Origin of the sequence: Parvimonas sp. C2 (assembly GCF_035282405.1) — a bacterium.
Classification (GTDB): domain Bacteria; phylum Bacillota; class Clostridia; order Tissierellales; family Peptoniphilaceae; genus Parvimonas.
Window position 1 is genome coordinate 1 of sequence record NZ_JAYKBP010000001.1, and the last position, 57,671, is coordinate 57,671.

Sequence of the window (57,671 nt, forward strand, 5' to 3'; positions counted from 1 at the left end):
CTCTTAATGACGACTTTTTATATAATACAGTTACTTTAACTGCACCTAGTAAAACTTTTAATATTGCAGGTCTTGCTCAATCTGTTGCTATAATTCCTAATGAAGAATTAAGAAATAGATTTATAAATGGACTTGTGGGATATGGAATTTTCCATATGGCAAGTTTTGCAGCAGTTGGTTTTGTGGCAGCTTATACTTATGGTAAGGAATGGTTTGAAGAATGTATAAGTTATATTGAAGATAATATTGATTTTGCCATAGATTTTATAAATAGAGAAATACCAAAGGTAAAAGTAAAAAGACCAGAAGCAAGTTTCTTATTATGGTTAGATCTTAGAGCTTTTGATATTGACCATGATGAGTTACATCAAAAGTTAATTAATGATGGGAAACTATTACTTAATTCAGGAATAACTTATGGAGAAAATGCAAGGCTTTTCTTTAGAATGAATATAGCTTGTAACAGAGAAATGCTAACAGATGGGTTAAACAGATTGAAAAAAGTTATAGATAGCTTATAAATTTTAAGACTGCTTGAGGCAGTCTTTTTTAGATTGTAAATATTTATAATCTATGGTAAAATATTTCTGTGATTGGAGGTGTTTTTTTGAAACTTGAAATTTTTCAATTTTTAGAAAAATCAATAGAACATATGGATAAGAATATGGATTTTATTTCTAATTCATCTGAGTCATTAAAAAAATTCTTTAACGATATTTTTTTGAATTGTGATTTTTTTATAAACACAACTGCAAGAATAAAAAGTGAGGATAGTATCAGGGAAAAATTATTGAGAAATAATTATTATTATAGATATCCTAATCATAAAGCTGCAATAGAAAATCTTCCAGATTTAATAGGTATTAGAGTTGAATGTAGATTTATTGATGATGAAAAGAAAATTTTTGATGAAATTTCCAAAAATTTTACTATTGAATTGGAAGATGGTTTTTATAGGAGTGAATTAAATGCTAATATAGAATTAAAACTTAGTGAAAAACAACCTACAGTTCAAAAAAATGGTTTTGAAATATATAAAATTGATGGTAGATATGTTGTAGAAGGTGATTATTTTGTAAACTTTGAGTTGCAAATTAAATCTTTAGTAAATATATTTTGGGGTGAAATTGATCATAGTGTATTGTATAAAAATTTTAATTATATGATAACAGAAGATTTTATTCGTTCTATAATGTTTTCAATTAAAGCCAATTTATCTATGATAGACAATCAACTCCAAAGTGTTTATAATCATTTAAAAAATGTAGAAAATAAAAATAATTATGATTCTTCAAAGATTCATTTAAAAACTATTGTTTCAAAAATGGTTCATGATTTGTATTCTGTTAAAATTAAGGAAAGTACAGGATTTGTTGTTGATTTTAAAGATTGTGCCAATATTATTGTTGATTATATTTTTTCAAAAAATAAATTTCATAATTCTATGCGATATGAAGACTATTTTGTTAGATTTTTAAATAGACTTAGTGGAGCAAACAATAGGACTATTGTTATTGGAGAAACTTTTGAAATTTGTGATACAATTGAGTTTAAAAATGATTTGTGCAAGAGATTTGGAACAGGCCTTTTGGAACTGGTAAATAAGGATTTTAAATGGAATTTGATTTTTTCTGTTATTCAAGATATTGAAGAAAATGAGTTCTGTGAAGAATTTGTTTTGTTTTCAGAATTTATTGTATTTGCGGTTGTTAAGAGAGTAAAACGTGCCGTTGATGATCTAAATATTTCGAATGAAGACAAGTCCAAATTAAAGTGGGATATTTCTTATGTAGTCATGGAATTTATTTGTAGTTCATATGCACCTAATTTAATTACTTTTAAAAGTATGAAAGAAATTGAGAATAAAATTAGAAATTTCTTAAAAAATGTGGAACAACCTGAAGAAATATTAGCTTTGAATTATGAAGATTTATATAGTTCATTGGAAAATAATTTTGTAAAAAAAGAAATGGATGAGTTTGAATAATGATAGGAATAGATATTTGTAATATTTCAAGATTTTCAAATATGAAAAATTTGGATAAGTTTTTAAAAAGATATTTTACAAACGAAGAAATTGACTATATTTTAAATACAGGAAAGAGAGATGAAACTATAGCTGGGATTTTTTCATTAAAGGAAGCTTTTGTTAAAGCGATTGGTACAGGTTTTGGAAATATTTCACCTATTGATGTAGAGATTATACATAATTTTTCTGGGAAACCTGATTTAATAATTCATAATGAAATATTAAAAAAAATTGAAGAAATCTCTTGCTCTGTTTCTCATGATTCCGATTATGCTATTGCAGTAGTAGATGTCAAATTTTTTAATATATCAATAGATACTAAAAAAGTTTTTGAACATAAAAATCTTATGTTAGACAGAAAAGATGATGGACATAAGGGTGATTTTGGTAAAGTTGGAATAATTGGTGGAAGTATTGGAATGTGTGGAAGTGTTGATTTATGTGCTAAAGCTTCACTTAGAACAGGAAGTGGACTAGTGTATAATATTTGTCCTAACTCTATTTCTGATATATTACAAATAAAAGCTGTTGAAAATATTGTTTTACCTATTACTGATGATAATAAAGGTTATTTTATTCTTAGGTATGCAGATGAAATAATTGAAAAAATAAAAAATTTAGATGCAATAGCTATCGGATGTGGCTTAGGAAGAAATGAAGAAAATTTAAAAATTTTGGAAAAAATAATTAAACATTTTCAAGGACCAATTGTGATAGATGCTGATGCTATATTTTTCATTAATAATATTAAACCAGAGATTTTAAATAGGAATAATATAGTAATAACACCTCATGAAGTTGAATTTTCGAGGTTTTCATCATATGATTTAAATGAAATTAAAAAAAGTAGATTAGAAGCAGTGAATAAATTCTTTGAAAATAATTTAAAATATACTCTTGTCTTAAAAGGAAAAAATACTATAGTTAAGTCTGACAAAGAAATATATATAAATAATACTGGAAATTCAGGTATGGCAACAGCAGGAAGTGGAGATTGCCTAACGGGAATTATTTTATCTTTGCTTGGTCAAGGGCTTAATGCTTTTAATTCCGCAAAGCTTGGAGTCTTTGTTCACGGGTTGGCAGGAGATTTTGCTAAGGAAGAATTAGGGGAAGATTCTTTAATAGCATCAGATATAATTAAATTTTTACCAAAGGCAATAAAATATATTAGGGAGTGATATTATGTATGAGAATCAATCATTGATTTTTGTAGATTTAGATAAATTAAAAAATAACTTTTTAAAAATAAAAGAAAAATCCAATGGGGCAAAAGTTGGAATAGTTTTAAAAGCAAATGCTTATGGGCTTGGAGCCTGTACTGTTGCTGAATTTTTACAAAAGTATGGGGCAGATTATTTTTGTGTGGCAAACTTTTCTGAAGCAATGGAGCTTAGAAAAAAGAAAATAAAATTGCCTATTTTAATTTTAGGTTATGTTCCTAATGCATTATTTGAGAAGTTAATAAAAAATAATGTAGATTTAACAGTATATAATATAGAAATGATAAGAGAGTTAAATGAAATTTCAGAGAAATGTAGAAAAAAATGTAAAATACATATCAAAATAGATACTGGAATGAATAGACTTGGATTTTTAATAGATGATAAATTAAAAGATTATTTAAAAGAAATTTATTCTATGAAGCATATCATTGTAAAAGGAATGTTTTCACATTTATGTGTTTCTGATATTGATGATTTTTCATTTACGAAATTACAAGTCGAAAGATTTGAAAAAGTTAAGCAAATTTTAGAAGAAGAAAATCTAAAAATACCAATGTTACATATTGCTAATGATGGTGGAGCATTGCTTCATGATTACTACTATGATATGGTTAGAGTTGGAATTGGAATATATGGACATTATCCTTCAGAATATGTAAAAGATAATTCTAAAATAAAAATGGATACTGTTGTGAGTTTTGCAAGTACTGTAAGTAATATAAAATACATTCATAAAGGCGATACTGTTGGATATGGAAGAACTTTCTGTGCAGATAAAACTATAAAAGTTGCTACTATTTCAGTAGGATATGCAGATGGATATCCTTATGAATTAAGTAATAAAGGTTATGTAATGATAAACAATAAGAAAGCTAAAATTTTAGGAAAAGTTTGTATGGATCAAACTATGATTGATGTTTCTGATATTGATGATGTAAAAATAGGAGATACAGCCTTGCTTTATGGAGAATACAAAGATATGAAACTTGATATTTTTGAAATTGCAAAACTTGCAAATACAAATGTTTATGACTTAATTTGTAGAATAAATATGAGAATTCCTAGAGTTTATCTTGAAGAAAATAAAGTAGTAAGAGTAGTAGATTACCTATCAACTGAAAAAAATTACTATGAATTATAAAAGCTCAGTGCTAAAATCCACTGAGCTTTTAAATTTAGTTTAATAATTAAATAATTTTTACAGTAAGTATTTACATAAAATCAAGTGGTGTTTTTTCACATGATATAGATAATACTATTCCCATTGCGATTAAATTTACTAACTGAAAAGTTCCTCCATAACTTAGGAATGGAAGAGGAATACCTGTTATTGGCATAAGTCCTATTGTCATTCCGATATTTTCAAAAATATGTGCTAAAAACATTGCGCAAATTCCTATAATTAACATTTGATTAAACTTATTTGCTGTTTTTTTAGAAAGTTTAACAAATCTGTATAACATAATTGTATATAACCCGATTAAAATTGTACCTCCAACAAATCCCATTTCTTCAACAAAAACTGGAAATATATAATCTGTTTGTTTTTCAGGGATAAAGTTAAATTGATTTTGAGGTCCTTTAAATAATCCTCGTCCAATAAACTTTCCTGACCCAGCAGCAATCTTACCTTGAACTGCTTGATATCCTGTATTTGTAATATCTCGTTCTGGATTTAAAAAATTTAAGATTCTATTTTTTTGATATGCAGATAAGTTAATATAAAAGGCAGGCAAACTAGCTATAGCTGCTATTAATGTATAAACTACAAGTCTTAGACTAATTCCTGCCACAAAAAGCATTGAACCAATAACTAGAATAAAAACAAATGCAGTACCAAAATCCGGTTGCATCAAAACTAATCCAACTGGAATAAAAGCAAATATTAAAACTTTTAATAATGTTTTAGGTTGCTTTAATTTAGAGCTGTTCTTTTCTATAACTGTAGCTAAACAAATAATCATTCCAAGTTTTACAAATTCTGATGGTTGAAAAGAAATAGGACCAAATCTAATCCAACTTCTTGCACCTACAGAATCTCCTGTACCAATTATAAGTACTAATATCAAAAGGATAATTGAAATTATATAAATTGGTAAATATAATCTTTTTAAAAATTTAATATTTACAGCAATTAATACAAACATTAAGATAAAACCCAATACTGTAGCTACTATTTGTGATAGCATAAAATTTCTTTTTAAACTTATTGTCGCACTATATAAGTTTACCAATCCTATTAGGATTATTAAAATCAATGATATTAGTATAAATAAGTCTATTTTATATAAATTTTTATTTTTAAAAAACATATTAATCACCTCATAATGTATATATTATATTAAAAATTTGTTAAATATGCAAATAAAAAAACAGAAAATTGTTAATAATTATTTTTGATTGGGTATATATACTACATTAAAAATTAGGAGATAAGTATGGACTTTGAATATATTAAGGTTATAAAAAGTGATTTGGATGATATTGATGAAGCTGTTTCCTTTATTTTGGATAAATTGTCAAGTGTTATCAGGGATGAAGAGTTAATGTTCAATATTAGAATTGTTATAAATGAAATTGTTATCAATAGTTATGAACATGGTAATAAATGTAACAAAGAAAAAGGAATAAATTTAAAAGTCTGTGTTAATATGGATTGTATACATATAAATGTCAAAGATGAGGGCGATGGAATAAATTATATATTTAATGAGAATAGAGATATTAATATGACTACTTCAGGTAGAGGTCTTAGAATTGTTAAACATTTGGTTGATGAACTTGAAATAAATAACAATGAAATTAGTGCAAAAATAAAATGTGAAGGAACTGATATTTAGAAATCAATTTTATCAATTGATTTCTTTTTTATATTGAATTTTTTGTAGAAAGTGATATAATATTATCATACACAGCAGTGTAAATTATTAATGGAGGGTTTAATTATGAGAATGTTACCACAAACAGTTATGAAAAATTTAGTTGAAAAAAATAGTATAATTATTATTTTGGCTGTAGTATTGGTGTTTGGATTCTTTTATTTTGTTCCTGTAGGACTTTGGATTACTGCTCTGTTCAGTGGAGTAAAAGTTAAAATTTCACATCTAATAGGGATGAAACTTAGAAGAGTTAGAGCTTCAAAAATCATTTATCCATTGATTAAAGCTACAAAAGCAAATGTTAAAATTAATATTTCTGAATTAGAAGCACATTATTTAGCAGGAGGTAATGTAAATAATGTAGTTGATGCTTTAATAGCAGCTCAAAAGGCCAATATTGAATTAACTTTTGAAATGGCAACAGCGATTGACCTTGCTGGACGTGATGTATTGGAAGCTGTTCAAGTTAGTGTAAATCCTAAAGTTATCAATACTCCAAAAATTGCAGCAGTTGCAATGAATGGTATTGAAGTAATAGTTATTGCAAAAGTTACAGTAAGAGCAGATATTTCAAGACTTATCGGAGGTGCTGGCGAAGAAACTATCATAGCCAGAGTAGGAGAAGGTATTGTTACTACTGTAGGTAGTGCTGAAAGACATAGTTTAGTACTTGAAAATCCTGATGCTATTTCAGAAACAGTATTGAAAAAAGGTTTAGATTTAGGAACTGCTTTCGAAATTTTATCAATAGATATTGCAGATGTTGATATTGGTAGAAATATAGGTGCTCAATTACAAGCAGATCAAGCGGAAGCTGATAAGAAGATAGCTCAAGCTAAGGCGGAAGAAAGACGTGCAATGGCTGTAGCTGTTGAACAAGAAAATAAGGCTAAGATTGAAGAAATGAAAGCTAAAGTTGTTGAATCTGAAAGTAAAATTCCTCTTGCTATTGCAAAAGCATTTGAAGATGGAAATATTTCAGTATTTGAATATGAAAAGCTTAAAAATTTAAAATCTGATACTAAAATGAGAGAATCACTTTCAGAATAGAGGTGAGTTTCTATGAAAAAAGAGAAGGGATTTCTATCTTTTATTGAAGATTTAAAATCAGAAATTGATGATGTAAAATCTCAAATTAATGAAATGGGAAGTGATTTTAAGGGTGGGAATACCTTTAAAACTTCAAGCAAGTCGAAAAATAAGAATAGTAGCAAAAATAATAAAAAGCAAAGTTATAGGATTAATAATTTTGAAGATTATGAGAGCCCTGAAGGTGCTAGTGTTATGACTTCTAGTATAGAAGGTAATACTATTGAAAAAGATTCTTATGAAGGTAAAACGGCTATGACGACCTCTATTGAAGGCAAAAGTATTATGAATACTTCAATGGAAGGTCAAGGTCAAATGTACAATTCCCGTAAAACAGAAAGAGTCGCTTTGAGAAATGATATTCAACATTTTGATGAATTAATAGAAAGAAAAACTAAAAAATTTGTCATTAAAGGTAAAGAAAGTCTATCAAAAGCTATTCTTTATTCTGAAATTATTGGAAAACCGAAATCGTTAAAATAATTAAAAGTAGATAATGTAGACTACTCATATTGATGACTAAGGGATCAATGAAGAATCATTGATCCCTTTTTAGTGTAGAAAAAAGAGAAAAGTGTTATAATACTATAGTCAAATAATTTCGAATTAAAATAAAATATATAAAAAAGCACAAACAAAATTTATGCTTTGTCTGTGCTCTGAGGAGACGATGTAGTCTCCTTTTTTAATCAATTTTTTCTAATGTTATATAATCTACTCCAGATATTATCAATTTCATTCCAGTTTCTAACTTTATTTCATGCGATTCTTGTAAATTTACAATTTTTATTTCGTTTTTAATTGAAACAGTTTTTATAATAGTATCTTTCGTAGTATTTGATATTTTATAATTTCCTGCCTTAATATCACTATCAACATCAAAGATTCCGCTAGGAAAATTTTGAAAAGTATCATATTTAATATTATCTTTAAAGATAATCCCAATAACATTTCCATTAAACTCTATACTTGAATTATCTAGAATTTTAATTCGAATATATCTTGGTTTTTCATTCTCTTTTAAAGTTTCCTCACAAACTATTTTGTTATCTACAGAGTATTTAAAATTACCTTTGCCAGTTAATTTTATTAAATAGTTTTTATAAGAAAACTCTTTTTTATTAAGATCTATTTTAGTATTTTGTTTTAATAGTTTTTCTTCAACTTTTACATCATTAGAAGATTCATTTTTAAAATTTATATACTTTTTACCGTAAAAATTTTCTATTTCTTCAAGTTTTTCTAGTATTTTTCTCTCAAAAGCAATATCTTTTGAAGAATCATTTTTAAATTTATTATATTTTTCTAAAATCTTATTAAAAATCTTTTTATCATCATCCGAAAATTCTCCATAGGGTTTTTCTAATACACTTATTTCTTCTGTGGTTAGAGAAAATTGTGAAGAAGAATTTTTTATTTCATTGTTAATCTTATCTACATTTTTGGTACCTGTTTTACTGCAAGATGTTAGTATAAACATTGATAATAAAATTAAAACAAATTTCTTTTTTATATAAAACATTTTTGTCTCCTTAATTAGTAATATTGATATAATTATTATACAACATTTTTAACATATTTCAAAGTAATAAAAATTTTTGTTTTTTCAAGGTTACAAAAATCATAGTATTATGGTATAATAATTAACAGAAAAGAATTCAAAAAGGAGAAAATATGTATAATTTAGGTGAATTTCAAAAGTTGATTATAAAGCGTTTTAAGAATAATGGCGCTTATATAGGACTAAAAGATGTAAAGAATGAAAAACTTGATATATTATTACCTAAGAAAGAAGTTTTAGAAACAGATAAAGTAGATGATGAAATCGAAGTTTTTGTTTATAAAGACAATCAAGCAAGGTTTGTAGCAACTAGAAAAAATCCGAAAATTTCTTTAGGAAAACTAGAAACTTTAGAAGTAATGGATATTTCAAAAATTGGAGCTTTTTTAGATTGGGGTCTTGAAAAAGAATTATTTTTACCTTTTAAAGAACAGTCTATGAAACTTGAAAAGGGAAGGAAATATTTAGTTGCACTGTATATTGATAAGTCAGACAGGCTTTGTGCAACAATGAAAATAAGAGATTACTTAACGTCAGATTCTCCTTATAAAGAAGGCGAATGGGTTGAAGGAATTATTTACTCAATCCATAAAGATTATGGAGCTTTTGTTGCTGTAGACAAAAAATATGATGCTATGATTGAAAATAAAGATATTGTTGGAGTTTTAGAAATAGGAGAACCTATTAATTTTAGAATTTCAAAAGTAAAAAAAGATGGTCGTTTGAATTTAGTTTTAAAAAATTTATCTCATATTGAAATAAATGATAATGCTGAAATACTTTTTAATATTATCAAAGATAGAGGTGGTTTTTTAAATTTGAATGACAAAAGTGATCCAGATAGAATTAAGGAAATTTGTGGGATGAGCAAATCATCTTTTAAGAAAGCTGTAGGAAGACTTTTAAAAAATCAAAAAATTCAATTTGAAGGAAATGGAATTAAATTAATTTAAGGAGGGAATATTTATGGAAAGTCAAGTAATGGCAATTGTTAATGGAGTAGAAATTTTAGAAAGTGATATTGATAGATTTATTGAACTAATGGGAAATAGTGCATTGCCTTATAAAAATCCTGAAGGTAGAAAGCAATTGTGTGAAGAATTGGTAAAACAAGAACTTATAATTCAAGATTGTTACAACAGAAAAATTGATGAAAGTGAAGCATTTGTTAAAGAAATTAATGAAATTAAACGTTCAATTTTAGCAAAACATTTCTTAAATGAATTATTTGATAATATTCACGCTACTGATGAAGAAATTAAAGAGTATTATGAAGAAAATAAAAATTTATTTAAGAGTAAATATATTTTTAAAGCTAAACATATTTTAATTGAAAGTGAAGAAAAGGCTAATAAATTAAAAGAACTTTGTGAAAAAGGAGAAGAATTTGAAGAATTAGCCAAAGAACATTCTATGTGTCCATCTAAAGAAGTAGGCGGAGATTTAGGAGAATTTACTCAAGGACAAATGGTATTAGAATTTGAAAATGCATGTATAGATGCTGAAGTAGGGAAAGTTACTGAACCTGTAAAAACACAATTTGGTTATCATTTAATTAAACTAGAATCAAAAACAGATCCTGAACAATTAGATTTAGAATCAGTTAAGGATGAAATTGAAAAAAGTATAATAAAAGCCAAAGAACAAGTGGCTTATGTGAAAAAAATGGATGCTTTAATGAAAGATAGTAAAATAGAAAGAAATTATTAAAATGTATTTTTTAGGTGGAATACTTAGTGGGGTTGTTTGTTTATTAGTTTCATCAATTGATTTGAAGTATTTAAAAGAAAAAGAGACAATTAAGATTTCGATTAACAATATAAAAAAATATTATAATTTATTGAATTTTATAATAATTTTCTTAGTAAATTTATATTTAAAAGCATTATTCTTTTATAATGATATATTATATATGATAAATTTACTTTGTTTCTTATGTCTGTACATTTGTGCATTTACTGATATTATTTGTAAAAATATTTTTATAAATATAATTATGGTTTTTGTAGTTCCAATAATATTATTAAATGTATATGGAAATTATATTAAATTAGCTACTTTAGGGTTAATTTCAGGAATAATTCTGTATGGAACTATTTATATAATATCAAAATTATTCTATGGAAAAGAAGTATTTGGTACAGGAGATATTTATGCACTATCTTTGATAGGAATTTCAACCGATTGGTATACGGTTTTTTATATTGGACTTTTTACTTTTATAATAGCGGGACTTTTTTATTTAATAAAGTTAATTTTTATAAAAGATATAGAAACTTTTAAACATCAAGAAATAGCACTAATTCCATTTATATTATCTAGTTATTTACTTTTAATTTATTTTTAAGAATCAACTTAAAAATCAATATTTTAAGTTGATTTTTGCTTGTAAATGTGTTATTATAAGTAGCAGGTTAATTATGAAGTTCGGAGGTGTATTATGCAAGTTTTAATGGAAATAATATTATTTATTGCTAGTATTGTTATAATAGTAGCAGTGTTAATGCAAGAATCTAAGTCTGACGGCGTTGCGTCTTTGACTGCAGAAACTAATATTTCAGGAAAAGGCGGAAAAAAATCTAAAGATGCTGTATTAAGCCAAATTACTATTATAGCATCAGTTGTGTTTTTTATAGTAGCTATTGCTATGGCTGCGATTAAATAAAAAATTTAGGAGGAAAAAATGGATACTAATTTGATTTTTTATTGTGCGATTGCCGTTGGGGTTGTTGCACTTGTATTTGCTTATATTAAATATTTAAGCATTACAAAAATTGAACCTGGTAATGAAAGAATGAAAGAAATATCAGGTTATATTCAAGAAGGTGCTATGGCTTTCTTGGTTCGTGAATATAAGTATTTATCTATATTCGTTGTTGTTGTTGCAATTATTTTAGGAGTAGCCATTAATTTACTTACAGCAGTTTGTTTTTTAGCTGGTTCAATTTGTTCGATTTTAGCAGGATATTTCGGAATGAAAGCTGCTACTAAAGCAAATGTTAGAACTGCAAATGCTGCTAAAGAATACGGAATGGGAAAAGCGCTTCAAACTGCATTTTCAGGTGGAGCAGTAATGGGACTTTCTGTAGTTGGTTTAGGTATCTTAGGTATGACAGTTTGTTACTTCTTAGTAGGAGATGTAAATATTGTAACTGGATTTAGTTTTGGTGCTTCATCGATAGCTCTATTCGGAAGAGTAGGTGGTGGTATCTACACAAAGGCAGCTGACGTTGGGGCTGACCTTGTAGGAAAGGTTGAAGCGGGAATTCCTGAAGATGATCCAAGAAACCCTGCAGTTATAGCTGATAATGTAGGAGATAACGTAGGTGACGTTGCAGGTATGGGAGCTGACCTTTTTGAATCTTATGTAGGATCTATACTTTCTGGTATTACATTAGGTTCAGTTGCTTTTGGTAAAGAAGGTATTATATTTGCTTTAGCTCTTGCTGCAGCAGGTATTTTAGCATCATTAGTTGGATTGTTCTGTGTAAGAGGAGACAAAGATCCACAAAAATCATTAAATATGGGAACAATAGTTAGCTCAATATTAACTATTATAGTAACATATTTCTTAAGTAACAGAATTTTAGGAAATAATTCAGCATTTATTTCTTCAGTAGCTGGTATTTTAGTTGGATTAATTATTTCACAATTTACTGAATACTATACTTCAGGAGATAAAAAACCAGTTCAACATATTGCAGAAGAATCAGAAACTGGTTCATCAACAAATATTATTTCTGGTTTAGCTGTTGGAATGAAGTCAACTGCTGGTCCTATTGTTGTAATAGCAATTGGGATTTTAGTATCATATATGGCATCAAATGGATTTGCTAATGCTGGTCAAGGATTATATGGTATTTCTGTTGCTGCTATTGGTATGCTTTCTACTTGTGGTATGACTATTGCTGTTGATGCGTATGGTCCAATCGCTGACAATGCTGGTGGTATTGCAGAAATGTGTGAATTACCTCATGAAGTTAGAAATATTACAGATAAATTAGATTCTGTTGGTAATACTACAGCAGCTATTGGTAAAGGATTTGCAATTGGTTCGGCTGCATTAACTGCGTTAGCATTATTTGCATCATATACTCAAGCAGTAGGATTAGAAAAAATAGATGTTACAAAACCTCAAGTAGTGGCTGGAATGTTCATTGGTGGAATGTTACCATTCTTGTTCTCAGCTTTGACTATGGAAGCAGTTGGAAACGCTGCAAATGAAATGATTCAAGAAGTTAGAAGACAATTTAAAACAATTCCTGGAATTATGGAAGGAACTGGAACTCCAGATTATAGAAAATGTGTTGATATTTCTACAATGGCAGCTTTAAAACAAATGATTATTCCAGGATTATTAGCTGTAGTAGTTCCTGTATTAGTTGGTATTTTAATTGGAGCAGAAGCTCTTGGTGGATTATTAGCAGGATCTTTAGTAACAGGTGTTTTGATGGCAATCTTTATGTCAAATGCTGGTGGAGCATGGGATAATGCTAAAAAGTATATTGAAGAAGGACATCATGGCGGAAAAGGTTCAGATCCACATAAAGCTGCAGTTGTTGGTGATACTGTAGGGGATCCATTTAAGGATACTTCAGGTCCATCATTAAATATTTTAATTAAGTTAATGACTGTAGTAGCATTAGTATTTGCTCAAGTTATTTTAAACTATGGTGGAATGTTAATAAAATAATTATAATATTATATTTAGTAAAAAGTGTATTTTATACACTTTTTATTTTTTTGTAAATCTTTGTGTATAATAAGTTATATTTAATATATAAAATTCATATTTGCAATATTTTTTAATTTTTGATATAATGCTTTTAGTAAATAAATTTTAGGAGGTTTTTATGGATAGTGGACCCGAGGTCTATTTTCAGATTATTATTTTAATTTTATTAACTTTAGTTAATGCTTTTTTTGCCGCATCAGAGATGGCAATAGTTTCTATGGACAAGAAAAAGTTATTAACTTTATCAGAACAAGGAAATAAGAGAGCTATAAAAGTTGAAAAACTTTTAAAAGAGCCTTCAAAGTTTTTATCAACAATTCAAGTTGGTATTACTTTTGCCGGTTTCTTCACATCAGCTTCTGCTGCAGTAGGATTGTCAGATAAATTTGGAAAAGTATTAGCAAACTTATCAATTCCTTTTGCGTATAGAGTTTCCTTTGTTTTAATCACGGTTATATTAGCGTTTTTTAGTTTGGTTTTTGGTGAACTTGTACCTAAAAGAATAGCTTTACAAAATGCAGAAAAATTTGCTTTGTTTTCTGTTGGGACAATAAATTTTGTTTATAAGATTATGAGTCCTTTTGTTTATTTGCTATCTTTATCTACAAATATTGTTTTAAAGATTTTTTCCGTTCCTACAAGTGGAGTTGAAGCTCAAGTTACACTTGAAGAGATTAAGTCGATTGTAGAAGTTGGACAAGAACAAGGTATAATTAATCCTACAGAACGCGAAATGATAGATGGTGTTATATCTTTTGATGATGTATTAGCAGAGGAAGTAATGACAGCTAGAACTGAAGTATTCATGATTGATATTGATGAACCTGATAAAGATTTTGAGACTTTAATGCAAATGAGATATTCAAGAGTACCTGTATATGAGGATGATATTGATAACATAATAGGAATTTTATATATTAAGGACTTTTTCTTAGAAGCTTATAAAGTTGGGTTTGATAAAATAGATATACGTTCTATTTTAAGACCTGCATATTTCATTCCTGAAAGAAAGAATATAAATGATTTGTTTCTTGAACTTAAAAATTCAAGAAATCAAATGGCTGTATTAATAGATGAATATGGTGGTTTTACAGGAATTGTTACTATGGAAGACTTGATTGAGGAAGTTATGGGCGAAATAGATGATGAATATGATAAGAAAACTAATCCTTCAATCAAAAAGATAGATGATAGACATTTTATTGCAACTGGTGCATGTGAAATTGAAGATGTTAATGACGCTTGTAATTTAAAACTTGATGAAAATTCTGAAGATTATGATACCTTAGGTGGTATGCTTATGTATCTTTTAGGATATATACCAAATGATGGTGAAAAACTTACTGTTGAAGATAATGGTGTTATTTATAATATTTTATCAATTCTTGAACATAGAGTTAAGAAAGTTAGAATAGTTCTTCCTAAAGAAGAAGTTACAGAAACAGAAGATGATAAAGAAAAAAGTTCTGATGAATAATCTTTGAAATTTTTAGTAATTCATATAAAAAAACCGCTAAAGTTATTAGCGGTTTTAAATTTTTTCCAAGAATCTACAATGGTTATAAACTGTGTGGATTTGTTTCTTTAGTTATTCAATTCCTAATTTTTCAATGGTTTGTATTAATATGTTACAATCTACATATCTAAAATCTCTTAGGACTCTATCTATCCAAAGAGGTGTTTTTAAATTGTTTTGAAATTTTTTATATGTTTCAATCGCTTCGTCAATAATTATAATTCCATTAACATCAAGCTCTTTTGTTTTAGTTATTAAAATAGATCTGTATGGCGTCTCATTAGGTTTTATACTTCCACAAAGTGGATGAGTTGAAAGTTCAAATCCATTTTGAAGTTTTTTCTTTACTATATCCAAAATATCTCCATAAGAATATTTTTCATCAAAAATTATGTCTAAATCTTTTTTATTCTTTACTTTTTCATATAAGTCTATATTATTAGTTATTAGTGTAAATTTCATATCAATTCTCCCTTCGTACTATAAAATTGTAACATAAAAACATAAAAATATAAAGCGATTAGGTAAAATATATTTAAAAAATTCTAAAAATATGGTAAAATCAATGATGAGGTGATAATTTTGGCTAATGATTTTGTGCATTTGAATGTTCATACAGAATATAGTTTGTTGAACAATTATAATCCAATGGAAAAGTTAATAGATAAAGCTAAAGAATTAAATTTTAAAGCTATGGCCATTACAGATTATAACAATATGTATGGCGTTATTGATTTTTATAAAAAATGTAAAAAAAATTCAATAAAGCCTATAATCGGTTGTGAGCTAACTTTGTCATACCCAAATAATGAATTTTATAATATAATATTATTAGCTAAGAATAATCACGGATATAAAAATTTATGTAAATTAGTGTCTAATTTATATGTTGTTGAAAATAGAGATAGAGAATTTATAACTTTTGATGAATTAGAAAAATTTTCAAAAAACTTAATATTAATAGTTGGGTCTAAAAGAAGTTTTATTAGAAAATGTCTATATTTAGATGATGTGTTAAGTGCTAAGAATGAAATTTTAAATTTTAAAAGTATGTTTAATAAAGAAGATTTATTCCTTGAATTGAATTTTCATTTTGAAGAAAATGATGAATTGATGATTAATAAATACTTGGAATTTGCAAATGAAGTAAATGTTGAGACTGTCGTAACTAACGATGTTCATTATTTAGAAAACACAGATTTTAACTTATTTAATATAGCAAGATGTATCTCAAAAGGCATTTTATTATCAGAACTTAAGGAAGAAACTTTTACTAAAGCAGAATACTATTTAAAAAGTGAAGAAGAGATGTTAAAAATATTTTCTTCGCTTGAAGATTCTATTTATAATACAAAACTGATTGCTCAAAGATGTAATGTTGAATTTGATTTTTCAACATACCATTTACCTGAATATAAAGTACCTGATGGTGTTAGTACTAAGGAAGATTATTTACATAGTCTAATCATAGAAGGTATGAAAAAAAGATATGAAAATATAACTGATGAAATCAAAAAACGAGTAAATTATGAATTTTCAATTATAAATAAAATGGGATTTACTGATTATTTTCTTATTGTTTGGGATTTTGTAAATTTTGCTAAGAAAAATAAAATTCCAGTTGGACCGGGGAGAGGTTCAGGTGCAAATTCAATTGTTGCATACTGTTTGGAGATTACTGACATCGACCCAATAGAATATGAATTGATTTTTGAAAGATTTTTAAATCCCGAAAGAATTTCAATGCCTGATTTTGATATAGATTTTTGTAATGAAAGGCGAGAAGAAGTTATTGACTATGTAATTAGGAAGTATGGGAAAAATCATGTCTCACAAATTGTTACTTTTGGTACTATGAAACCTCGAGCGGCCGTGAGGGATATTGGTAGAGTTTTAGGTTATAAATTATCTACTGTCGATAAAGTTGCTAAACTAATACCAAATAATTTAGATGTTACTTTTGAAAATGCATTAAGAGATAGTTTTGAATTAAAAAAATTATATGATGAAGACGTAAATATAAAAAAACTTATTAATACTTCTGAAAAATTTGAAAAATTTCATAGACATATTTCAATTCATGCTGCTGGTATTGTTATAACTAAAGAAGAGCTTACAGAATATATTCCACTATCTAAAAGTGGAGAAAATATAGTAACACAATTTAATATGATTGAGTTAGAAGAACTTGGACTTTTAAAGATGGATTTTTTGGGTCTTAGAACTCTTACTGTAATTGATGATACAATAAAACTTGTTAAGAAAAATTATAATAGAAATATTGATATTGAAAAAATATCCTTAAGTGATAAAAATGTTTTAAATTTATTTAAAACTGCAGATACAATTGGAATATTCCAATTTGAAAGTACGGGTATGAGGTTGTTCTTAAAAGATTTAAAAGCAGATAATTTTGATGAATTAGTTGCTGCAAACTCTCTTTTTAGACCAGGTCCCATGAATCAAATACCTAATTACATTAAAAACAAAAAAAATCCTAACGGTATTAGATATCTAGATAAGCGTCTAAAAAAATATTTAAAATCTACTTATGGAATTATTGTATATCAAGAACAAGTTATGCAGATTGCAAGGGAACTCGCAGGGTATTCTTGGGGTCAAGCGGATAATTTGCGGAAAGCCATTGGTAAAAAACATATGGATATTATGGAATATAATAGAAAAATATTTATTTATGGTTTAGATGATTTAGATGGAAGTGTTAAAATTAAAGGCTGTATAAGAAATGGTGTAGATGAGAAACTCGCTCAAAATATTTTTGATTTAATTGTGGAGTTTGGTAACTATGCTTTTAATAAATCACATAGTGCTTGCTATTCATTAAATGCTTATAGAACTGCTTATTTAAAATATTATTATCCATTAGAATATATGGTATGTCTTTTAAATTCTGTTATAAATTATGAAAGACAATTTTTCCAATATTTTCAAGAAATTAAAAGAATGGGAATAAAGATTTTACTACCAAGTGTTAATTACAGTAATTATAAAATAAGTACTGAAAATAAATGTATGAGGATTGGTTTCTCCCAAATTAAAGGATTTAATAGGCTTTTAGCCAAAGACATTGAAGATGAAAGAAAAAATGGAGAGTTCAAAAGTTTTAAAGAATTTTTAGAAAGATTGAAAAATTCAAAGAATATGAGCTTGCAATCAATTGAGAACTTAATAAAATCTGGAGCTTTTGATGAAATAGATGAAAAAAGAGTTGAAATTTTAAATTCTTTAGAGACATTATTTACTCAAATAGTATCTAAAAGTAAAAATGAATTATCAGGACAACTATCCTTAATTAGTTCCGATTTTATGCAGGAAAAATTTGCTAAGTCTGAAAAATTTTTTAAGGATGACTTATTAGAGTTTGAAAAAGATGTTTTAGGTTTTTATATTTCTTCACATCCATTAGATGAATACAAAGACTATATTAATTCTAAAAATAGTATGAAGTTAATTGATTTGAAAGTTTTAGATAAAGGTATATATAATGTAATAGTTTATATAAATTCTATTAAACTTAGAAGAAATAAAAAAAATAAAACGTTAAAAACAATTAATGTAGAAGATTTTACAAGTAGCATAGAGCTTTTAGATGTTAAAGATTTAGATATTATCAAAGGTAAAATCTATGAAATATCTGTTAAAGTTTCTGTAAATTCGTTTGGAAATACTAATTTTACTGTAATTGGTGCTAAGGAAGTATATGATATTTATATTAAGAAGTTATATATAAAATTAGATAGTTTGGACTATGATACTAAGAAAAAACTTGGAAAACTTTCGGAAAAGTATAATGGAGAAAATCAAGTTATTTTATATATTTCATCTAATCATAAAACTTTGAAATTAGAAAATAAATTTGATTTGAGAAATGAAAATTTACTTGTTGAGTTGGAAAATAATTTTGGAAAAGACTGTTTTTATATAGGTTGATGGAGGGATATTTTGAAAAAAATTGCTATTCTTACAAGTGGAGGAGATTCTCCTGGAATGAATCCAGTAATAAGAGCTGTTGTAAGAACATGTATATATCATAATGCTAGAATATATGGTGTAAAATTTGGTTATGATGGTCTTATAAAGGGAGATATCTTTGAAATGAATGTATCTAGTGTTGCAGATATAATTCAAAAAGGTGGTACTATACTAGGTAGTGCTAGAAGTAAAGAATTTATGACTAAGGAAGGGCAAGAAAAGGCAGTTCAAAGCTTAAAGGATTATGGTATTGAAGGACTTGTAGTTTTAGGTGGAGATGGTACTTTTCGAGGAGCCAATGTACTAAGTAAATATGGAATAAAGACGATAGCTATACCTTGTACAATTGATAATGATATGGGATATACTGACTATACAATTGGATTTTTTACTTCAGTAAATACTGTTATAGACGCTATTTCAAAACTTCGTGATACATCTTCTTCTCATGGAAGAGCTAATATTTTAGAGGTTATGGGTAGAAAATGTGGAGATATTGCCTTAAATTCAGGATTAGCAGGGGGAGCTGAAAGTATAATAGTTCCGGAAGTCAATTTTGATATAGATAAAGTTTGTAATAAAATAATTTCTGGTAGAAAAAGAGGTAAATTACACCATATAATAGTTTTAACTGAGGGAATTTTAAGCCCTTATGAACTTAAAAGACAGATTCAAGAAAAGGCAAAAATTGATACAAGAGTTACTGTGCTTGGGCATATTCAGAGAGGAGGTACTCCAAGTTCATTTGACAGAATAATTGCAAGTCAAATGGGAAGTATAGCAGTTAAGTTATTGTTGAAAGAACAAACTAATTTAGCCTTAGCATTTAAAAATAATAATATTGAGTATATTTCTATAGAAGATGCAGTTTCTAGTAAAAAAATATTTAATAAAGATTTGTATGATATAGTTGATGAATTATCTATTTAGGAGAAAATTATGAAAAAAACAAAAATAATATGTACAATTGGACCAGCTTCAGATTCAGTTGAAAATTTAAAAGAATTAATGCTTTGTGGAATGAATGTTTGTAGATTGAATTTTTCACATGGTAGCAAGGAAGAACATCAAGTTAGGATTGATAATATAAAAAAAGCAAGAGAAGAGTTAGATTTGCCTATAGCAATAATGCTTGACACTAAGGGTCCTGAAATAAGACTAGGGAAATTTAGTGTTGATGAAGTTGTATTAAAAGCAGGAGATACTTACACATTTACAATTGAAGAAGTTTTAGGAAATCAAGAAATTTGTTCTGTTTCTTACAAATTATTACCCAATGATGTTAAAATTGGAGGGACAATTTTAGTTGATGATGGTTTAGTTGAAATGGAAGTTATTTCAAAAACAGATAAAGAAATAAAATGTCTAGTTAAAAATAATGGGCTAATCAAGAGTAATAAAGGTGTAAATATTCCAAATGAAATAATACATTTACCTTCAATTACAGAAAAAGATAAGTCTGATATTTTATTTGGAATACAAAATGATTTAGATTTTATTGCCGCTTCATTTGTTAGAAAACCTGAAGATGTATATGAAATTAGAAAGATTTTAGATGAAAATAATTCTGACATTAAAATTATATCTAAAATAGAAAATCAAGAGGGTGTTGAAAATATTGATAAAATTATAGAAGCATCAGATGGAATAATGGTTGCTAGAGGAGATTTAGGGGTTGAAATTAAAACTGAATTTATTCCAAAAATACAAAAAGAAATAATTAGAAAATGTAATTTAATAGGAAAACCAGTGATAACAGCAACACAAATGCTTGATTCAATGATTAGAAATCCACGACCAACAAGAGCAGAAGTTACAGATGTAGCAAATGCAATTATAGATGGAAGTGATTGTATTATGTTATCTGGTGAAACAGCAGCAGGAAAATATCCAAAAGAAGCTGTAAAAGTAATGAATAATATCGCAATAACAACAGAAAACTCTTTTGATTTTCAAAATAGTATAAAAAGTAAAAATAGACAAGATATTTTAAATACTATGAATTCAATAAGTTTGTCAACAAAAGAAATTGCTGAGAATTTAAGAGCAAAAGCAATAATTTGTGCTACAGCTTCAGGAATTACTCCTATTTCAATTTCAAAATTTAGACCATTTGTTGATATTATAGCTGTAACTTATTCTGAAAAGGTTAGAAGAAAATTACAAATATTTTGGGGAGTTACTACATTGATTTCCAAAAAATCAGAGCATACAGATGAAGTAATTGAACGTTCAATATCAGCAACTTTAAATGCAAATTATATCAGCGATGGAGATACTGTTGTTTTAACAGCAGGGATACCTGTTGGAGTTGCGGGTACAACAAATTTAATTAAAGTTCATACTGTTGGTAAAATCCTGATAAAAGGACTTGGTATAGGAAAAGAATCAATTACAGGAAAAGCATGTTTAATAAACAATGAAGACGATTTAAAAAATAAATTTAAAGATGGAGACATAATTGTTTCCAAATTTACAGATAGAGAATATGTTGAATTTATTGATAGAGCATCAGGAATCGTAGTCGAAACAGGAGGACTGACTTCCCATGCCGCAATTATTGCTTTACATTTTAATATACCTACTATTATAGGAGCTGAAAATGCTACTAGAATGATTCAAGATGGACAACTTGTGACTATTGATACTGTAGGTGGTTTAGTTTATGATGGAGATGTTAAAGTTCTTTAATTTTACTTTATTTTAAATATATGTTATTATATTACAGACGTTTAATTAAGGAGAAAATATTTTGATAAAATATAAAGATTTACCAAAAGAATTTCAAAATGAATCTGTAAAAAAATATTATGAAATAGTTTCAAAAAAAAGACTAAGTTTATTTTTTAAAAGAGTATTTGACATTGTTTTTTCTATTTTAATTTTGTTGATTTTGTTAATTCCAATAATTATAATTTCTATAGCTATAAAATTAGATTCTAAAGGAAGTATTTTTTATAGACAGAAGAGAGTTACAAGATATGGTAAAAAATTTAAAATTTTTAAATTTAGAACAATGGTATCTAATGCTGATAAAATTGGAACTCTTGTAACTGTGAAGGAAGATTCAAGAATAACAAAGGTTGGAAAGTTTTTAAGAAAATATAGATTAGATGAATTTCCTCAAATTTTTAATATATTATCAGGAGATATGAGTTTTGTAGGAACAAGACCAGAAGTTACAAAATACGTTGAAAGATATTCAGACTATATGTTTGCAACTTTGTTATTACCTGCGGGTCTTACTTCATACTCTAGCATAAATTATAAAGATGAGGATAAAATAATATCAAGTCATTTAGATGATGATACTAGTATTGATGATATATATATAAATTATATTTTGCCTGATAAAATGAAGTATAATATTGAGTATATTGAAAGATTTTCTTTTTGGTATGATATAAAAATTATGTTTAAAACATTTTTATCTGTTTTTTTGGGGAGGGAAAATAATGAAAGTTAGTATAGGAGTAGTTGCCTTAAATGAAGAAAAAACTTTACCTTCTCTTTTTGAAGATTTTAAAATGCAGACATATCCACATGATAAAATTGAAATAATTTTAGTAGATGGGATTTCAACAGATAATACAAAAAAAATAATGCAAGATTTTAAAGAGAATAATAATTTTAGAGGAGTTAAAATTTTAGATAATCCTAAAAAAATTCAATCTGCTGGATGGAATATCGTTATAAAAAATTTCACAGGAGATGTGCTTGTTAGAATTGATGCACATTCTTCAGTTCCAAAAGATTTTATAGAAAAAAATGTTAGGAATATAGAAGCTGGAGAAGATGTTTCAGGTGGAAAAAGACCAAATATAATAGATGATGATACAGGATACAAAATAATGCTTTTAGAAGCAGAATCATCAATGTTTGGAAGTGGAATTGCACCTTTTAGAAATGCATCCGGGAAAAAATATGTAAAGTCTATGTTTCACGCAATGTATAAAAGAGAAGTATTGGAAAAAGTCGGTTTCTTTAACGAAAAATTGTTAAGAACAGAAGACAATGAATTCCATTATAGGATTAGAAAAGCGGGATATAAGCTTTGCTATGATGATGATATTATTTCATATCAGCATACTAGGAATTCACTTTCAAAAATGATTAAACAAAAAAAAGCTAATGGTATGTGGATAGGACTTACGACTTCAGTATGTCCAGATTGTTTAAATTTATATCATTATATTCCTTTTGCTTTTTTAGTTGCACTTTTTATTTCAATTATTTCACTATTTTTTACTAAATATTTATTTTTATTGGTATTTGGATCATATCTTATAGTGAATATTTTGATGTCTTTGACTTCAATTTTAAAAGGGAAATTTAATGTTTATAATTTATTACTTCCAATTGTATTTTTCCTTTTACATATTAGTTATGGATATGGAACATTAATAGGATTTTTAAAAATCCCTTCATTTTTAAAAACATATAATAAGGAGGACTAGGCTATGATATATGCAGGTATTCTTGCTGGAGGAATAGGTAGTAGGATGAATATTTCCAATATTCCAAAACAATTTTTAAATATTGGAGATAAGCCTATTATAATTCATACTATTGAAAAGTTTTTATTATGTAATAAAATAGATAAAATTTATGTTGGGGTAAATCCTGATTGGAATTCTTATCTAGTTGATATAGTAGATAAAGATTATAATTATTTATCTGAAAAAATTGTTGTTGTAGATGGAGGAAAAGATAGAAATTCTACAATTTTAAATATTATTTCTGCTATTGAAAAAGATAATGGATTATCAGATGAGGATATTCTTATAACTCATGATGCAGTTAGACCATTTGTTTCAATTAAAATGATTGAAGAAAATATTGATAATTGTAAAAAATATAATATTATTGATACTGTAGTTCCAGCTTTTGATACTATAGTTTCTTCTGAAGATGGAAAATTTATTTCATCAATACCAGATAGAAAAACAATGTTTCAAGGACAAACTCCTCAAACATTTAAAATTAATAAATTTATGGAATATTATAATAAACTCTCTGAAGAAGAAAAAAATATTTTAACTGATGCTTGTAAAATATTTGTGTTAAATGGGGAAAAAGTATTTTTAGTTAATGGTGATTTTTCAAATATAAAAATTACTACTGTAACTGACTTAAAAATTGCTAAAGCAATGCTTATGGAGATTTAAGATGATAAATAGAATTTTTCAATTGATGAAACCAGGTTTTATTTCAGTTAAATATGTTGATGAGAGCTTTTTAGGAGATAAAGTCATTGTAAAACCATTATACGTATCTTTGTGTCATGCTGATCAAAGATACTATTTAGGAAAGAGAGATCCAAAAGTATTGGCAAAAAAATTGCCTATGGCTCCAATTCATGAATCTTGTGGAGAGGTTGTTTTTGATCCAACAAACACTTTTAAGGTTGGAGATAAGGTATCTATGATACCAAATACTCCACCTTGTACTTATGATGAAAGTATATATGAAAATTATGTGAAGGGTTCTTATTTTCTATCTAGTGGTCATGATGGTTTTATGAGGGAATTTGTCAAAATTGCTCCGGATAGACTTGTAAAATTTAATGATATAGATTTACCTGTTGCTTCTATTTTGGAATTTATTTCAGTTGGATTTCATGCCTATGATAGATTTGTAAAGAATTCTATTGAAAATAAAGAAACAATAACTATTTTTGGAAATGGAAGTTTGGGTTTTATTGTCGCAAATGTTTTGAAATATAGATTTCCAAATACTAAAATAGTTGTTGTTGGTAGAAATATAGAAAAGTTAAAAATTTTCTCATTTGTAGATGAGGTTTATTCAAGTGATGATATTCCTGAAAGTTTTTCAACAGATCATGCCTTTGAATGTGCAGGAGGACCAGGAAGTGAAGATGCTATTAATAATATTATAAAATATATTAAGCCTCAAGGCTCAATTATGTTGATGGGAGTTAGCGAAAATAAAATTGCTGTAAATACTAGAGATATATTGGAGAAAGGATTAACATTAATTGGATGTTCCCGATCTGGAAGATATGATTTTCAAGAGGCAGTTAGAATGCTTGAAAACAAAAAAATTCAAAACAGATTTAAGTCGATTGTATTTGAAGATGATGAAATCAATAGTGTTGATGATATTCATAGATTTTTTAAAAATGATTTAAATACACCTTTTAAAACTGTGGCAAAATGGAATATTTGATTAAGTGTGATTATATAAATTATGGATGAAATAAATTTAAGAGAGTTACAACTTAAGAGTCTAGAAATGGGAAAATATTTTGTTTCGTTTTGTGAAGAAAATAATTTATTATGTTATCTTTGTGGTGGTGGAGCAATTGGTAGTTTAAGGCATTCAGGATTTATCCCATGGGATGATGATTTAGATTTTTTTATGCCTAGAGAAGATTACGAAAAATTAGCTTTGCTATGGAATGAAAAAGCTGATACTAAAAGATATTCTCTTGTTAAGGCTAATAAAGATTTAGTTGATCATAATCTTTTTATTACTATTAGAGATAATGAAACAACTGCTGTTAAACCATATCAAAAAGGCTTAAATATAAGTCATGGGATAGCGTTGGATATTTTACCTCTTGATGGTTGTCCTAGTGGTAAAGTGAAACGAAAATTTCAAATAATGTGGGGATTAATTTATTCTCTTTTTTGTGCTCAAGTTTTACCTGAAAAACATGGTGGACTAAAGAAAAAAGTTTCTAAACTATTATTATCAATTTTTAAATCTAAAAAAATTAGATATAAAATTTGGAAGTTCGCAGAAAAAAGAATGACTAAATATAAAATTGATAAATCAGAATATATTACAGAACTTTGTTCTGGTCCATATTATATGAAAAAAGTATATAGAAAAGAGTGGTTTATGGATAAGAAGTATTTTGATTTTGAAGATACGAAAATGCCTATTCCTATTGGTTATGATGGATATTTAAAAACCGCTTTTGGAGATTATATGAAATTACCTCCAAAAGATAAACAGATACCTCATCATGATTTACTATTCTTAGATTTAAAAAATAGCTATACAAATTATGAAAAAATTTGGAAATAAGGTGATTGTTTGAAAAAAAAGAAAGTATTATTTTTTTTGTGGTCCTTTTCCCTTGGGGGAGGAGCAGAAAAAATATTATCAACAATTGTAAATAATCTTGATAGTGAAAAATATGACATTGATATACTCGAGATAGAGCATTTTGATAAAGGTTACGAACCTATTAATGATAATATAAGAATACTAAAATCATGGCAAGATTATAGACAATCTAAGATAAAAAGAGCTATTTTATGGAGAATAAGAAAGTTTTTTCCGAATTTAGTGAGAAAAATAATGGTTAAAGAAAAATATGATATAGAAATTTCATTTACTATAATGAACCCTCCTTTTGAATTTTCAAAGGATAAGAATGTAAAAAAAATTTCCTGGATTCATGGAAGTATTGAAGATTTTATGAAAGATTCTCAAAAGAGAAATAATCATAGAAGGCATTTAGATGTAGTCGATAAAATAATTTCTGTATCGGAAAAAACTAAAGAGTCCATAATTTCAGTTTATCCGGAATACAAAGATAAAGTCATTACAATTTATAATGGATATGATTTTGAAAGTATTTTGGAAAAATCAAATGAGATGACAGATATTAATATTGAAAAAAATTCAATTTGTGTAATTGGAAGAATTGAGAACCTAAAAGGATCATTAGAGGTTTATGAGACAATTAAAAAATTACACAAAAATTTAAATAAAAAGTATCATTTATATTTTTTAGGTACTGGAGAATTGGAAACTTATATAAAAGAATTAGTACAAAGCGACCATTTAGAAGATTATGTTCATTTTTTAGGATATCAAAAAAATCCATATAAATATATCAAAAAAATGGACTTGATGTTTTCAATGTCAAAACAGGAAGGCTTTTCTGGTGCGATAGTTGAAGGATTAGCATTAGGAATTCCTTTCATTTCTACCGATGTTGGAGGAATTAAAGAGCTTTCAAATAACGGTAAATTCGGTGAAATTGTAAATTCTACTGATGATGCTTGTAAATATATTATTGATTATTTTGAAAATAATATATTAATAGATAAATCAGAAATGAAAAATTTTATAACTCAATTTACAATTGCCGAACAAATAAAAAATATAAATGAAATATTAGAATAATGGAGATAATTATATGAATATTACTTTTAAAAGATTTTATTCTTTAATTACAGTATTTTCTTTTATTTTAACTCTGTTACTTGGAATGGGTTATTTATACACAGACAGGTTGGATATATTGCTTTTTACATTATTATCTTTTTTTGTAAGTTTAATAATATTTTGTTTTATAGATATAAAATATTATATAATACATTTATTTTTTTATATAACTATTTTTATATTTCTAGTTTCAAGACCGACAATAGATTATTTGAGAAGTTATAGCTTTAATACTTATCAGAAAGATGCTTATGTTTTTGCTTTTATTATAGTTATGATTTCGCTTTCAGGATTATTTATTGGAGGAGTAATTTCAAAAGCATTATTAAAAATAAAAAATAAAAAAAAATTAGATGTAGATAGTAATAATAAATTAGAAAATTCTATTTGGTTGAAAAATGTGAGAATTGTTTCCTTTTCAGTATATATTTTAACATATCCATTTTATGCTTTAAGGTTAATTGAAAGATTGATATTTAAATTAAATACATCTTATTATATATATTATGCAGAGTTTAAAAGCAAGTTGCCTTACTTTACATATATATTATCAGTTTTTACAGTATATTCAATGTGTGTATATTTAGCATCTAAACCAAATAAAAGAAATGCTACTATAGTTTTAATTAGTAATCTATTTGCAAATGCAATATATCTATTTATTGGAACTAGAAATCCATTTATTTTAAGTTTAATATTTTCTTTTATATATTATTTTATAAGAGGACAGGAAGATATTAAAAATAAATGGATAGGAGTTAAGGAAAAGATATTAATTTTTACAAGTCTTCCTATAATAATTGTGGGCATGGGACTCTTAAACTACGTTAGAGATAATGTTAAAGTTTCTAATTTTAAAATATTTGATATATTTATAGATTTTATCTATAAACAGGGCACGAGTTTTGGTGTTTTAGCTAAAGGATTCTTATATAATAGTAATATTGCTGTAAGAAGTTTTACAAACTTTACTTTTGGACCAATAATTGAATATTTTACTCATGGAAATTTTGGTAAATTATTATTCGATACAAAGCCATTTACAGCTACAACAAATAGCATTGAATTGGCAATAAAAAGTAATAGTTATGCACATAATCTTTCCTATATAGCAATAAAAAGTGATTATTTACAAGGACACGGTTTAGGAAGTAGTTATATAATGGAAAATTTTACAGACTATGGATATTTAGGTGTATTTTTGTTTAGTGTGTTTTTAGGTTTTTTATTTATAAGAATGTTAAATGTTTCTTATAAAAATAAAACTTTGCCATTTGTTTGTACTTTAATAGTATTGAATAATTTATTCTTTATGCCTAGAAGTAGTTTTTCAGAAAGTTTTTCAACATTACTTACATTCCAATTTTGGTTTATAGTGATATTAATTTTCTTAGTTGCAAAATTAATATCGAAGGATAATTCGTATACGATTTATAAAGTAAAGGAGATATAATATGTTTGAAAATTATTCATTTGGAGATTTATTATCCAATATATATAAAAAAAGAATTTTAAATTTAGTAGCATTTCTACTATTAAGTATTGCTTTAATTTTTCCGTTAGTAACTAAAACTATTAACAGAAAAACAGTAACAAAAGAAGGAGTTCAATATTCAACTTATGTAGCATATAAGATCACTGCTCCTGAAAGTGATAATACAAATGCATTGTTTAGTAGAAGAGGATATTCTGATTTTTATGAAAAACTGTTAACTTCTAATCTAAATGGAGCTTTTTTATTTAATGACGTAAGTGATAAAGAATTATCACAAATGGCTAAAGAATTGGATACATCAGCTGTTACTTTAAAAAATTCTAATGCTGATTACTGGGATAAGAAGGTAGTAATAAATTATATTTCTACGAATTTAGGGGTTTCTGTTAAAATTTTAACTCCAAGTAAAGCTGTAAATGATGTTATTGAAAAGAAATTTGATGAATTAATAAATAAATATAAAGCTGTTTATAAAAATGTTACCATTGAAAAGATTGAGTCAAATTATTCTAAAGAGTTAAGCTCTAAAGAAAATGTAAATACTGGATATAGCATGAAAAAATTATTAGTGAAAGTTTTTGCTATTGAAGTGGCTTTAATAATTTTAGTTGCTATTATGAATTTTGTATTGTATATATTTAATCCAACAATTAATAGAGAAGGAGATTATAGAAAATATAATATAAAATTTGTTCAAGAAATAAAAAACAATAATGATTTAGTAGAAGTATTAAAATATAAACTTAATTCAGAAAAAATTGATGAATTGAGTGTAATTAGTTCAAATTCAAAAATTATTAAGAAGTTGAATGATTTAAACATTGATAAAGTAAATGTTTTAAAATCTAATGAATTAAATAATATAATGAATTTAAAAAATGCTATATTTATTGAAGAATATGGAATAACAAGATACTCATCATTCGAAAAATTATTACAAAATCTAAAAAATTATGATAAAAATATTATAGGAGTTTTATCATATAAATTATAAAAATCAAAACCGGCTAATTTTAGCCGGTTTTGTTTTTTTAGATATTAATTACTTTTTCTGCATTGAAAAGAGTTTCATATATAGTGTACATATTACTTATTTCACCAACTAAAAGTTTTTCTTTTAATCCGAAGTAATCAAGACAAGTTCCACAAGAGATTATTTCTACACCCTTATCTTTTAGTTTTTGTAAATCGTCAGTACAAGGAGATCCTTCACAAGTTAGCTTTACACCAGAATTAAAGAAAACTAAAGTTTTAGGTAATTTTTCATATTCACTTGAAGTATAAACAAAACCTTTAATTAATAGTTTTCCTAATTCTTCAGACCCATTTCCCATAAAATCTTTAGAAATTGCAATCACTGTATCTGATGAGTTCTCAATTGAACAAAAAGCAGCAGTTTCTTTTAATTCTGTATCTGTATTTTTTGAAATAAATACATTAAATTCATTATCTGAAATTTTTTCAAATTTAAAATCTAAATTGATACTTTTAGCAAATTTTTCTAAATTTTTAACAGCAGTATCATTGTCAACTATAACTAAAAAATCTTTTTCATCTGTACTTTCAACAGCTTTTTTAGCTAAAATTAAAGGTTGAGGACATGCTAAACCTTTTGCATTAATTTCTTTCATAATTTACCTCCAAAAAATATAATTTATACAATCTAATTATACAATATTAGTATTATTAATACAAGCAATTTAAATTATTAATTTATTGGAATACATTTAGTTATATTTAATTTTAATGAGAAGTAAAGCTTATTAGTAAAAAATTCTAAATTAAATAAAGTACAATATTAAGTAATATTAATTTTTTGCAAAAAATATGTTTAAATTATCTATTCAGGGTATAATAAAACTGAAGGTCAAAGAAAGTCAAATTTATGGAGGAATTTATGGAATATAAAGATTATTATAAAATTTTAGGTTTAAAAAAAAATGCAACTGATGCAGAAATAAAAAAAGAATATAGAAAACTTGCAAAAAAATATCATCCTGATGTTAATCAAAATGATGAGGTGGCAAGTAATAAATTTAAAGAAATCAATGAAGCTTATGAGGTTTTGTCCGATAAGGAAAAAAGAAAACAATATGATATGTTTGGATCAAATTATAATTTTAGTGGTGGAGACAATTTTGATCCAAGAAATTATGGTTTTAGTGCTTCCTATAGCGGAAGTGATATGAGTGGTTTCTCTGATTTCTTTAATATGTTTTTTGGTGGAGGGGGAACATCTTCTTCAAGTTTTAGTGGCTTTTCTGGATTTGATGGTTTTACAAATTCTAGAACATATTCAGGATTTAAAAGACAACCACAAAGGCAAAAATATGAAACAAGTATAAATTTATCAGTTAAGGAAGCATATTCCGGGATTGAAAGAGAACTATATGTTAATATAAATAATTCTCCTAAAAAAATAACTGTAAAAATTCCTAAAGGTATAACTACAGGAAAAAAGGTAAAAGTTAATGGAGATAAATATAATCTTGATGGGGATATTTTTGTGAAAATTAATGTTATAAGTGATGAATATAGACTTGAAAATTTAGATCTAATAAAGACGGTTAGTCTATATCCTTGGGAAGCATATTTTGGAGTTACAAAAGTAATTGAAACTTTAAATGGAAATGTTAGAGTAAAAATTCCTGCAAAGATAGAAAGTATGAAAAAAATAAGAATTTCAAATAAAGGTTATACTGATTTGAAAGGAAAAACAGGAGATTTGTATCTTGAAATTGTGATAAATAATCCTAAGAATTTATCAGGTGAAAAATTAGAATTATATAAGAAATTAATGGAAAATTAATGATATAGTAAAATTTATATTTTATTAAAATTTTAGGTTTTAAAAAGGAGGAGTATTATGAATTTAGAAAAATTTAGTAGTGATGCAATGAAAATTGTAGAAGAATCTCAAAGTTTGGCAATTAAAAATGCAAATGTAGAAATATCTGATGTTCATCTACACAAAGCTTTGATTGATAGTGACAACATAATAATTAAAATTTTAAACATTATGAATGTAAATATAGATAGCTATAGAAATGATGTTAAGCTAGCTTTTGATAATTTGCCTTCACAATATGGCGATTCAAACATTTATCCAAATACTGTTTATCAAAGAATTTTACTTAATTCTGAAGATGAAATAAAAGGAACAGGAGATAGTGCTATTTTACCTGAACATATCTATCTTTCTCTTTTAAAAGAAAAAAATATAAAGTCTTCAGATATTTTTAGAAAGTATAATATAACATACAATTCTTTTAAATATGCTTTAATGGGAATTAAGAATATGAAAAATGAACATAAAGAAGGAAGCACAAGTGAAGAGTTGTTAAAATATGGAAGAAATTTAACTGAAGAAGCAAGAAATGGTAAACTTGATCCTGTTATTGGTAGAGATGAAGAAATAAGACATTCAATTAGAATTTTATCAAGAAGAACAAAAAATAATCCTGTTTTAATAGGTGAACCAGGAGTTGGTAAGACAGCTATCGTAGAAGGATTGGCACAAAGAATTGTAAATAATGATGTTCCAGATGGATTAAAGAACAAGATAATTTTCTCATTAGATATGGGAAGTTTAATAGCTGGAGCAAAATTTAGAGGAGAATTTGAAGAAAGGTTAAAAGCTGTTCTTGAAGAAATCAAAAATTCAGAAGGTGAAATAATTTTATTTATTGATGAAATTCATACTCTAGTTGGTGCCGGGAAAACGGATGGAGCTTTGGATGCATCAAATATGTTAAAACCTATGCTTGCTAGGGGAGAATTGCATACAATAGGAGCAACAACACTAGATGAATATAGAAAATATATTGAAAAAGATGGTGCCTTAGAAAGAAGATTCCAAAAAGTTTTAGTAAAAGAACCTACCGTTGAAGATACAATTTCAATACTTAGGGGAATAAAAGAGAAATATGAAATTCATCATGGAATTAAAATAACCGATTCAGCAGTTATTGCCTGTGTAACTTTAAGTGATAGATATATTACTGACAGATTTTTACCGGATAAGGCTATTGACTTGATGGATGAGGCATCTTCCATGATAAGAACTGAAATTGATTCAATGCCACAAGAAATTGATGATTTAAGAAGAAAAGTTTTACAATTAGAAATAGAAAAGGCTGGTTTAATTAAAGAAACTGATGAAATTAGTAAAAAAAGATTACAAGATTTAGAAGAAGAACTTTCAACTGTGAAAAACAAATACAATGTTGAACTTGCAAGATGGGAAAGTGATAAGAAGGATATAAATGAAATAAAAGCTATAAAAGCAGAAATTGATTCTGTTAGAATAGATATTGAAAAAGCTGAAAGAGAATATGACTTTGAAAAACTTTCAGAATTAAGATATGGAAAGCTTGCAAATTTAGAATTAAAATTAGCTGAACTTAATGAAAAGAAAAAAGAAAAAGAAAGCTATCTAAAAGAAGAAGTTACAGAAGAAACAATAGCAGAAGTAATTTCTAAATGGACAAATATTCCTATTAAAAAATTGGTGGAAGGTGAAAAAGAAAAGCTACTACATCTTGGAGATATTTTGCATAAAAGAGTTGTAGGACAAGATGAAGCTATTGATTTGGTTAGGGATTGTATTTTAAGATCAAGAAGTGGATTGAAAGATGAAAATAAACCTATAGGTTCATTTATATTCTTAGGACCCACAGGGGTTGGGAAAACTGAATTAGCAAAAACATTATGTGAAAGTATGTTTGATAGCGAAAAAAATCTTGTTAGAATAGATATGAGTGAATATATGGAAAAACATTCTGTTTCAAGACTAATAGGAGCTCCTCCTGGATATGTAGGATATGATGAAGGAGGTCAACTTACTGAAAGAGTTAGAAGGAATCCATATTGTGTAATTCTATTTGACGAAATTGAAAAAGCTCATCCTGATGTATTTAATATTCTTTTACAAGTTCTTGATGATGGAAGACTTACTGATAATCAGGGAAGAGTTGTAGACTTTAAAAATACAATTATAATTATGACTTCAAATATAGGTTCAATTTACTTGCTTGATGGAATTGATGAAAATGGTAAGATTACTAAAGAAGCTGAAAATGAAGTTATGAAAGAGTTGAAAAACTCTTTTAGACCTGAATTTTTAAATAGAGTTGATGATATAGTACTATTCAAGCCATTACAAAAAGAAGAACTTTATAAGATAATTGATATGACTATTTCAGAAATTGAAGATAGGTTAAAAGATATTGGAGTAAAAATTAATTTAGACGAAGAATGTAAAAAATTAATTTTAGATTCAACTTATTCATTTAACTATGGAGCTAGAATAATAAAAAGATACATTCAAAAAAATATTGAAACTGAGATTGCTACAAAAATAATTGAAGGAAAAATTACTCCAAATTCAACAATAAATTTTAAAAATATAAATGGAAAAATTTGTATTTCATAAAACTATATGTTATAGATATAAGGAGCTAAGAATAGAAAAATCTTAGCTTTTTTATATTTTAGGTTTAGTAACTAAATTTTAAAAGCATCCTTTTATTTCCTTTAAAAAATAGTAAGAGTTGTAAAATTATTGTGGGAAAGTTCTTATATAGTTAATTTGTTTTTTAGTTTTAATAGTTTAATATAATAATTTTTTTGTTGTAAAACATTATAAATATTTGAAATATAATAGATTTTGTGTTAGAATATAGTCATATATTTAAGTTTAGGAGGCATATTATGGATCAGGTGACTATGCAATTAGTTATGATAGGTGGTTTTATGGTTATTGCTTATTTTCTTATGATTAAACCTCAAAAGAAAAGACAAAAAGCCATAATGGATATGAGAAATAATTTAAAAATAGGAGATAATATAGTTACAATTGGTGGGATTAAAGGTAAGATTGTTGAACTTACTGATACTGACGTTGTAATTGAAACATCTGATGGAACAAAAATAGAATTTATTAAATCTGCTATTCATTCTATCGTTAGCAAATCTGAAGAATCTTCTGAAGAAGATGATGAAGAAGAGGAAGATAGCGAAGAAAATTAATTTTTAATTAAATAGACGGATTTCGTCTATTTTTTTCTTTATAGGTAATATTGAAAGGAGGTATTTATGAAAAAATGGTTTATTAAGTCTGATAATGGATTAACTAAAGAAAATTTCAAAAATAATAATGAATTTTCTTATATAACTTGTCAACTTTTGGCAAACAGAAAAATTGATTATAAAAATGTAAAAAAATTTTTATATCCTGATTATAAATACCTCCATAATCCTTTTTTGATGAAAGATTTAGATACAGCTATTGAAATTATTGTTGATGCTATAGATAATAATTTGCATATACAAATTGTTGGAGATTATGATCAAGACGGTAATTCTGCAACTGTTGTTCTAATGAAGGGAATAGGTTTTTTTACTGATAATATCAGTTTTGCTATTCCACACAGAGTAGAAGATGGTTATGGTATTTCAAAGGGAATTGTAGATAATGCTAAAGAAAATGGCGTTGATTTAATTATAACTTGTGATAATGGAACATCTGCATTTGAAGTTGCGGAATATTGTAATTCTATAAATATTCCAATGATTATAACTGATCATCATCAGGTATGTTTTGATGATGAAAAAAATCAAATTCTTCCTAAAGCAAAAGCAGTAATAAACCCTCATAGGGTAGATTGTGAATATCCATTTAAAGAATTATGTGGCGCCGGAGTTGCATTTAAGTTAATGCAGGCATTATTTGATGAATTAGGTGGAGACGAAAATTATTTGATAGATTTATTACAATTTGTATCTATGGGAACGGTTTGTGATGTTGTTGACCTAGTTGATGAAAATAGATTTTTTGTGAAAAAAGGATTAGAATTATTAAATTCTAGTGATAATATTGGAGTAAATAAATTAAAAAAAGAGAATGAGGTAGGAAAAATAACAGCTACTTCATTAGGATTTAAATTAGGACCTTGTATTAATGCTGCAGGAAGACTAGAGTCTGCAAGCATTGGTGTTAATTTGTTTTTAGAAGAAGATGAAGAGTCTGCTGATAACTATGCTAAGAAATTAGTTGAATTAAATGGTAAAAGAAAAGATTTAACTAACGAAGCATACTCCAGAGTGAATTTAAAAATTAAGGAAAATAAATATTTTGAAGATGATATTATTGTAGTATATGATGAAGAAATTCATGAATCAATTGCTGGAATTGTTGCAGGAAGAATTAAAGATTATTATTATAAACCAACTTTAGTTTTTTCAAAAGCAAAAGAAGAAGGTATTTTAAAAGGAAGTGCTAGGAGCATTGAAGATTATGATATAATTTCAAAACTTAGAGATTTTTCAAATCTTTTTGAAAAATTAGGAGGACATGCTATGGCAGCGGGTTTCTCAATAAAAGAAGAAAATTTAGATATATTGCGAAATGAATTAAATAAGAATTCTAATTTGATTTCAGAAAATTTTATAGAAAAAGTAAAGATTGATTGTTCATTAGATTTTAGATTATTAAATTATAATATTGTGGATGAATTAAAATTATTAGAACCTTATGGAAAAGCAAATCCAGAGCCTCTATTTGGAACTAAAAATGTAGAAATAAAATCTATTTCTATTATAGGAAAAAATAAAAATGTAATAAAATTAATTTTAAGTCAAGATAATGTAGAATTTAGTGGAATTATTTTTACTAATTACGATAAATATATTAAGTATTTTAACGAAAAGTTTAAAACTAATAATATAATATCAGAACAGAATAATATTAAAAATAAATTTGTAGATATTTTATATACTCCTGTAATTAATGAGTATATGCATACAAAATCGATACAATTACTAATAAAAGATATAAGGTAGGAGGTGAGAACAATGTTAGATGAATTATTATCAAAAATTAAAAGCTATAATCCAAATACAGATGTTGAAAGAATTACAAAAGCATATGATTTTACCAAAGAATGTCATGAAGGTCAATTCAGAAATTCCGGAGAACCATATTTTATCCATCCTGTGGCGGTAGCTAATATTTTAGCAGATTTATATATGGATGATGCAACAATTATTGCTGGCCTTATGCATGATATTTTAGAAGATACGGAAGTTACATTTGAAGAGATGGCAGAAATGTTTGATGAAGAAATTGCAAATCTTGTAGATGGAGTTACAAAACTTAAAAAAATTAAGTATCAAAGTAAACAAGAATCACAAGCAGATAATTTGAGAAAAATGCTTTTAGCTATGAATTCAGATATTAGAGTTATAATAATAAAAATTGCAGATAGACTTCATAATATCAGAACTTTGGAATATATGAAAAAAGCTAAGCAATTAGAGAAAGCAAAAGAAACTTTAGAAATTTATGCACCTTTAGCTTATAGACTAGGTATGAGTAATGTTAAATGGGAACTTGAAGATTTATCTTTAAGGTATTTAGAACCTGAAATATATTATGACTTAGCTGAAAGAGTTAAGAAAAAGAGAAGTGAAAGAGAAAAAATTATAAATGATATTATTGAAGAAATAAGTAAGAGTTTAAAAGAACATAGTATTCAAGGAGAAATAAGCGGAAGACCAAAGAGTTTATATAGTATTTATAAGAAAATGTATAAACAAAATAAGAGTTTTGATGAAATTTTTGATTTAACAGCTGTTAGAATTATTGTTCCAACAATTAGTGACTGTTATGCTGTTTTAGGAATAGTTCATTCTAAATGGAAACCAATACCTTCAAGGTTTAAGGACTACATTGCAGTACCAAAACCTAATTTATATCAATCTTTGCACAATACACTTATTAGTAATTCTGGAGATGTATTTGAGGTGCAAATTAGGACTTTTGAAATGCATAAAACCGCAGAATATGGGATTGCTGCACATTGGAAATATAAGGCCGGTGTTGATAGAAGCACAAGTTTTGATGATAAATTAACTTGGCTTAGACAACTTATGGATTGGCAAAGAGAAGTAAATGATAATAGAGAATTTATTACTTCTTTTAAAGAAGACTTTGTTTCTGATGAAGTTTTTGTTTTTTCTCCAAAAGGTGATGTTATCAATTTAATAGCTGGAGCAACACCTATAGATTTTGCTTATAAAGTCCATACAGCAGTTGGGAATAATTGTGTTGGAGCTAAAGTTGACGGGAGAATAGTTCCGTTAAATTATAAGTTAAAAAATGGTAATATAGTAGAAATATTGACCAATCCTAACTCATCAGGGCCTAGTAAGGACTGGCTTAAGATTGTCAAATCTTCTCAAGCTAAGACTAAAATAAAACAATGGTTTAAAAAAGAAAACAAAGCTTTAAATATTGTTCAAGGTAGAGATATGCTTGAAAAAGAAGTTAGGAGATTAGGTTTTACTTATAGTAAGATTTTAAAAGATGATTGGCTTTTACAAATTGCAAAAAGATTGAGCTTTAATACAATTGATGAAATGTATGCTGGAATTGGTTTTGGAAGCATTAATTTAAAACAGATTATACCAAGATTAAAAGAATTTTATAGCGATTATTATCAGGAATCAGCTGATGATATAATTAATCGAGTTAAAAGTGAAAAGTCTGAGAGTAAACTTAATTCTAAAGGAGTTATTGTAAAAGGAATTGATAATATAGAAGTTAGCTTTGCAAAATGCTGTAATCCTCTTCCAGGAGATGAAATAGTGGGGTATATTACAAAAGGTAGAGGAATTTCTATTCATAATTGCAGTTGTACGAATATAAAAAATGTTATAAATCGAGATAGACTTATTGCAGTTGAATGGACCAATACTAAAAATTTATTTTATAAAGTTGAAGTTGCAGTTATTTCTTTAGATCAAGTTGGAGCATTGGCAGATGTAGCTCATATTATTTCAGAATCAAAATTAAATTTAGTAGGTATAACCGCAAAAACCGGAAAAGACAAAACTTTTATTACTAATATTATAGTTGAAATAAAAAATATTGATGAACTTGATAGGTTAATAAATAAAATTAAATCTTTAAAAGGTATACTTGATGTATATAGGGTGAGAGCATAATGAGAGCTATATTACAGAGAGTTAATTTTGCAAGTGTAGAAGTTGATAAAAAGGAAGTATCCAGAATTAGTAAGGGACTACTTCTTTTTGTTGGCTTTGGAAAAGAAGATACTGATTATGATTTAAAGTATATTTTTAAAAAAATTATAAATCTTAGAATTTTTGAAGACCAAAATTCTAAAATGAATCTATCAGTTTTAGATAAAGGGTATGAAATTTTGATTGTTTCACAATTTACTTTATATGGTGATTGTAGAAAAGGTAATAGACCTAGTTTTGATAGTAGTTTATCTGTTTTTGAAGCTAAGAAAAAATATGAAGAATTTTTGAAATTATTTTATGATAATGATATTGCAATTAAGACAGGAATATTTCAAGCTGATATGAAAATATTGCTTGAAAATAACGGACCTGTTACAATTCAGTTGGATTCCGAGAAAAGTTATTAGGAGATAATTATGAATATAAAAAGAATAGTTGTTGGAGTATATGCAGTAAACTGCTATATCGTTTATAATGATAATAAAAATGGATTTATAGTTGATCCAGGTGGAGATAGTGATGATATTATTAAATTTATTGATGAAGAGAAAATAAAATTAAAATTTATATTGCTTACTCATGGCCATGCAGACCACATTGGGGCTGTAAAAATCATAAAAGAAAAATATAATTTATCTATTTATGCTAGTATAAAAGAAAAAGATTTATTAAAAGATCCTATTATAAATTTATCAAAATCAATTCCACCTTTTAAAGATATAGAATTAATAGCAGATAGATGGCTTTATGATGAAGAAGTAATTGATTTTTATGGGGAAAAACTTTATATAATGGAAACACCTGGACATACAATTGGAAGTATTTGTATTTGTATGGATGGTGTTGTGTTTTCAGGAGATACATTATTTAGAATGAGTATAGGGAGAAGTGATTTACCTACGGGAAGTTTTGATGAAATAATTAATTCTGTAAAAAAATTATATAATTTAAAAAAGGATTATAGAATATTGCCAGGTCACGGTGCAGAGAGTAATTTGCAATTTGAAAGAGAAAATAATCCGTTTATGAAAAATATGTAAAGATAGTGGGAGATACAATAAATGTATGATATTATAGTGATAGGTTGTGGAGTAATAGGTGCAAGTGTTGCTTATGAATTATCTAAGTATAATTTAAAAGTCTTAGTATTAGAAAAAGAAATTGATGTTGCTGATGGAACTACAAAGGCAAATAGTGGAATTTTACATTCAGGCTATGATCCTGAACCTGGAACATTAATGGCAAGGTTAAATGTAGAAGGTTCAAAAAGAATTAAAGAATTGGTAAAAAAATTAGATGTTCAATATAATGAATGTGGTTCATTAGTTTTAGCTTTTAATGAAGAAGATGAAAAAACTTTAGAAAAATTGTTAGATAATGGTATTAAAAATGGTGTTGAAAATCTGAGAATTATCAATAAAGAAGAAATTGAAAAAATAGAACCAAATATCAATAAAACTGTAACTAAAGCACTATTTTCACCAGGTGCAGGAGTAATAGATCCTTGGGAATTATGTATAGCAATGTCTCAAGTTGCTGTTTCAAATGGAGTTGAAATAAAATTAAATAGTGAAGTTGTAGATATTATAAAAGAAGATGAAAAGTTCATAGTAAAAACTAAAGATAATACATATACATCCAAATATATAGTAAATGCAGCAGGAGTAAATTCAGATAAAGTTCATAATATGGTTTGTGAAAAGGAATTTGAAATAACACCATCTAGAGGTCAATATTTTATATTAGATAAAAGTCAAAAAGATCTTGTTAAACATGTACTATTTCAATGTCCATCTAAAGCGGGTAAGGGAGTTTTAATTGCTCCTACATCACATAATAATATTATAATCGGTCCCAATGCTGAAAGCAATTCAGAAATTTTTGATAAATCAACAACTTTTGAGGGATTAAATGAGGTAAAAGAAAAAGTTTCAAAAACCATTTCTAATATTCCTTACTGGGAAAACATTAATAATTTTTCAGGGTTAAGGGCTAATAGTACAGAACCTGATTTTATAATTAGGGAAGCAAAAAGCTGTAAAAATTTTGTTGACTTAGCTGGAATAAAATCTCCAGGCTTAGCTTCTTGTGCTGCTATTGGATTAATGTGTTTAGATATTTTAAAGGATATTGGTGTAGTTTTTGTAGAAAAAGAAAATTATATTGATAGCAGAAAAATTATAAGAATAAAACATCTATCTCCTGAAGAAAGAGCAGAAAAAATTAAAGAAAATCCTCTTTATGGGAATATAATTTGTAGATGTATAACTGTTTCTGAGGGAGAAATTATAGATTCATTAAATATGCCTTTACCTCCAAGAACACTTGGTGCTGTTAAAAAAAGGACAGGAGCCGGTATGGGACGTTGTTTAGGTGGTTTTTGTGGTCCAAAAGTATTAGATATAATTTCAAGAGAATTAAATATTCTACCGGAAGAAGTTTATAATACTAATTTTGGAAGTTATATTATAACTGGAAAAACAAAAGAAGGGGAGTAAAGTACCTAATATGGAAAATTATGATTTAGTTGTTATTGGCGGAGGTCCTGCAGGGCTAGCTGCTGCTTGTGAGGCCAAGAAAAATGGAATAGATAAAGTATTGATTTTAGAAAGAGATAAAGAGGCTGGTGGAATTTTAAATCAATGTATTCATAACGGATTTGGATTACATTATTTTAAAGAAGAATTAACAGGACCAGAATATGCTCAAAGATTTATTGATTTAGCAAGAGAATATAATGTTGAAATAAGATTAAATTCAATGGTATTAGATTTTGATGAAAACAAAATTATTCATGCAATAAGCAAGGATTATGGCTATCAAATAATACAAACAAAAGCAATTGTACTTGCAATGGGATGTAGAGAAAGAACGAGAGGAGCAATTTCTATACCTGGAGATAGACCTTCTGGAGTATTAACTGCAGGTTCTGCTCAAATGTATGTTAATATGCAAGGCCTTATGTGTGGTAAAAAGATTGTTATTTTAGGTTCAGGAGATATTGGATTAATAATGGCAAGAAGATTATCTTTGGAAGGGGCTGAAGTTATAGCTTGTGTAGAACTTATGCCTTATTCGAATGGTCTTGCAAGAAATATAGTCCAATGTTTATATGATTATAACATCCCATTGTTACTTTCTCATACTGTTACCAACATCATTGGAAAAGATAGACTTGAAAAAGTTGTTATAAGTAAAGTTGATGGGAATAAAATTCCTATAAAAGGTACTGAAATAGAATTAGAATGTGATACATTATTACTTTCTGTAGGCTTAATTCCAGAAAATGAAATTACTCGAGAAATTGGCATCGAAATAGATGGAAGAACTAAAGGAGCTTTTGTTTTTGAAAATATGGAAACAAGTATGGATGGAGTTTTTGCATGTGGTAATGTATGCCATGTTCATGATTTAGTAGATTTTGTTACAGGAGAAAGTCAAAAAGCCGGTAGAGCAGCTGCAAAATACATTTTTGATAATAATTTATTTGAAAGTAGAAAGATTGAGATTTTAAATGGAGATGGAATTTTTTATACAGTTCCTCAAACTATAAGAGTTGAAAATATGGAAAATAGATTAGAAATATTTTTTAGAGTAAAAAGTGTTGAAAAAAATATTTTGATTAAAGTTGCTGATGAGAATGGAAAAATTATAAAAAAATTTAAGAGATCGCATGTTGCACCAGCTGAAATGGAAAAAATTGCTTTAACAAAAAAACAAATAGAGTTTGTAAGTACGGATAAGATAATTATATCTATGGAAAAAGGAGATAATTAACTATGAAAGATATGGTATGTATTGTTTGTCCTGTTGGATGTCGAATATCAGTTGATGAAGAAAATAATTATAAAGTAATAGGAAATAAATGTCCAAAGGGGTCAAATTATGGAAAAAAAGAATTGACTTTTCCAACTAGAACTATAACTTCCACTGTAAAGATAAAAAATGCCATTCATAATAGATTACCAGTAAAAACTTCACAAGAAATTCCAAAAAATATGATTTTTGATATTATGAGAGAATTAAATAAGATTGAAGTTGTTTCTCCGATAAAAGTTGGCGATATTATTTTGGAAAACGTATTAAATACTGGTGCAAATATCATTGCAAGTAGAGATATGTGATTTATTATAAGGGTATTAAATATTACAGATTTTTATATAGATTGATTTCAGACTAGAAAGGTGATTAAATGAAAAAGATATATATTATAGGCTTAGTTATAATTTTAATAGGAGGTGTTTTTATGGCTTTTAGTTTAAATGGAAACGGATCAAAACACAAGGAAGAATTTAGAGAAAGACAAGATAGAATTGCCCTATATTTTGTAAATAATTATGAATTAGCAAATGGTGAAGAAATAAAAGAAATAAAAATTACAAGTTTCAGAAAAGATCTCATGACAGGGTATTGGCATTGTATCCTTTTAATAAATGGAAAATATTATGCTGATATTTCAGAAAACTACGAAGAAAAAAACATTCTAGGTGCTAGTTATCAAAGTGATGAATTTAAAAGAATAAAACCTCAAAAAAACAATACTAAATTAGAAGCAAAAATAGAATATGTTGAGGATTAGTTTATGAGTGATACAAAGATTACAGATTTTGATTATAACATAATTTCAGATGAAGTTTACAGAGTTAGAAAAAATAAACCAGGTAATGATAAACCACGAAAAAAAGGAGATTTAATTGAAAAATCTAATAAAGATTTCAAAGTCTTAGAAGTACTAGACCATAAAAACGGAATGCAAGCAATGGCAGTTGCTCCAATTATAAATGGAAAAGTGGATACAAAGCATATTGTAATAGCTTATGCAGGAACTGATGAATGGAATGATATCTTAACAGATATTCAAACGATTTACCTTGGAAGTACAAAGTATAAGCTGTCTAGTGAGAGCAACCGTCTTTTGTCGCTAGACTTAAAAATATCTAAAGCTCAATCAAATACAGCATTAGAATTTGCAGATAAAATAAGAGCAGAATATCCAGATTCTATAATAACTACAACGGGGCATTCATTAGGTCAATCTCTAGCTATGTATGTTGCTTTAAAAATGAGATTTAATAATACAGGATTTAACGGACCGGATATACATAAGATGATATATGGAGACGAGATAGAATATATGAGAGAACATCCTGAGCAATTTATGAATTATAGAAATAATCGTGATCTTATAGGAAATATTACAGGAAACGAAACACAAACAGCAATATATTTAGATTATGGCAGTGGATTTATACCTCATAGTTTATCGAATTGGAAATTTAATGAAGAAGGAGAACTTATAAACAAAGAAGGAGAAGTAGCAGAAAAACATCTAAAAATAAAACAAGAAATGTTTAGTGAACTAGAAAATCTAAAAAGTTTTAAAGAAAATTTAGCACAAGGAGGCTATACAAAGAACGAGGAAATATTTTTAGATAGTGAACAAGCAAGAATAATATCAAAAGGTGTAAAAGAAATATCGACAACAGCATATGAAAATATAAAAAATATAAGAGATAAAGCAGTTGCAGGAGCAGAAGAAATATGGGATAGTACATTAGAAGTCCCGTTTGGATTTATTTTATCACCACAAGAAGTAAGGGCAGCATATATGGAAGGTGGAGTAACTTATGATACTACAGTAGGACAAACAAAAAGAGAGCTTGATCCAAAAGTAGAAAAGGCAAAAGAAATAAATGAAAATTTTATAGAGTTAGATGAAAAGGTAAATAAAACTATTGATGAAATGCTGGAAAAAGATGAAGAATTAAAAAAGGATTTTGATTTATGGACGAAAGAGATATAGATTTCAAAAAGAAAAATTACAGGAAGAATTTAGTATGAATAATTTATCAGACTTAATTTAACGAGAGCTGACTACAAAAGTCCGCTCTTTATTAAATTTGATAAAAATAAAAATTACAGATTTAATTTATGTGTATTTTTTTATGCCTTTTATCTCACGTTAATTACATCACAACAAAAAATAGGTGATTTAAATTAGGATTAGTTGAAAATTTAAAAAAAATATGTTATAATAATTAAAAATATTCTTTCTAAACAAAGAGTGGGGCATCCCACTCTTTCGTTTTAGTTTAATTCATGATTGAAAGGAGACAAAATTGAAAAAAGAAAATGAATTATTAAAAACTATTGAAAAAACTTTTAAAAATATTTTTTTAGAAAATGGAATTTACTTTATAGGTGCAGAATATGTAAAAGAGCCTAAAGGAAATGTGTTAAGAATTTTTATTGATAAAGAAGGAGGAGTTGATTTAGATTCTTGTGAAATGGCAAGCAATATTGTCAGTGATTGGTTAGATAAAGTAGATCCTATAGAAGATTCATATTTTTTAGAGGTTTCATCTCCTGGAGTAGAAAGAGAAATTAAAAACGATGAAGAATTAGAAACATTTATTGGAAAAAGAATTTTGGTAAAATGTTATAAAAAGTTAAATAATGAAAAAGAGTTTATTGGAAATTTAAAATCTTTTGATAAAGAAAATTTAACTTTGATAATTGGAAAGTCAAATGTTGATTTTTTAAGAAAAGATATTGCAATAATTAAATCACAAATTGAAATTTAAGGAGAAAATGATGAAAGGAACAACGGATTTTTTAAGAGCATTAGATGAAATCGAACGTGAAAAAGGTGTTTCTAAAGAGATAATTTTTGATTCTTTAGAAAAAGCACTTTTAAAAAGTTATGAAAAAAACTTTGGAGAATATGAAAATGTAAAAATAAATATTAACAGAACGACAGGAAAAGTTGAGCTTTTTGCGATAAAGACAGTAGTTCAAGTTGTTGAGGATAATATAACAGAAATTTCTTTAGATGAAGCAAAAGCTATTAGTACAAAGTATAATCTAGAGGATGAAGTGCCTATAAAATTAAAAACTATGGATTTTGGTAGAGTTGCAGCTCAAACTGCAAGAAATATTGTTATTCAAAAGATTAAAGATGCAGAAAGAGAAGTTATATATAATGATTTTCAAGATAAAGAAAGAGAACTTATCTCAGGACAAATTCAGAGAATAGATAGAAATAATTTATTTATTAATCTAGGAAAACTTGAAGCAATTGTAACTCCACCTGAACAAATAAAAAATGAAGTTTATCGTGTAGGAGAAAGATTAAAATTTTATGTTAAGGAAGTAAAGAATACCCCTAAAGGAGCACAGGTTTTACTTTCAAGATCAGATGTTAATTTTGTTTTAAGATTATTTGAATTGGAAGTTCCTGAAATACTAGACGGAACGGTTGAAATTCAATCTATTGCTAGAGAACCAGGAAGTAGAACAAAAATTTCGGTTTTTTCTAAAAATGATGATGTAGATCCTGTTGGAGCCTGCGTTGGATATAAAAGGTCAAGAGTTAGTTCAATTATTAAAGAGTTAAGAGGAGAAAAAATTGATATTATTGTTTATAGTAAAGATGTAAAAGAATATTTATCAAACTCCTTAAGTCCATCAGAAGTTGTAGTAGTATTTACTAATGAAAGTGAAAATAGAGCAAGAGTAATAGTTCCAGATTCACAATTATCATTAGCTATTGGTAAAGAAGGACAAAATGCAAGACTGGCAGCCAAACTTACAAATTGGAGAATAGATATTAAAGGTTTAGAAAAATATAAGGAAGATGTTGAAAACGGCTTAATTGAAGTTGGGTTTGACGGAGAACAAGAATTTATAGATAATGGTTATGAGTTATAGGTGAACTTATGAAAATAAAAAAGATTCCTATGAGAAAATGTGTTGCTTGTGGGGAACAAAAGGAAAAAAAAGAATTATTGAGAATTGTTAATAATAAAGAAGAAGGCATTTTATTAGACATAACTGGAAAAAAAAATGGTAGAGGAGCCTATATTTGTATTTCAGATAAATGTATTGATAAAGCTAAGAAAAATAAGAGATTGAATATTGCATTAGAATCAGAAATAAATAGTGAATTTTATGAAGAACTGAAAAGATATGTTGATTCTATTAAATAGCAAAGGGGTGCTAGTATGAGTAAAGTTAGAGTACATGAACTTGCAAAGGGGTTAAATCTTCAAAGCAAGGAATTAATTAATATAATCACTGGATTAGGTGTAGAAGTGAAGAGTCATATGTCTATTCTTGAAGGAAAAGATTTAGAAATTGTAATTGGACACTTTAGAAAAATTGAAGCAGAAAAAAATAAAAAAGATGAGAAAAAAGTAGTTAAAACTGAAAATAAGCCTGATGAAAAGAAAAATAATGTAAATAAAGAAAGAAAAGATAACTTTAATAAAGATAATAAAAATTCAAAAGAAGGTTATAAAAAAGATAATAAATCATTCAATAAAGATAATAAAGGACATAAGGAAGGATATAATAAAGGTAACAAACAAAATTTCAGTAAAGATAATAAGCCATTTAATAAAGATAAAAAAGGCAATTATAGTAAAGATAACAGAAATTTTAGTAAAGATAAAAAAGAAGGTTTTAACAAGGATAAAAAACAAAATTTCAATAAAGATAATAAACCTTTTAATAAAGACAAAAAAGAAGGCTTCAATAAAGATAATAGAAACTTTGGAAGGGATAAAAAAGATTCCGGAAGAAAGTTTGCTGATAGAAATAAAGAATTTTTAGATGATGTTGTAGAAGTAGTTGATCCAGCTATTGAAAAAAGAGATGCAAGAAAAACACATTTACAAGGTCAAGAAAAAAATAAGAAAAATAAGTCATTAAACGAGCACAAAATGAGGGAAGATAGAAATCCAAATCTTATTTTAAAGCCTGCTAAGAAGAAAAATAAAGCTAATCATAAAACTAAAAGTGATAGTGATCTAGAATTTGAAAACAAGGTAGAAAATGTTGGAGAAATAAAAATACCAGAAAGTATAACAGTAAAAGATTTTTCTGAAAGTTTAGGAGTTAGTAGTTCTCAAGTAATTTCAAAATTAATTGCATTAGGTATAATGGCAGGATTAAATCAAGAAATTGATTTTGACTGTGCAAGCTTGATTGCAGAAGAGTTTGGAAAAATAGTTGTATTAGAAACACCTGAAATAACTGAAGAAAATGAAATTTTATCTTTAGATTATGAAGATAAAAAAGAGGATTTGATAACAAGACCTCCTGTTGTAACAGTAATGGGTCATGTTGACCATGGTAAAACTTCTTTATTAGACTATATTAGAAAGTCTAAAGTTACAACACAAGAAGCAGGTGGTATTACTCAACATATAGGAGCTTATACAGTTAATATTAATAATAGTAAAATAGTATTTTTAGATACTCCTGGGCACGAAGCATTTACAGCAATGCGTTCTAGGGGAGCAAAAGTTACAGATATTTCTATTCTTGTAGTAGCTGCAGACGACGGTGTTATGCCTCAAACTATTGAAGCAATTAACCATTCAAAAGATGCAGGAGTTCCAATCATAGTAGCTATTAATAAAATAGACAAAGAAGGAGCTAATCCTGAAAGAGTAAAGACCGAACTTTCAGATAATGGATTACTACCTGAAGATTGGGGTGGAGATGTAATCACTATGCCTGTATCAGCTAAAACTGGAGAAGGAATTGATGAATTACTAGAAATGGTTCTAATGGTTGCTGAAGTTGAAGAATTGAAAGCAAATCCAAATAGAATGGCTATTGGGACTATAATAGAAGCTCAACTTGATAAAGGTAGAGGTCCGGTTGCAACAATTTTAGTACAAAAGGGTACTTTAAATTCAGGGGATATAGTTATTTCAGGAACATCTACAGGTAGAATTAGAGCTATGTTTGATGATAAAGGAAAGAAAATTAAGAAAGCTACACCTTCAATGCCAGCAGTTATTTTAGGACTTTCTGAAGTTCCTGAAGCTGGAAGCTTCATTTATGCTGTTAAGGATGAAAAAACAGCTAGAGGATATGCTCAAAGAATTATAAATGTTCAAAAAGAAAATATGATTTCATCTGGAAACAAAGTTTCTCTTGATGATTTATTTGATAAAATTCAAGATGGTAAATTAAAAGAAATTAAAATTATTATTAAAACAGATGTTAGAGGAACTGTAGACGCTGTTAAGAATTCTTTAGAAAAATTGAGTAATGAAGAAGTTAAGGTTAATATAATACATGGTGCAGTTGGAGGAATTAACGAATCTGATGTAATGTTGGCTGCTGCAAGTAATGCAATAATAATTGGATTTAACGTTAGACCTTCACAAGGAGCAATCGACTTATCAAGACATGAAAATGTTGATGTCAGAACATATAGAGTAATTTATGATGCAATTGAAGATATTAAATTAGCTGTAAAAGGAATGTTAGCTCCTACTTTTGTTGAAGAAGTAATTGGTAGAGCTGAAGTTAGAGCAACATTTAAAGTTCCGGGAATAGGTACCGTAGCTGGAGTTTATGTCTTAAATGGTAAAGTTACAAGAAATGCAAAAGTAAGACTTCTTAGAGATGGAATTATTTTACATGAAGGTGAAATTAGTTCGTTGAAGAGATTTAAAGATGATGCAAAAGAACTTTTAACTGGATATGAAGGTGGATTGGGAATTGCAAACTATAATGATTTAAAAGAAACGGATATAATTGAAGCTTATATTGATAAGGAAGTTGAAAGATAGAGGTTTTTTATGAATACAAAAAGACTTGGGAGAATAGAATCTGAAATTAATAGAGTTTTGTCAGATGCTATTTATAACGGAATTAAAGATAATAGAATAAATCCATCAATAACAAATATAACAAAAGTTAGCGTAACAAATGATTTAGGCATTTGTTACGTTAGCATTGGTATTTTTGGAGATGAAAAAACTAAAGAAAAAACTATGAAAGGTCTTGAAAGTGCAACTGGGTATATGAAAAAAAGAATTTCAGATGCATTAGATTTGAGACATACTCCAAAGTTAATTTTTAAATTAGATGAATCGTTTGAAAAAACAGCTTTAATGAATGAATTAATAATAAAAGTTTCTAAAGAGGATAGAGAAAAGAGAGAATTATATGGTAATGTTGATGAAGAATAATAGTCCTGGTGATATTTTAAATGTAATAAAAGAATCTGAAAATATTGGAGTTATTTCTCATAAAAATCCTGATGGAGACAATATAGGATCTACAATATCTGTAATACTCGGAATTAGAGAGAATCTAAATAAAAATATATTTGGAATAAAAGTAGATGACTTTCCAAAAAACTTGTTATTTCTTGAAACTATTGACAATATAAAAGAAGTTGAAGAACAAAATTTAGACTTATTGATTTATGTTGACTGTGGTGAGATAGATAGACCTGGAGATATTGGTGAACATTTTAGAAAAAGAGCTAAAAAAACTATAAATATAGATCATCATAAGACTAATAATTATTTTGGAGACTTAAATTATGTGTTTCCTAATATGAGTTCAACTTGTGAAATAGTTTATAATTTATTCAAAGAATTTGATTTTAAAATTTCAAAAAATATAGCAAATGCTCTATTAGTAGGAATAAATACTGATACTTATAGATTTTTATATGAATCATCTACGTCTTCTACTTTAAGAGTATGTGCTAATCTTTATGATCTAGGAGCAGATAAAGACTATATTTATAAAAAACTTTATCAAAATAATATTTTTGAAGTTGAAATGCTAAAAAATAAATTAATAAATAGAGCAAAATTATACTTTGACAATAAGGTTGCAGTAATAGGAATGTTTGAGTCTGATTTTGAAGGTACCGATTTAACAATGGATATGGTTGATGATATTGTAAATTATTATAGAGATATTAATGGATTTGAAGTTTCTATTCTATTTAAAGAAATGAAAGAAGATTTATTTAAAGGTAGTGTAAGAAGTAAAGAATTTGTAGATGTTTCTAAAATATGTAGTCATTTTAATGGTGGAGGACATACAAGAGCAGCTGGTTGTGTTATAGATGGTGATTTTGAATCCGTTGTTAATTTGTTTTTAGAAAAATTAAAAAGTGAGTATCCAAATGAATTTTAATGGTATATTAAATGTTTATAAACCAAAAGGATTTACAAGTAGAGATGTAGTAAATATTGTTAGAAAGTTATATAAAACTAAAAAGGTTGGTCATGCGGGAACGCTTGATCCTAATGCGACAGGGGTTTTACCTATTGCCATTGGAAATGCTACAAAGATTGTCGATTATATTCAAAGCATGGGGAAATGTTATGTTGGAGAAATGACTTTAGGAATAGAGACCGATACTTTAGATATTTGGGGGCAAAGTCTTAATTCTAAGGAAATTTGTTTAGATAAAAATCAATTTTTTGAAGTTGTAAAAAAATATGATAGCAAAAAAATTTGGCAAATACCTCCAATGTATTCTGCTTTAAAAAAAGATGGAAAAAGATTATATGAGTATGCGAGATTAGGTATTGAAGTAGAAAGAGAAAAAAGAGAGGTTGAAATTGATTCTCTCATAATTCTTAATTTTTATGATAATAAGATACGATTTGAAGTAAATTGTTCCAAAGGAACATATATTCGTACACTATTTAATGATATAGCTTTAGATACTGATAATTTTGCTTATATGAGTTCTCTTTGTAGAAGTAAATATGGAATATTTACAATTAAAAATGCTTTATCATTAGAAAGACTTAAAAAATTTGATGAAATGCAATTAAAAAATTCATTAATTAATGTAGAAGATGTTTTTGAATATGGAAGCATAAATTTTGATAAAAAATATTTTAAACATATTTCAAATGGGCTTAGAAAAACATTTAATATTGAACAAGAAGGAATATTTAAAATATATTGTGATGATATTTTTATTGGTATCGGAGAGCTTATTCCACAAGAAAATGGAAAATTGTTAAAAATGAGAAACATATTCTATAAAGTTGATGATATCTAGTATTTCAAATTTTTAATTGAATAATATTATATAATAAATTGAAAAAATCTAGTGACTAAACACTAGATTTTTTACTATATAATTTCTAATAATTTTCTATTCAGTTTTGAAATTGGAAGTCCAACGATATTAAAATAGTCACCATTTATATGTTTTATTAAAAGACTAGCACCATCTTGTATTCCATATCCACCAGCTTTATCGTATGGATTTTCATTTTTAATATAAGATTCAATTGTTTCTTTTTGAATTTCGTCCAAGTCATAAAATGATACATAACTTTTTTCTGAAAATGTTGAGAAAGCATTATTAAAGTATATTGTAACTGAGGTTTGGACAATATGTTCTTTTCCAGATAAATATTCTAACATATATTTTGCTTCTTCATAATTGTTTGGCTTTCCAAACAAATACATATCATCATAGACAATTGTATCTGCTGAAATAATTAAAGCACTTTTGTAATCTTTAGCTACATCTTTACATTTTTCAAAAGATAGTATATCACATAATTCACTAAATTTTGACTTGTCATCTTTAGATGTCTTACTTAAAAACTTTTGTTCTAAATTTCTCTCATCAATATTAGCAGGAATCACTTTGAATTCATTAAATATGAATTTTAAAAGTTCTTTTCTTCTTTGTGAATTACTAGCTAATATTATATCAAAATTATCCATAAAATTCTCCTAACAAATTTTTATAATTAAATTATATCAAAAATAAAAAAACATCTCAATATTTTACAATAGTAAGATGTTTTTTAATCCAGTATTACTCAACTTTTAATAGAATATAAAATTATTACTTAATAATTTATAATTTATATTAAATCAACTTTCCAGTTACTCCATACATTATCATGAAAAAACAAGACAAAGTGAAAGTTGTAAAAGATAATAGTAATTTCACCATTTCTAAAGTGTTGAACTCTGAATTTCTATTTTTTCTTTTTTGCATAATTCTTTCCTCCAATCAATAAATCACTTTTTAAGTTACTTTTATTATACAACACAAAAAATAACTTGTCAAGCTACTTTTTTGAAAAAATTAAAAAAATTAGAAAATAAATTGCTTTTTAAGTTATTTTGTTGTATAATTATTATAGAATAGTAGAGGTGATAATATGACAACAGGAGAAAGATTAAAAGAGCTTAGACAAAAAGCTAATCTTACACTGCAAGATGCCGGTGAACTAATTGGCACAAGTAAACAAAATTTATTTAAGTATGAAAATGATATAATAACAAATATTCCAATAGATAGATTATTGAAGCTAGCAGAAATTTATAATTCAAGCCCAATAGAAATTTTAGGATGGGAGCATTATTCAAATACTCCTAATTCTACAAAGGCATCAATATATAATTATTTACCTTATGGTGTTTCTGCAGGGCTACCTGATGGACCTAACTATGATGTTGAGCTTGAAAAAATAGAAATAAGTGATTCTGTTATGGGACCTTATGCAAATGACGGTGATATTCTTATAATGCATGTTAATGGAGAGAGTATGAATAAAGTAATACCAAATGGAAGTTATATTGCTGTTAAACTGAATTATCCAGTTTATAATTTAGAAGATGAAGATATTGTAGTCTTTTCTGAAAATGGAGAATATAGTTTAAAATTATTTTTTAGAGATGGGGAAGATATAATTTTTAGACCTTGTTCTACTTATCATTCATTTACGGATTTTAAATTTTCAAAAGATGATAAATTTAGCATTTTAGGAAAAGTTGTTATGTATTGTGTTAATTTATAGTAAAAAAATAATATAAATATTAAAAAAAGTGTAGATATTTTATCAGTTTATCTACACTTTTTTATATTAAATATTAAATTTTTAGAATAGCTATAGCTAACATAAAATATATTATCAAACTGGTTGCATCCACAATAGTCGTTATAAGTGGTGCAGCTGCACTTGCTGGATCCATTTTTAGTTTCTTTGCAATTAATGGAAGTACTCCACCCGCTAGATTCGCAGAAATCAACGAAATTGCTATTGTAAGGCTAACCACAAAACTTATTGAAAAAGTTGTGCTTTTGGATCCGAAAATATATAATCTTATAAAATTAGTGATAAATAATATTAGTCCGCAAAGTAGTCCAACAGTTAATTCTTTTTTTAGAACAACAAAAAAATCTTTTATGTTTAAATCATCGACAGCAATTCCTCTTATTACCATAGTTGAACTTTGTGCTCCTGCATTACCAGCAGTCGACATTATAATTGGAATTGATGCTGATAAAATAGCTAATGCACTTAGTTTATCTTCAAAATATTGTAAAATATATCCAGTAAAAGTTGCAGAAATCATTAGAATTAAAAGCCAAGATATTCTTGATTTTACCATTTCCTTAATTCCTGTTTTCAAGTAAGATCCATCTGTCGGAACAATACCACTCATTTTATGAATATCTTCGGTTGCTTCTTCATTTAAGATATCCAAAACATCATCTGCAGTAACAATCCCAATTAGACAATTTTGATTATTTAATACACAAATAGTTGTTAAGTCATATTTACTCAATAAATGGGCAACTTCTTCTTGGTCTGTGTTTGTATATACATAATGAATATTTTTATCCATTATTTCTGAAATTAACTTATCATTTTTTGAAATAATGATATCTCTTAAATTTACTATTCCAACTAGAACTCTTTTTTTATTAATTACAAAGCAAACATTGACCGTTTCCGCAATTTCGGCTTGTTCTTTAATTTTTTTTATTGCTTCTTCAACTGTATCTTCTTCACAAAGTTCTACAAAGTCAGTACTCATTACAGATCCAGCAGTATTTTCTTCATAACTTAAAAGAGTATTTATTTCTTTTCGATGTTCTGAAGGTACATTGTCTAAAATGTATTTAATAACATTAGCTGGCATTTCTTCAAGAAAATCTATTATATCATCACTAAACATATTATCTAAAATACTTTTTACTTCCATAGATGATAATGCTGATATTAATCTTTCTTGATGCAATGAATCTAAATAAGTAAATAATTCAGCAGAAATGTCTTTTGGTAAGATTTTAAAAACAAAAATTGCTTCATCAAGTTCTAATTCACTAAATATTTCACTTAAATCAACTATATTATATTCATCAAAAATTTCTCTTATTAATAAGACTTTTTTTTCTTTTATTAATTCAGGAAGTAGGGAAGATAATTGTTCTTTACTATATTCTAAAAAATTATATTCCATAAATTCCACCTCCTAAAAATAAAGATGCAAGAGTAAAATATATTGTTAGTGAAATAGCATCACAAACTGTAGTCAAAATCGGGCCACTCATTGATGCAGGATCTTGTCTTAAAGTGCTAGCTAATAATGGTAAAATTCCACCAATTAAATTTGCAATAGTTATAATTATATAAATAGTTGCTGAAATTAGGATTGCTATAGACATAGAAATATTTGGCATAAAAATTAGAATTCTTAATATATTTACAGTAAATAATATCGCTCCTAAAATTAAAGAGTTTAAAAATTCAGTTTTTATTACATATTTAAAGTCATTTATATTTAAATTATCAATAGCAATACCTCTAACCACCATTGCACTTGATTGACTACCAGCATTTCCTGCAGTATCCATAAGCATTGGTATAAAAATTACTAAAGATGGAAATTTTAGTGTTAAGTCAGTATTTTTTGCAAGAATAAATCCAGATACTGTCGCAGAAATCATAAGTATTAAAAGCCAAGTAATTCTACTTTTTACCATTTCAATTATCGACATATTTACATAAGAACCTTCTATAGGTGTGATACCACCCATTTTTTGTAAGTCTTCTGTAACTTCTTCTTGAATAATGTCATACACATCATCAATAGTAATAATTCCAATAAGTCTATGTTGATCATTTACTACTGGTAGTACTAATAAATCATATTTTGTAAATATTTTTGCAACTTCTTCTTGATCTTCATCACATTCAACAGATATAACATCTGTTTCCATAATTTCAGAAATTAGCGTATTTGATGAAGCTAACAATATGCTTTTCATTGAAACAAAACCTAAAAGTATATGTTGATCATTAGTTATATAACAATAAGAAATAGTTTCAGCAAGTCTTTCTTTATCTTTAATCATTTTTAGTGCTTCATCTGCTGTGATTTCTGGATCTAGTTCAACATAATCAGTACTCATTACAGAACCAGCACTATTTTCTTTAAAATTTAAAATCATATTTATTTCGCTTCGTCTTTGATTAGAAGCTGAATCTAAAACTCTTTTAACAATATTTGCAGGAAGTTCTTCTAGAAAATCACTTATATCATCCGTAAACATATAATCTAACATAACTTTTATTTCATGATCTTGTAATCCATTTATTACTTGTTGTTTCATATTTTGAGGAAGATAAGCAAAAATCTCAGCAGTTTTTTCTTTCTTAATAACCTTAAACATAAATAGAATTTCTTTAATATCAAAATATTCTTCAAAAATATTTGCAAGAGTTACTTCATTTGTATCATAAATTAAATCTCTTAGATGAAAAATATTTTTTTCTTCTAATGAAGTTCTTAATTCATTAGCAATATTTTTGCTTTTTTCTAAAGAATTTTCTTTTAAGTCCATATATCTCCTCCTTAATAAAAATTTGTAAAATACATTCAAATACATTATATCATATTTTACATTTTATAAAAAACTATTTTTAAAATAAAATTATTAATTGAAATTTAAAATAATTAAACTAAGTATTAATTGTATCTTTAAAAACTTCTAATAAAATGTTGAAAATATAATATTTTTATGGTACAATTTATTATGAATATATTTGTATTAATTATATTATTAATTAGTCATTTGATTTAAGTATAATTATTTTAAGATTAAGGTTGGAAAATGAGGATAGTATCTGGAAAAAAGAGAGGATTAAAATTATTATCTCCTGTAGATTATAGAGTAAGACCAACTACAGATAAAATTAAAGAGTCAATTTTTAATATTTTGTTTGAAATAGATGAAAATTCTATTGTGTTAGATTTGTTTTCTGGTAGTGGTGCTATTGGAATTGAATTTCTAAGTAGAGGTGCAAATAAGGCTTATTTTTGTGATTTTTCTGATGACAGTATAAAAATTACTAGGCAAAATATTGAGAATGCTGAATTTTTGGAAAAATCAATTATTATAAAAAAAGATTATATGGAATGTTTAAATTATTTTTACAAAAATAATTTAAGATTTGATTATATATTTTTAGACCCTCCATATAGAAATGATTACATAAAAAACACTTTAGATTTCATTTGGAATTACAATATTCTAAATGAGGATGGAATAATCATTATAGAAACAGATAAGGATATAATTATTGAAGACTTTGATGTAATAAAAGAAAAAAAATATTCTAAGACTAGAGTGATATTTTTAGAAAGGAAAAAATAATAATAATGAAGGTAGTTTTTCCGGGTAGTTTTGACCCTTTAACTAATGGTCATAAAAATATTATTTTAAAAACTTTAAAAATTTTTAATTCTGTAGATATACTTATTTTAAATAATATGAATAAAAAAACACTTTTTACACTTGAAGAGAGACAAAATATTATTTCAAAGATATTTAAAAAGTATGATAATGTTGATATAAATATATATTCTGGGTTATTGAGTGATTATGTTAAAGATAATAATGTCAACATTTTAGTAAGAGGTGTTAGGAATACTTTAGATTTTGAATCTGAGAAGATTAATGCTAAAGTAAATCAAGAGCTTTGTGGGGTACAAACAATTTTATTATTTTCTGAATCTTCGGAAGAACATATTAGTTCAACTGTTGTTAAAGATGTATTCTTTAACGGTGGTAATATTGAACCATATGTAGATAAGGTTGTTTTAGATATATTAAGTGAAAAATTTAGGAGGAATGAATAATGGAAATTTTAGAATTAATTGATCGTATTGAAGACTTGGTGGAAGAAAGTTCAAGTTTACCTTTTTCAAAGAAAGTTATGGTAGACTCTGAAGCATTATTTTTCATACTTAAAGAAATGAGAGAAAATATTCCTGAAGAAATTAAACAA

The 57,671-nt window shown here is 26.6% G+C and carries 54 protein-coding genes and 1 pseudogene (1 of these 55 running past the window's edge); 47 read left to right on the forward strand and 8 right to left on the reverse strand.

The annotated features are described in order from the left end of the window. The 4 genes and pseudogenes from VJI95_RS00005 to alr all read left to right on the forward strand — a co-directional run. Nucleotides 1–521, forward strand: a pseudogene (locus VJI95_RS00005) (MalY/PatB family protein); the annotation flags it as partial. Nucleotides 522–607: 86 nt separating this feature from the next. Continuing rightward, nucleotides 608–1,987, forward strand: a complete 1,380-nt coding sequence (locus VJI95_RS00010) for a GTP pyrophosphokinase (RefSeq protein WP_323998578.1) — start codon at nt 608–610, stop codon at nt 1,985–1,987. Further along, nucleotides 1,987–3,210 (forward strand): NAD(P)H-hydrate dehydratase, encoded by a 1,224-nt coding sequence (locus VJI95_RS00015; protein WP_323998580.1) that lies wholly within the window; start codon nt 1,987–1,989, stop codon nt 3,208–3,210. The genes VJI95_RS00010 and VJI95_RS00015 overlap by 1 nt, the downstream gene beginning before the upstream one ends. Before the next feature lie 4 nt (nt 3,211–3,214). Next, nucleotides 3,215–4,396, forward strand: coding sequence for an alanine racemase (alr, locus tag VJI95_RS00020; protein ID WP_323998581.1), 1,182 nt, complete (start codon nt 3,215–3,217; stop codon nt 4,394–4,396). A 70-nt stretch (nt 4,397–4,466) separates the two neighbouring features. On the opposite strand, the gene rodA is transcribed toward alr, so the two are convergent. Then, nucleotides 4,467–5,567 carry a rod shape-determining protein RodA gene (gene rodA / locus VJI95_RS00025; protein ID WP_323998582.1) on the reverse strand — a complete coding sequence of 367 codons (1,101 nt, stop codon included), beginning with the start codon at nt 5,565–5,567 and terminating at the stop codon, nt 4,467–4,469. Nucleotides 5,568–5,693: 126 nt separating this feature from the next. On the opposite strand from rodA, the gene VJI95_RS00030 reads away from it, so the two are divergent. The 3 genes from VJI95_RS00030 (at nt 5,694) to VJI95_RS00040 (ending at nt 7,706) form a co-directional block, all read left to right on the forward strand. Further along, nucleotides 5,694–6,095 carry an ATP-binding protein gene (locus tag VJI95_RS00030; protein WP_323998584.1) on the forward strand — a complete coding sequence of 134 codons (402 nt, stop codon included), beginning with the start codon at nt 5,694–5,696 and terminating at the stop codon, nt 6,093–6,095. Between the two features lie 105 nt (nt 6,096–6,200). After that, entirely contained in the window at nt 6,201–7,184 is a 984-nt protein-coding gene (gene floA, locus VJI95_RS00035; RefSeq protein WP_324009805.1) for a flotillin-like protein FloA, read from the forward strand. Nucleotides 7,185–7,196: 12 nt separating this feature from the next. Continuing rightward, nucleotides 7,197–7,706: a hypothetical protein gene (locus VJI95_RS00040; RefSeq protein ID WP_324009806.1), complete on the forward strand. Its 510-nt coding sequence runs from the start codon at nt 7,197–7,199 to the stop codon at nt 7,704–7,706. Between the two features lie 202 nt (nt 7,707–7,908). On the opposite strand, the gene VJI95_RS00045 is transcribed toward VJI95_RS00040, so the two are convergent. Next, complete coding sequence (locus VJI95_RS00045) at nt 7,909–8,745, reverse strand: hypothetical protein (RefSeq protein WP_324009807.1); 837 nt, start codon at nt 8,743–8,745, stop codon at nt 7,909–7,911. 152 nt (nt 8,746–8,897) lie between these two features. On the opposite strand from VJI95_RS00045, the gene VJI95_RS00050 reads away from it, so the two are divergent. From VJI95_RS00050 to VJI95_RS00075, 6 genes are all read left to right on the forward strand, one after another. Beyond that, nucleotides 8,898–9,737: a CvfB family protein gene (locus tag VJI95_RS00050; RefSeq protein WP_324009808.1), complete on the forward strand. Its 840-nt coding sequence runs from the start codon at nt 8,898–8,900 to the stop codon at nt 9,735–9,737. Nucleotides 9,738–9,750: 13 nt separating this feature from the next. Further along, nucleotides 9,751–10,494, forward strand: coding sequence for a peptidylprolyl isomerase (locus VJI95_RS00055; RefSeq protein ID WP_324009809.1), 744 nt, complete (start codon nt 9,751–9,753; stop codon nt 10,492–10,494). 1 nt (nt 10,495) lies between these two features. Continuing rightward, a complete protein-coding gene (locus tag VJI95_RS00060; RefSeq protein WP_324009811.1) occupies nt 10,496–11,131 on the forward strand; it encodes a hypothetical protein in 636 nt (211 codons plus the stop codon). A 93-nt stretch (nt 11,132–11,224) separates the two neighbouring features. After that, nucleotides 11,225–11,449: a preprotein translocase subunit SecG gene (gene secG / locus VJI95_RS00065; RefSeq protein ID WP_323998593.1), complete on the forward strand. Its 225-nt coding sequence runs from the start codon at nt 11,225–11,227 to the stop codon at nt 11,447–11,449. A gap of 18 nt (nt 11,450–11,467) precedes the next feature. After that, nucleotides 11,468–13,477, forward strand: coding sequence for a sodium-translocating pyrophosphatase (locus tag VJI95_RS00070; RefSeq protein ID WP_323998595.1), 2,010 nt, complete (start codon nt 11,468–11,470; stop codon nt 13,475–13,477). Between the two features lie 160 nt (nt 13,478–13,637). Continuing rightward, nucleotides 13,638–14,996, forward strand: a complete 1,359-nt coding sequence (locus VJI95_RS00075) for a hemolysin family protein (RefSeq protein ID WP_323998597.1) — start codon at nt 13,638–13,640, stop codon at nt 14,994–14,996. A gap of 111 nt (nt 14,997–15,107) precedes the next feature. Here the strand turns inward: VJI95_RS00075 and VJI95_RS00080 are convergent, their stop codons facing one another. Further along, nucleotides 15,108–15,497 (reverse strand): GrdX family protein, encoded by a 390-nt coding sequence (locus tag VJI95_RS00080; protein WP_324009812.1) that lies wholly within the window; start codon nt 15,495–15,497, stop codon nt 15,108–15,110. A gap of 120 nt (nt 15,498–15,617) precedes the next feature. Between VJI95_RS00080 and dnaE the strand changes: the two genes are divergently transcribed. The 11 genes from dnaE to VJI95_RS00135 all read left to right on the forward strand — a co-directional run bounded on the left by dnaE (nt 15,618) and on the right by VJI95_RS00135 (nt 29,725). Then, nucleotides 15,618–18,986 carry a DNA polymerase III subunit alpha gene (gene dnaE / locus VJI95_RS00085; RefSeq protein ID WP_324009813.1) on the forward strand — a complete coding sequence of 1,123 codons (3,369 nt, stop codon included), beginning with the start codon at nt 15,618–15,620 and terminating at the stop codon, nt 18,984–18,986. Between the two features lie 12 nt (nt 18,987–18,998). Continuing rightward, entirely contained in the window at nt 18,999–19,958 is a 960-nt protein-coding gene (pfkA, locus tag VJI95_RS00090) for a 6-phosphofructokinase (protein ID WP_323998603.1), read from the forward strand. A gap of 9 nt (nt 19,959–19,967) precedes the next feature. Further along, complete coding sequence (gene pyk / locus VJI95_RS00095) at nt 19,968–21,719, forward strand: pyruvate kinase (RefSeq protein ID WP_324009814.1); 1,752 nt, start codon at nt 19,968–19,970, stop codon at nt 21,717–21,719. A 61-nt stretch (nt 21,720–21,780) separates the two neighbouring features. Further along, nucleotides 21,781–22,494 carry a sugar transferase gene (locus VJI95_RS00100; RefSeq protein ID WP_323998608.1) on the forward strand — a complete coding sequence of 238 codons (714 nt, stop codon included), beginning with the start codon at nt 21,781–21,783 and terminating at the stop codon, nt 22,492–22,494. Beyond that, a complete protein-coding gene (locus VJI95_RS00105; RefSeq protein WP_323998611.1) occupies nt 22,484–23,485 on the forward strand; it encodes a glycosyltransferase family 2 protein in 1,002 nt (333 codons plus the stop codon). The genes VJI95_RS00100 and VJI95_RS00105 overlap by 11 nt, the downstream gene beginning before the upstream one ends. Nucleotides 23,486–23,488: 3 nt before the next feature. Then, on the forward strand, nt 23,489–24,196 hold the full coding sequence (locus VJI95_RS00110; RefSeq protein WP_323998613.1) for an IspD/TarI family cytidylyltransferase: 708 nt from the start codon (nt 23,489–23,491) through the stop codon (nt 24,194–24,196). Between the two features lies 1 nt (nt 24,197). Continuing rightward, nucleotides 24,198–25,217 carry an alcohol dehydrogenase catalytic domain-containing protein gene (locus VJI95_RS00115; protein ID WP_323998615.1) on the forward strand — a complete coding sequence of 340 codons (1,020 nt, stop codon included), beginning with the start codon at nt 24,198–24,200 and terminating at the stop codon, nt 25,215–25,217. A gap of 66 nt (nt 25,218–25,283) precedes the next feature. Continuing rightward, nucleotides 25,284–26,084, forward strand: a complete 801-nt coding sequence (locus tag VJI95_RS00120) for a LicD family protein (RefSeq protein ID WP_324009815.1) — start codon at nt 25,284–25,286, stop codon at nt 26,082–26,084. A gap of 9 nt (nt 26,085–26,093) precedes the next feature. After that, nucleotides 26,094–27,194 carry a glycosyltransferase gene (locus VJI95_RS00125; protein ID WP_323998619.1) on the forward strand — a complete coding sequence of 367 codons (1,101 nt, stop codon included), beginning with the start codon at nt 26,094–26,096 and terminating at the stop codon, nt 27,192–27,194. Nucleotides 27,195–27,207: 13 nt separating this feature from the next. Beyond that, the gene (locus VJI95_RS00130; protein WP_324009816.1) at nt 27,208–28,689 is read left to right on the forward strand and encodes an O-antigen polysaccharide polymerase Wzy family protein; all 1,482 of its coding nucleotides are present in this window, start codon (nt 27,208–27,210) and stop codon (nt 28,687–28,689) included. 1 nt (nt 28,690) lies between these two features. After that, nucleotides 28,691–29,725, forward strand: a complete 1,035-nt coding sequence (locus tag VJI95_RS00135) for a hypothetical protein (protein WP_324009817.1) — start codon at nt 28,691–28,693, stop codon at nt 29,723–29,725. Nucleotides 29,726–29,762: 37 nt separating this feature from the next. On the opposite strand, the gene yedF is transcribed toward VJI95_RS00135, so the two are convergent. Beyond that, on the reverse strand, nt 29,763–30,362 hold the full coding sequence (gene yedF, locus VJI95_RS00140) for a sulfurtransferase-like selenium metabolism protein YedF (RefSeq protein ID WP_324009818.1): 600 nt from the start codon (nt 30,360–30,362) through the stop codon (nt 29,763–29,765). 266 nt (nt 30,363–30,628) lie between these two features. Here yedF and VJI95_RS00145 point away from each other — a divergent pair, with 266 nt between their 5' ends. The 19 genes from VJI95_RS00145 to truB all read left to right on the forward strand — a co-directional run bounded on the left by VJI95_RS00145 (nt 30,629) and on the right by truB (nt 51,625). Then, nucleotides 30,629–31,540: a DnaJ domain-containing protein gene (locus VJI95_RS00145; protein ID WP_324009819.1), complete on the forward strand. Its 912-nt coding sequence runs from the start codon at nt 30,629–30,631 to the stop codon at nt 31,538–31,540. 57 nt (nt 31,541–31,597) lie between these two features. Continuing rightward, nucleotides 31,598–34,165 (forward strand): ATP-dependent Clp protease ATP-binding subunit, encoded by a 2,568-nt coding sequence (locus VJI95_RS00150; protein WP_324009820.1) that lies wholly within the window; start codon nt 31,598–31,600, stop codon nt 34,163–34,165. Between the two features lie 278 nt (nt 34,166–34,443). Continuing rightward, entirely contained in the window at nt 34,444–34,761 is a 318-nt protein-coding gene (yajC, locus tag VJI95_RS00155) for a preprotein translocase subunit YajC (protein ID WP_324009821.1), read from the forward strand. 66 nt (nt 34,762–34,827) lie between these two features. Continuing rightward, a complete protein-coding gene (recJ, locus tag VJI95_RS00160; RefSeq protein ID WP_324009822.1) occupies nt 34,828–36,573 on the forward strand; it encodes a single-stranded-DNA-specific exonuclease RecJ in 1,746 nt (581 codons plus the stop codon). A 12-nt stretch (nt 36,574–36,585) separates the two neighbouring features. Further along, entirely contained in the window at nt 36,586–38,739 is a 2,154-nt protein-coding gene (locus tag VJI95_RS00165; RefSeq protein WP_324009823.1) for a RelA/SpoT family protein, read from the forward strand. Next, nucleotides 38,739–39,188, forward strand: coding sequence for a D-aminoacyl-tRNA deacylase (gene dtd / locus VJI95_RS00170; RefSeq protein WP_323998633.1), 450 nt, complete (start codon nt 38,739–38,741; stop codon nt 39,186–39,188). The genes VJI95_RS00165 and dtd overlap by 1 nt, the downstream gene beginning before the upstream one ends. Before the next feature lie 9 nt (nt 39,189–39,197). Continuing rightward, on the forward strand, nt 39,198–39,821 hold the full coding sequence (locus VJI95_RS00175) for an MBL fold metallo-hydrolase (protein WP_324009824.1): 624 nt from the start codon (nt 39,198–39,200) through the stop codon (nt 39,819–39,821). Nucleotides 39,822–39,842: 21 nt separating this feature from the next. Continuing rightward, entirely contained in the window at nt 39,843–41,279 is a 1,437-nt protein-coding gene (locus VJI95_RS00180; RefSeq protein WP_324009825.1) for an NAD(P)/FAD-dependent oxidoreductase, read from the forward strand. A 10-nt stretch (nt 41,280–41,289) separates the two neighbouring features. Continuing rightward, nucleotides 41,290–42,558 (forward strand): NAD(P)/FAD-dependent oxidoreductase, encoded by a 1,269-nt coding sequence (locus VJI95_RS00185; RefSeq protein WP_324009826.1) that lies wholly within the window; start codon nt 41,290–41,292, stop codon nt 42,556–42,558. A gap of 2 nt (nt 42,559–42,560) precedes the next feature. Continuing rightward, on the forward strand, nt 42,561–42,905 hold the full coding sequence (locus tag VJI95_RS00190) for a DUF1667 domain-containing protein (RefSeq protein ID WP_324009827.1): 345 nt from the start codon (nt 42,561–42,563) through the stop codon (nt 42,903–42,905). 122 nt (nt 42,906–43,027) lie between these two features. Next, on the forward strand, nt 43,028–43,360 hold the full coding sequence (locus VJI95_RS00195) for a hypothetical protein (RefSeq protein WP_324009828.1): 333 nt from the start codon (nt 43,028–43,030) through the stop codon (nt 43,358–43,360). Between the two features lie 3 nt (nt 43,361–43,363). Next, nucleotides 43,364–44,584 carry an Mbeg1-like protein gene (locus VJI95_RS00200; protein WP_324009829.1) on the forward strand — a complete coding sequence of 407 codons (1,221 nt, stop codon included), beginning with the start codon at nt 43,364–43,366 and terminating at the stop codon, nt 44,582–44,584. Between the two features lie 316 nt (nt 44,585–44,900). Further along, nucleotides 44,901–45,365 (forward strand): ribosome maturation factor RimP, encoded by a 465-nt coding sequence (rimP, locus tag VJI95_RS00205; protein WP_324009830.1) that lies wholly within the window; start codon nt 44,901–44,903, stop codon nt 45,363–45,365. A 10-nt stretch (nt 45,366–45,375) separates the two neighbouring features. Next, entirely contained in the window at nt 45,376–46,491 is a 1,116-nt protein-coding gene (gene nusA, locus VJI95_RS00210) for a transcription termination factor NusA (protein ID WP_324009831.1), read from the forward strand. Nucleotides 46,492–46,499: 8 nt separating this feature from the next. Beyond that, on the forward strand, nt 46,500–46,769 hold the full coding sequence (gene rnpM, locus VJI95_RS00215; RefSeq protein ID WP_324009832.1) for an RNase P modulator RnpM: 270 nt from the start codon (nt 46,500–46,502) through the stop codon (nt 46,767–46,769). A gap of 15 nt (nt 46,770–46,784) precedes the next feature. After that, nucleotides 46,785–49,373 (forward strand): translation initiation factor IF-2, encoded by a 2,589-nt coding sequence (infB, locus tag VJI95_RS00220; protein WP_324009833.1) that lies wholly within the window; start codon nt 46,785–46,787, stop codon nt 49,371–49,373. A gap of 9 nt (nt 49,374–49,382) precedes the next feature. Further along, entirely contained in the window at nt 49,383–49,775 is a 393-nt protein-coding gene (gene rbfA, locus VJI95_RS00225; RefSeq protein WP_323998905.1) for a 30S ribosome-binding factor RbfA, read from the forward strand. After that, complete coding sequence (locus tag VJI95_RS00230) at nt 49,753–50,742, forward strand: DHH family phosphoesterase (protein WP_324009834.1); 990 nt, start codon at nt 49,753–49,755, stop codon at nt 50,740–50,742. The genes rbfA and VJI95_RS00230 overlap by 23 nt, the downstream gene beginning before the upstream one ends. Continuing rightward, entirely contained in the window at nt 50,732–51,625 is an 894-nt protein-coding gene (gene truB, locus VJI95_RS00235) for a tRNA pseudouridine(55) synthase TruB (protein WP_323998907.1), read from the forward strand. Before VJI95_RS00230 ends, truB begins: the two co-directional genes overlap by 11 nt. 74 nt (nt 51,626–51,699) lie before the next feature. Here truB and VJI95_RS00240 read toward each other — a convergent pair whose 3' ends face one another. Both VJI95_RS00240 and VJI95_RS00245 read right to left on the reverse strand, forming a co-directional pair. Beyond that, a complete protein-coding gene (locus VJI95_RS00240; RefSeq protein WP_323998908.1) occupies nt 51,700–52,305 on the reverse strand; it encodes a Maf family protein in 606 nt (201 codons plus the stop codon). A 148-nt stretch (nt 52,306–52,453) separates the two neighbouring features. Then, on the reverse strand, nt 52,454–52,585 hold the full coding sequence (locus VJI95_RS00245; protein ID WP_323998909.1) for a hypothetical protein: 132 nt from the start codon (nt 52,583–52,585) through the stop codon (nt 52,454–52,456). Nucleotides 52,586–52,751: 166 nt separating this feature from the next. Between VJI95_RS00245 and VJI95_RS00250 the strand changes: the two genes are divergently transcribed. Beyond that, the gene (locus VJI95_RS00250) at nt 52,752–53,390 is read left to right on the forward strand and encodes a helix-turn-helix domain-containing protein (protein WP_324009835.1); all 639 of its coding nucleotides are present in this window, start codon (nt 52,752–52,754) and stop codon (nt 53,388–53,390) included. Nucleotides 53,391–53,463: 73 nt separating this feature from the next. Here VJI95_RS00250 and mgtE (VJI95_RS00255) read toward each other — a convergent pair whose 3' ends face one another. Both mgtE (VJI95_RS00255) and mgtE (VJI95_RS00260) read right to left on the reverse strand, forming a co-directional pair. Continuing rightward, entirely contained in the window at nt 53,464–54,840 is a 1,377-nt protein-coding gene (mgtE, locus tag VJI95_RS00255; protein ID WP_324009836.1) for a magnesium transporter, read from the reverse strand. Next, a complete protein-coding gene (gene mgtE / locus VJI95_RS00260) occupies nt 54,830–56,224 on the reverse strand; it encodes a magnesium transporter (protein ID WP_324009837.1) in 1,395 nt (464 codons plus the stop codon). Before mgtE (VJI95_RS00260) ends, mgtE (VJI95_RS00255) begins: the two co-directional genes overlap by 11 nt. 270 nt (nt 56,225–56,494) lie before the next feature. Between mgtE (VJI95_RS00260) and rsmD the strand changes: the two genes are divergently transcribed. The 3 genes in view from rsmD to VJI95_RS00275 are tightly spaced (at most 5 nt apart) and all read left to right on the forward strand, a layout consistent with a single transcriptional unit that may run on beyond the window. Next, nucleotides 56,495–57,037, forward strand: coding sequence for a 16S rRNA (guanine(966)-N(2))-methyltransferase RsmD (gene rsmD / locus VJI95_RS00265; RefSeq protein ID WP_324009838.1), 543 nt, complete (start codon nt 56,495–56,497; stop codon nt 57,035–57,037). Nucleotides 57,038–57,042: 5 nt separating this feature from the next. Continuing rightward, entirely contained in the window at nt 57,043–57,522 is a 480-nt protein-coding gene (gene coaD, locus VJI95_RS00270; protein WP_323998914.1) for a pantetheine-phosphate adenylyltransferase, read from the forward strand. Beyond that, nucleotides 57,522–57,671: the 5' end (the start) of an ATPase gene (locus VJI95_RS00275; RefSeq protein WP_323998915.1), read on the forward strand. The gene runs 324 nt beyond the window's last position; 150 of the gene's 474 nt are visible here — the first part of the coding sequence; its start codon is at nt 57,522–57,524; the stop codon falls past the right edge of the window. The genes coaD and VJI95_RS00275 overlap by 1 nt, the downstream gene beginning before the upstream one ends.

What these genes read in the sequence shown, in the direction of transcription:
- rodA (WP_323998582.1), bottom strand. Translation starts at nt 5,567, where the DNA reads ATGTTTTTTAAAAATAAAAATTTATATAAAATAGACTTATTTATACTA.
- VJI95_RS00150 (WP_324009820.1), top strand. Translation starts at nt 31,598, where the DNA reads ATGAATTTAGAAAAATTTAGTAGTGATGCAATGAAAATTGTAGAAGAA.
- rnpM (WP_324009832.1), top strand. Translation starts at nt 46,500, where the DNA reads ATGAAAATAAAAAAGATTCCTATGAGAAAATGTGTTGCTTGTGGGGAA.
- VJI95_RS00115 (WP_323998615.1), top strand. Translation starts at nt 24,198, where the DNA reads ATGATAAATAGAATTTTTCAATTGATGAAACCAGGTTTTATTTCAGTT.
- VJI95_RS00055 (WP_324009809.1), top strand. Translation starts at nt 9,751, where the DNA reads ATGGAAAGTCAAGTAATGGCAATTGTTAATGGAGTAGAAATTTTAGAA.
- pyk (WP_324009814.1), top strand. Translation starts at nt 19,968, where the DNA reads ATGAAAAAAACAAAAATAATATGTACAATTGGACCAGCTTCAGATTCA.
- VJI95_RS00230 (WP_324009834.1), top strand. Translation starts at nt 49,753, where the DNA reads ATGGTAATGTTGATGAAGAATAATAGTCCTGGTGATATTTTAAATGTA.
- mgtE (WP_324009837.1), bottom strand. Translation starts at nt 56,224, where the DNA reads ATGGACTTAAAAGAAAATTCTTTAGAAAAAAGCAAAAATATTGCTAAT.
- VJI95_RS00080 (WP_324009812.1), bottom strand. Translation starts at nt 15,497, where the DNA reads ATGAAATTTACACTAATAACTAATAATATAGACTTATATGAAAAAGTA.
- VJI95_RS00200 (WP_324009829.1), top strand. Translation starts at nt 43,364, where the DNA reads ATGAGTGATACAAAGATTACAGATTTTGATTATAACATAATTTCAGAT.
- VJI95_RS00040 (WP_324009806.1), top strand. Translation starts at nt 7,197, where the DNA reads ATGAAAAAAGAGAAGGGATTTCTATCTTTTATTGAAGATTTAAAATCA.
- VJI95_RS00190 (WP_324009827.1), top strand. Translation starts at nt 42,561, where the DNA reads ATGAAAGATATGGTATGTATTGTTTGTCCTGTTGGATGTCGAATATCA.
- VJI95_RS00180 (WP_324009825.1), top strand. Translation starts at nt 39,843, where the DNA reads ATGTATGATATTATAGTGATAGGTTGTGGAGTAATAGGTGCAAGTGTT.
- VJI95_RS00240 (WP_323998908.1), bottom strand. Translation starts at nt 52,305, where the DNA reads ATGGATAATTTTGATATAATATTAGCTAGTAATTCACAAAGAAGAAAA.
- VJI95_RS00185 (WP_324009826.1), top strand. Translation starts at nt 41,290, where the DNA reads ATGGAAAATTATGATTTAGTTGTTATTGGCGGAGGTCCTGCAGGGCTA.
- recJ (WP_324009822.1), top strand. Translation starts at nt 34,828, where the DNA reads ATGAAAAAATGGTTTATTAAGTCTGATAATGGATTAACTAAAGAAAAT.
- truB (WP_323998907.1), top strand. Translation starts at nt 50,732, where the DNA reads ATGAATTTTAATGGTATATTAAATGTTTATAAACCAAAAGGATTTACA.
- VJI95_RS00250 (WP_324009835.1), top strand. Translation starts at nt 52,752, where the DNA reads ATGACAACAGGAGAAAGATTAAAAGAGCTTAGACAAAAAGCTAATCTT.
- dtd (WP_323998633.1), top strand. Translation starts at nt 38,739, where the DNA reads ATGAGAGCTATATTACAGAGAGTTAATTTTGCAAGTGTAGAAGTTGAT.
- mgtE (WP_324009836.1), bottom strand. Translation starts at nt 54,840, where the DNA reads ATGGAATATAATTTTTTAGAATATAGTAAAGAACAATTATCTTCCCTA.
- alr (WP_323998581.1), top strand. Translation starts at nt 3,215, where the DNA reads ATGTATGAGAATCAATCATTGATTTTTGTAGATTTAGATAAATTAAAA.
- VJI95_RS00070 (WP_323998595.1), top strand. Translation starts at nt 11,468, where the DNA reads ATGGATACTAATTTGATTTTTTATTGTGCGATTGCCGTTGGGGTTGTT.
- VJI95_RS00135 (WP_324009817.1), top strand. Translation starts at nt 28,691, where the DNA reads ATGTTTGAAAATTATTCATTTGGAGATTTATTATCCAATATATATAAA.
- yajC (WP_324009821.1), top strand. Translation starts at nt 34,444, where the DNA reads ATGGATCAGGTGACTATGCAATTAGTTATGATAGGTGGTTTTATGGTT.
- yedF (WP_324009818.1), bottom strand. Translation starts at nt 30,362, where the DNA reads ATGAAAGAAATTAATGCAAAAGGTTTAGCATGTCCTCAACCTTTAATT.
- VJI95_RS00015 (WP_323998580.1), top strand. Translation starts at nt 1,987, where the DNA reads ATGATAGGAATAGATATTTGTAATATTTCAAGATTTTCAAATATGAAA.
- VJI95_RS00145 (WP_324009819.1), top strand. Translation starts at nt 30,629, where the DNA reads ATGGAATATAAAGATTATTATAAAATTTTAGGTTTAAAAAAAAATGCA.
- rbfA (WP_323998905.1), top strand. Translation starts at nt 49,383, where the DNA reads ATGAATACAAAAAGACTTGGGAGAATAGAATCTGAAATTAATAGAGTT.
- VJI95_RS00130 (WP_324009816.1), top strand. Translation starts at nt 27,208, where the DNA reads ATGAATATTACTTTTAAAAGATTTTATTCTTTAATTACAGTATTTTCT.
- coaD (WP_323998914.1), top strand. Translation starts at nt 57,043, where the DNA reads ATGAAGGTAGTTTTTCCGGGTAGTTTTGACCCTTTAACTAATGGTCAT.
- VJI95_RS00245 (WP_323998909.1), bottom strand. Translation starts at nt 52,585, where the DNA reads ATGCAAAAAAGAAAAAATAGAAATTCAGAGTTCAACACTTTAGAAATG.
- VJI95_RS00075 (WP_323998597.1), top strand. Translation starts at nt 13,638, where the DNA reads ATGGATAGTGGACCCGAGGTCTATTTTCAGATTATTATTTTAATTTTA.
- VJI95_RS00120 (WP_324009815.1), top strand. Translation starts at nt 25,284, where the DNA reads ATGGGAAAATATTTTGTTTCGTTTTGTGAAGAAAATAATTTATTATGT.
- rsmD (WP_324009838.1), top strand. Translation starts at nt 56,495, where the DNA reads ATGAGGATAGTATCTGGAAAAAAGAGAGGATTAAAATTATTATCTCCT.
- VJI95_RS00105 (WP_323998611.1), top strand. Translation starts at nt 22,484, where the DNA reads ATGAAAGTTAGTATAGGAGTAGTTGCCTTAAATGAAGAAAAAACTTTA.
- VJI95_RS00060 (WP_324009811.1), top strand. Translation starts at nt 10,496, where the DNA reads ATGTATTTTTTAGGTGGAATACTTAGTGGGGTTGTTTGTTTATTAGTT.
- VJI95_RS00165 (WP_324009823.1), top strand. Translation starts at nt 36,586, where the DNA reads ATGTTAGATGAATTATTATCAAAAATTAAAAGCTATAATCCAAATACA.
- VJI95_RS00195 (WP_324009828.1), top strand. Translation starts at nt 43,028, where the DNA reads ATGGCTTTTAGTTTAAATGGAAACGGATCAAAACACAAGGAAGAATTT.
- floA (WP_324009805.1), top strand. Translation starts at nt 6,201, where the DNA reads ATGAGAATGTTACCACAAACAGTTATGAAAAATTTAGTTGAAAAAAAT.
- VJI95_RS00050 (WP_324009808.1), top strand. Translation starts at nt 8,898, where the DNA reads ATGTATAATTTAGGTGAATTTCAAAAGTTGATTATAAAGCGTTTTAAG.
- secG (WP_323998593.1), top strand. Translation starts at nt 11,225, where the DNA reads ATGCAAGTTTTAATGGAAATAATATTATTTATTGCTAGTATTGTTATA.
- VJI95_RS00030 (WP_323998584.1), top strand. Translation starts at nt 5,694, where the DNA reads ATGGACTTTGAATATATTAAGGTTATAAAAAGTGATTTGGATGATATT.
- nusA (WP_324009831.1), top strand. Translation starts at nt 45,376, where the DNA reads ATGAAAGGAACAACGGATTTTTTAAGAGCATTAGATGAAATCGAACGT.
- infB (WP_324009833.1), top strand. Translation starts at nt 46,785, where the DNA reads ATGAGTAAAGTTAGAGTACATGAACTTGCAAAGGGGTTAAATCTTCAA.
- VJI95_RS00045 (WP_324009807.1), bottom strand. Translation starts at nt 8,745, where the DNA reads ATGTTTTATATAAAAAAGAAATTTGTTTTAATTTTATTATCAATGTTT.
- VJI95_RS00110 (WP_323998613.1), top strand. Translation starts at nt 23,489, where the DNA reads ATGATATATGCAGGTATTCTTGCTGGAGGAATAGGTAGTAGGATGAAT.
- VJI95_RS00175 (WP_324009824.1), top strand. Translation starts at nt 39,198, where the DNA reads ATGAATATAAAAAGAATAGTTGTTGGAGTATATGCAGTAAACTGCTAT.